The sequence below is a fragment of the Oscillatoria sp. HE19RPO genome, assembly GCF_024220515.1.
Taxonomy (GTDB): domain Bacteria; phylum Cyanobacteriota; class Cyanobacteriia; order Cyanobacteriales; family Laspinemataceae; genus Laspinema.
Map to the genome: position 1 here is coordinate 1 of NZ_JAMXOT010000099.1, position 53,752 is coordinate 53,752.

At 47.6% G+C, this 53,752-nt stretch carries 30 protein-coding genes and 1 CRISPR repeat array; of the genes, 12 read left to right on the forward strand and 18 right to left on the reverse strand.

Features of this window, described 5'->3' with window-relative positions:
* Positions 1 to 142 precede the first annotated feature (142 nt).
* Complete coding sequence (hisIE, locus tag NG833_RS09575; RefSeq protein WP_254565066.1) at positions 143 to 778, reverse strand: bifunctional phosphoribosyl-AMP cyclohydrolase/phosphoribosyl-ATP diphosphatase HisIE; 636 nt, start codon at positions 776 to 778, stop codon at positions 143 to 145.
* Positions 779 to 798: 20 nt separating this feature from the next.
* Complete coding sequence (locus tag NG833_RS09580; RefSeq protein WP_254565067.1) at positions 799 to 1,671, reverse strand: calcium-binding protein; 873 nt, start codon at positions 1,669 to 1,671, stop codon at positions 799 to 801.
* A gap of 288 nt (positions 1,672 to 1,959) precedes the next feature.
* On the opposite strand from NG833_RS09580, the gene hemL reads away from it, so the two are divergent.
* The 4 genes from hemL to NG833_RS09600 all read left to right on the forward strand — a co-directional run bounded on the left by hemL (position 1,960) and on the right by NG833_RS09600 (position 6,761).
* Entirely contained in the window at positions 1,960 to 3,258 is a 1,299-nt protein-coding gene (gene hemL, locus NG833_RS09585; RefSeq protein WP_254565068.1) for a glutamate-1-semialdehyde 2,1-aminomutase, read from the forward strand.
* A gap of 195 nt (positions 3,259 to 3,453) precedes the next feature.
* Positions 3,454 to 4,068 carry a nuclear transport factor 2 family protein gene (locus NG833_RS09590; protein WP_254565069.1) on the forward strand — a complete coding sequence of 205 codons (615 nt, stop codon included), beginning with the start codon at positions 3,454 to 3,456 and terminating at the stop codon, positions 4,066 to 4,068.
* A gap of 450 nt (positions 4,069 to 4,518) precedes the next feature.
* The gene (locus NG833_RS09595) at positions 4,519 to 6,231 is read left to right on the forward strand and encodes an amidohydrolase family protein (protein ID WP_254565070.1); all 1,713 of its coding nucleotides are present in this window, start codon (positions 4,519 to 4,521) and stop codon (positions 6,229 to 6,231) included.
* Between the two features lie 17 nt (positions 6,232 to 6,248).
* Complete coding sequence (locus NG833_RS09600) at positions 6,249 to 6,761, forward strand: DUF962 domain-containing protein (RefSeq protein ID WP_254565071.1); 513 nt, start codon at positions 6,249 to 6,251, stop codon at positions 6,759 to 6,761.
* Here the strand turns inward: NG833_RS09600 and NG833_RS09605 are convergent.
* From NG833_RS09605 to NG833_RS09630, 6 genes are all read right to left on the reverse strand, one after another.
* The gene (locus tag NG833_RS09605; RefSeq protein WP_254565072.1) at positions 6,747 to 7,898 is read right to left on the reverse strand and encodes a response regulator; all 1,152 of its coding nucleotides are present in this window, start codon (positions 7,896 to 7,898) and stop codon (positions 6,747 to 6,749) included. The two genes, NG833_RS09600 and NG833_RS09605, sit on opposite strands and share 15 nt — an antisense overlap.
* Positions 7,895 to 11,644: a PAS domain S-box protein gene (locus NG833_RS09610; protein ID WP_254565073.1), complete on the reverse strand. Its 3,750-nt coding sequence runs from the start codon at positions 11,642 to 11,644 to the stop codon at positions 7,895 to 7,897. The genes NG833_RS09605 and NG833_RS09610 overlap by 4 nt, the downstream gene beginning before the upstream one ends.
* 225 nt (positions 11,645 to 11,869) lie before the next feature.
* Entirely contained in the window at positions 11,870 to 20,644 is an 8,775-nt protein-coding gene (locus NG833_RS09615) for a PAS domain S-box protein (protein WP_254565074.1), read from the reverse strand.
* 1,076 nt (positions 20,645 to 21,720) lie between these two features.
* Complete coding sequence (locus NG833_RS09620) at positions 21,721 to 22,098, reverse strand: response regulator (RefSeq protein WP_254565075.1); 378 nt, start codon at positions 22,096 to 22,098, stop codon at positions 21,721 to 21,723.
* Positions 22,099 to 22,965: 867 nt separating this feature from the next.
* Complete coding sequence (locus NG833_RS09625) at positions 22,966 to 25,776, reverse strand: PAS domain S-box protein (RefSeq protein WP_254565076.1); 2,811 nt, start codon at positions 25,774 to 25,776, stop codon at positions 22,966 to 22,968.
* Complete coding sequence (locus NG833_RS09630; protein ID WP_254565077.1) at positions 25,773 to 27,677, reverse strand: response regulator; 1,905 nt, start codon at positions 27,675 to 27,677, stop codon at positions 25,773 to 25,775. The genes NG833_RS09625 and NG833_RS09630 overlap by 4 nt, the downstream gene beginning before the upstream one ends.
* Positions 27,678 to 27,933: 256 nt before the next feature.
* On the opposite strand from NG833_RS09630, the gene NG833_RS09635 reads away from it, so the two are divergent.
* The gene (locus NG833_RS09635; RefSeq protein ID WP_254565078.1) at positions 27,934 to 28,554 is read left to right on the forward strand and encodes a ubiquinone biosynthesis protein COQ4; all 621 of its coding nucleotides are present in this window, start codon (positions 27,934 to 27,936) and stop codon (positions 28,552 to 28,554) included.
* 355 nt (positions 28,555 to 28,909) lie between these two features.
* Positions 28,910 to 29,110 (forward strand): hypothetical protein, encoded by a 201-nt coding sequence (locus NG833_RS09640; protein WP_254565079.1) that lies wholly within the window; start codon positions 28,910 to 28,912, stop codon positions 29,108 to 29,110.
* Between the two features lie 425 nt (positions 29,111 to 29,535).
* On the opposite strand, the gene NG833_RS09645 is transcribed toward NG833_RS09640, so the two are convergent.
* Positions 29,536 to 31,020 carry a glutamate synthase subunit beta gene (locus NG833_RS09645; RefSeq protein ID WP_254565080.1) on the reverse strand — a complete coding sequence of 495 codons (1,485 nt, stop codon included), beginning with the start codon at positions 31,018 to 31,020 and terminating at the stop codon, positions 29,536 to 29,538.
* Positions 31,021 to 31,077: 57 nt separating this feature from the next.
* On the opposite strand from NG833_RS09645, the gene NG833_RS09650 reads away from it, so the two are divergent.
* Complete coding sequence (locus NG833_RS09650) at positions 31,078 to 31,365, forward strand: hypothetical protein (protein ID WP_254565081.1); 288 nt, start codon at positions 31,078 to 31,080, stop codon at positions 31,363 to 31,365.
* A gap of 90 nt (positions 31,366 to 31,455) precedes the next feature.
* Here NG833_RS09650 and NG833_RS09655 read toward each other — a convergent pair whose 3' ends face one another.
* From NG833_RS09655 to gltB, 6 genes are all read right to left on the reverse strand, one after another.
* A complete protein-coding gene (locus tag NG833_RS09655) occupies positions 31,456 to 32,103 on the reverse strand; it encodes a Uma2 family endonuclease (protein WP_254565082.1) in 648 nt (215 codons plus the stop codon).
* 265 nt (positions 32,104 to 32,368) lie between these two features.
* Positions 32,369 to 33,364 (reverse strand): hypothetical protein, encoded by a 996-nt coding sequence (locus NG833_RS09660; protein ID WP_254565083.1) that lies wholly within the window; start codon positions 33,362 to 33,364, stop codon positions 32,369 to 32,371.
* 296 nt (positions 33,365 to 33,660) lie between these two features.
* Complete coding sequence (locus NG833_RS09665) at positions 33,661 to 34,080, reverse strand: putative toxin-antitoxin system toxin component, PIN family (protein WP_254565084.1); 420 nt, start codon at positions 34,078 to 34,080, stop codon at positions 33,661 to 33,663.
* A complete protein-coding gene (locus NG833_RS09670) occupies positions 34,070 to 34,297 on the reverse strand; it encodes a hypothetical protein (protein ID WP_254565085.1) in 228 nt (75 codons plus the stop codon). The genes NG833_RS09665 and NG833_RS09670 overlap by 11 nt, the downstream gene beginning before the upstream one ends.
* Before the next feature lie 96 nt (positions 34,298 to 34,393).
* On the reverse strand, positions 34,394 to 34,621 hold the full coding sequence (locus NG833_RS09675; RefSeq protein ID WP_256555893.1) for a YgiT-type zinc finger protein: 228 nt from the start codon (positions 34,619 to 34,621) through the stop codon (positions 34,394 to 34,396).
* A gap of 85 nt (positions 34,622 to 34,706) precedes the next feature.
* The gene (gltB, locus tag NG833_RS09680; RefSeq protein ID WP_254565087.1) at positions 34,707 to 39,296 is read right to left on the reverse strand and encodes a glutamate synthase large subunit; all 4,590 of its coding nucleotides are present in this window, start codon (positions 39,294 to 39,296) and stop codon (positions 34,707 to 34,709) included.
* 1,116 nt (positions 39,297 to 40,412) lie between these two features.
* A CRISPR array of direct repeats spans positions 40,413 to 41,908; the repeat unit is 37 nt; unit sequence GTCTCAATGACCCCTAATCCCTTTCAGGGATTGAAAC.
* Positions 41,909 to 41,936: 28 nt separating this feature from the next.
* Here gltB and NG833_RS09685 point away from each other — a divergent pair.
* Entirely contained in the window at positions 41,937 to 42,311 is a 375-nt protein-coding gene (locus tag NG833_RS09685; RefSeq protein ID WP_254565088.1) for a hypothetical protein, read from the forward strand.
* Between the two features lie 213 nt (positions 42,312 to 42,524).
* Here the strand turns inward: NG833_RS09685 and NG833_RS09690 are convergent, their stop codons facing one another.
* Positions 42,525 to 43,046 carry a DinB family protein gene (locus NG833_RS09690; RefSeq protein WP_254565089.1) on the reverse strand — a complete coding sequence of 174 codons (522 nt, stop codon included), beginning with the start codon at positions 43,044 to 43,046 and terminating at the stop codon, positions 42,525 to 42,527.
* 30 nt (positions 43,047 to 43,076) lie between these two features.
* On the opposite strand from NG833_RS09690, the gene NG833_RS09695 reads away from it, so the two are divergent.
* The 3 genes from NG833_RS09695 to NG833_RS09705 all read left to right on the forward strand — a co-directional run bounded on the left by NG833_RS09695 (position 43,077) and on the right by NG833_RS09705 (position 51,185).
* A complete protein-coding gene (locus tag NG833_RS09695; protein ID WP_254565090.1) occupies positions 43,077 to 43,268 on the forward strand; it encodes a hypothetical protein in 192 nt (63 codons plus the stop codon).
* A gap of 595 nt (positions 43,269 to 43,863) precedes the next feature.
* A complete protein-coding gene (locus NG833_RS09700; protein WP_254565091.1) occupies positions 43,864 to 49,353 on the forward strand; it encodes a PAS domain S-box protein in 5,490 nt (1,829 codons plus the stop codon).
* Positions 49,350 to 51,185: an EAL domain-containing protein gene (locus tag NG833_RS09705; RefSeq protein WP_254565092.1), complete on the forward strand. Its 1,836-nt coding sequence runs from the start codon at positions 49,350 to 49,352 to the stop codon at positions 51,183 to 51,185. The genes NG833_RS09700 and NG833_RS09705 overlap by 4 nt, the downstream gene beginning before the upstream one ends.
* A 105-nt stretch (positions 51,186 to 51,290) precedes the next feature.
* On the opposite strand, the gene NG833_RS09710 is transcribed toward NG833_RS09705, so the two are convergent.
* Together NG833_RS09710 and NG833_RS09715 are read right to left on the reverse strand one after the other, a co-directional pair.
* Positions 51,291 to 51,851 carry a redoxin domain-containing protein gene (locus NG833_RS09710; RefSeq protein ID WP_254565093.1) on the reverse strand — a complete coding sequence of 187 codons (561 nt, stop codon included), beginning with the start codon at positions 51,849 to 51,851 and terminating at the stop codon, positions 51,291 to 51,293.
* A gap of 171 nt (positions 51,852 to 52,022) precedes the next feature.
* A complete protein-coding gene (locus NG833_RS09715; protein ID WP_015149709.1) occupies positions 52,023 to 52,619 on the reverse strand; it encodes a peroxiredoxin in 597 nt (198 codons plus the stop codon).
* Between the two features lie 172 nt (positions 52,620 to 52,791).
* On the opposite strand from NG833_RS09715, the gene NG833_RS09720 reads away from it, so the two are divergent.
* Positions 52,792 to 53,007, forward strand: coding sequence for a hypothetical protein (locus NG833_RS09720; RefSeq protein WP_254565094.1), 216 nt, complete (start codon positions 52,792 to 52,794; stop codon positions 53,005 to 53,007).
* The last annotated feature ends 745 nt before the right edge of the window (positions 53,008 to 53,752 follow it).

The window sequence follows — 53,752 nt, forward strand, 5'->3', positions numbered from 1 at the left end:
ATCTTTCTTAGTTCGTAGTAACGACTTCAGTCGTTATCTTTCTTAGTTCGTAGTAACGACTTCAGTCGTTATCTTTCTTAGTTCGTAGTAACGACTTCAGTCGTTATCTTTCTTAGTTCGTAGTAACGACTTCAGTCGTTTCTTATTTCCGACGCTGTTGCAACTTGCGATAAACCTCTCGCAAATCCACATTATGTTTGGCTAAGGCAACCATAGAGTGATAGAATAAATCAGCGACTTCCCCAGCGATCGCATCGGCATCATCATCTTTACAAGCCATCACCACTTCCGCCGATTCTTCCCCAATTTTCTTGAGAATTTTATTATCCCCACCGGCAATTAATCTAGCAGTATAGGACTCTTCCGAGGGATTGTCCCGCCGATCGCAAATTACCTCAAATACCTGGGAAAGTGTATCTGCTGGCGGTGCAGCAATGTGGCCCTCAATTTGGTGAAAACAACTGCGTTCCCCGGTATGGCAGGCAATATCACCAATTTGTTCGATGCCGATTAATAGACAGTCACTATCGCAGTCGTAGCGTAGCGATCGCACCTTTTGGAGATGTCCTGATGTTGCGCCTTTGTGCCACAATTCTTGGCGCGATCGACTCCAATACCAGCATTCCCCAGTATCCAGAGTTTTTTGCAAGGATTCCGCATTCATCCAGGCCATCATGAGCACTGTTCCATCCAGATAATCCTGGGCGATCGCCGGAACTAGACCCTGTTCATTATAGCGAATCCGGTCCACAGGAATCGCCGTTTTACTGCTTGCCATTTTAGTCTGCGACATAACGGTTAGGTAAACTTAACATCTTTGATTTTCTGACTCCAACTGTCACCGTAATGCTGAACTTCTAAAAAATTTGCATTTTGCGGCGCAGGCTTGTAAACTCGAAAAGTTCGGGAAATTCCCAAGGTTGCTGCACTTTCCAAGGGTCCAAAAAAGCGCGAATCTCGGTCCAAAAAGTACGGTTGATTGGCCCATTGTTCCATTTGATGCCGATTCAGAAAAAAACAGCCCGAATGGGGATTTTCTGCCCGCTTAATGGTAATCGGGTGACCCAGAACTTTACCAGTCAGCACTAGGTTATCACTAAAGTAGTGAGCAAAATTATCTTGTCTGCCGGTTTTGAATTCTAACTCCGGGTCAATGTAAAATTTTTTAACCCCCCGCTTATTCATCCGTTCAAATCGATTGGGTTGCAGGACGGCATGATTGCCAATGTAGGCGGTAAACCAGGATAATTTTTGGAAAAAATCCGGGTCACTTAAAATAATATCATCTTCCAAATAGCAATAATAATCATAGCGACCTAAATTTTGTTTTAACACCCCGTGACATTCAAACCCCAACAGCATGGGATGACAGGCAAAGGATTGATGGGTATAGGAATCCGGAGTCACCGGCAATTCTTTCAAAAGATGTAGTCCCTGAGTGGTGCAGATGATAATCGACAATTCCACGGAGGTTTCGACATTCGCCGGGAGGGTATATAACTGCTGGTTGTACTGAAAATAGAACTGCGATCGACTATTATAAGTACCCTGTAACGATTCAATGCACTGAGTCAGAGCTTGAATCCGAGGCTGGGAATCGGGGCTTAACGAGGCATAACCGCCCCCTCCCTCGGGATTGAAAACATGAGGAATTGTCACTAAAACCCGCATAATCGCTGTGTGTAAAACTCTCTTAACGCTGGGGACTGAGGTTTGTGGGTGGGGAGGAAATCCAGGGGACAATAAACAGGCTTTCACCGCCCTGGCTTGGGTGCAAAGCGGGTAAAGATTCTGTCAAAAAACCCAGTTTCTAACCGCTCTACCAGCCTACTAGCCCTCGGGACTGCGATCGGGGTAGGATTAAACATTATAACTTGGACGCTCCTCTTAAACACTTCCCACCCAAAAGCCGTATTCTAAACAAAGTCAACCGTTAAGCCTCTGGCAAAGGAGACCCCTTTGGTTACAACTACCTTCAATACCACAAAATCCGAAGAAATTTTCGCAGCCGCTCAAAAACTGATGCCCGGAGGGGTCAGTTCTCCCGTGCGTGCCTTCAAATCCGTGGGGGGACAACCCATCGTTTTTGATAGAGTCGAAGGCGCGTATGTTTGGGACGTAGACGGAAACCAATACATCGACTATGTGGGAACTTGGGGACCCGCTATCTGTGGACACGCTCACCCTGAAGTGATTGCGGCCCTCCATGATGCCTTAAATAAAGGGACCAGCTTTGGTGCACCCTGTTACCAAGAAAACCTCCTCGCTGAAATGGTGATTGATGCGGTTCCCTGCATCGAAATGGTGAGATTTGTTAACTCGGGAACCGAAGCTTGTATGGCGGTTTTGCGCCTGATGCGTGCCTTCACCGGACGGGAGAAATTAATCAAATTTGAAGGCTGTTATCACGGGCACGCGGATATGTTCCTCGTGAAAGCCGGTTCCGGTGTTGCTACCTTGGGACTGCCGGACTCTCCCGGGGTTCCCAAATCCACCACCGCCAATACCCTCACCGCACCTTACAACGACCTGGAAGCCGTTAAAACCTTATTTGAGCAAAATCCCGGGGAGATTGCGGGGGTGATTTTAGAACCCGTTGTCGGGAATGCGGGATTTATTCCCCCAGATGCCGGATTCCTGGAAGGATTGCGGGTCCTAACCCAGGAACATGGCGCGTTACTGGTGTTTGATGAAGTCATGACGGGATTCCGGATTGCTTATGGTGGTGCCCAGGAAAAATTCGGCGTCACCCCTGACTTAACCACCTTGGGTAAAGTGATTGGTGGTGGATTACCCGTAGGGGCTTATGGTGGACGCCGAGACATCATGGAAATGGTGGCCCCCGCTGGTCCGATGTATCAAGCCGGGACCCTTTCGGGGAATCCCTTAGCGATGACGGCAGGAATTAAAACCCTGGAATTGCTCAACAAATCCGGAACCTATGAGTATCTGGACAAGATTACTAAGACGTTGAGTGAGGGACTGCTGAAAATTGCCAAAGAAACCGGCAATGAAGCCTGTGGCGGTCAAATTAGCGCCATGTTTGGCTTATTTTTCAATCCTGGACCTGTGCATAATTATGAAGATGCCAAAAAATCCGATTTGAGCAAATTTGCTCGCTTCCATCGCGGAATGTTAGAACGGGGAGTTTATTTAGCGCCTTCTCAATTTGAGGCCGGATTTACTTCGTTTGCTCATACGGAGGAAGATATCGATCGCACCTTGGCGATCGCCCATGAGGTGATGTCGAGTCTATAGCTAATTCCACCCCACCGGCTTTTCTATAAGCCTTTGAGAATGAAGAGAATCAGGAGGCGTCAACTTCCTGATTCTCTTCATTCTCATTGTCTTTTTTTTGTGTTAATTTATATCAAATTTCAATCTCATAGGTGAACCTCTACCCTGGACTGGAACACCATCGATAACCATTACTCCCTTAAAACCGTAAATTCAATGAAAACCCAACCACAACCACGCCCATTCCGAGGCAGTCCGCTTTTTTGGACTGCATTACTAGCCCTCCCCATCGCCTTCACCATGCCAGAATCTGCTCTGGGACAAGTCAATGAACAGGAACTCCAAAGCATTCTCCAAACCCGAAAAATTGCTCTGGATGCCTTAAATAACCGGGATTTTACCAGCATTGAACCCTATCTACATCCTGATTTCACAATTACCACGGTGGATAACCAAGTCTTTCATACCGTGAGCGAATTTGAAACCTATTGGAATGAACAATTTAACGGACCCATTGAACGGCTGACGATGAGTTTGGAAGGGGAAACTATCCGGACTTTTTTATCCCCCGGAATAGAAGTCGCATCGGGAGAGGCCCTCTCTACCTTCTATTTCCGAGATGGAAATGAGGAAGTCATGCCTTTACGATGGAGTGCGGTACTCCAAAAAGTGCAGAATACCTGGACGATTCAATCCCTCCATTTTTCTGCCAATTTATTAGATAATCCCGTTTTAAACTATACCGAAAAGCGGGGTAATTATATGGCCGTTGGGACATCGGTGGCGGGGGTTTTAGTGGGGGCGCTTTTGATGTTTTTGTTGCGGCGGTAAATGGGAGATTTGAATCAGATTCCCTGTCTTTAAGAGGATAAATATTTGGAAAAACTTGAGACGGGTGGAGATCCCCCCCCGCCCCCCTTATTAAGGGGGGAGTAAGAGGAACTTCATTAATATAATTAAGGGGGGAGTAAGTGGAATCAATTTTTTGTTCTAAGAACTGATACCCTTCAAAGTCCCCCTTCTTAAGGGGGATTTAGGGGGATCTAGCATTGGCGATAAAGCAGTTTACTCAGAACTGAACCCCTTAATTTAATTCCCCTAAGTGCTTTGTTTCTCTAAATAATGCGTTTTTTATAGCGTTTCTCATGTCCATAAGGTAGTACCCTCACCCCAAACCCCTCTCCATCCCCCCTACCCCCCTTTGAAAGGGGGGGGGAGAGGGGCTTTGAAAAGTACCTCATCAGTCCACCGAACCGCTATATTATAATTATTCTACAAAATATGCTGGATTTATTGATTAAAAATGGGTTAATTTTTGATGGGTTGGGTTCCCCTGCGGTTGCGGGAGATATTGGAATTAAGCAGGGTCAAATTGTTGCAATTTCTTCTAATATTTCCCTAGAGGCGGCTCAGGTGGTTGATGCCTCGGGACTCTGGGTTACCCCGGGATTTATTGACATTCATACCCACTATGATTTAGAGCTAGAAATTGCCCCGGGATTGAGTGAATCGGTGAGGCATGGGGTTACCACGGTGGTAATTGGCAATTGCAGTTTATCGGTGGCGGTGGGGGAACCGCAAATGTTGGCAGATATTTTTCAGCGGGTTGAAACCCTCTCCCATCGCTTGATTGCCAAATGGTTAAATCAGTCGGTTTCTTGGCAAACTCCTGGGGAATATCTGCACCATTTACAACAGCTACCCCTCGGTCCTAATGTTGCCCCAATGTTAGGACATAGTGCGGTTCGCGCTCATGTGATGGGATTGGAACGGAGTCTGACGGTTGACCCTACGCCAGCGGAACTGAACCAGATGGAACAAATCGCTAAATCTGCGTTAGAAGCGGGATTTATTGGCATTTCTATTGATATGTTTCCCTGGCATCGGATGAGTGGAGAATGGCGCGGTTGTACTATCCCCTCGCAACACGCTAAACTCCCGGAATATGCTCGGTTGGCTGCTTTGTGTCGGGAATGCGATCGCGTATTTCAAGTCACTCCTAATTTACAGCGATTGGCTTCTTTTTGGGATATTATTGGCCTCGGTTCGGGCATTGGTCAACTTCCTTTACGGTTGACAGTGCTCTCGGCATTGGATGCTGTGCATAATCGGCAGATGTGGCGGGTATTTGCTCCTCTTTTATGGATTTGGAATCGCCTCTTGCGAGGAAATGTCCGCTTTCAAACTCTGACGGAACCGTTTACGATTTATTCTGATGGTCCGGTGACTCCTTTATTTGAAGAATTTTCTACCGGAGCACAATTGAATAGTTGTGATTCCCGAGAGGAACGGCAGGAATTATGGGCGTCGGAAACCTTTCGGAAGCAGTTTCGGAAAGACTGGTTAAATGGGTGGCGCAAATCTTTTCATCGAGATTTGAATTTGATGGAGATTTTGAGTTGTCCTGAAGCGAGTTGGCAGGGGTTGAGTTTTGCTACAGTTGCGAAGAAAATGCAGCAGAATCCGGTGGATTTGTTTATGGATTTGTTGCAGCAGTATGATACGGATTTGCGCTGGGTGGCGACGGGTGCAAACGATCGCCTCGAACCTCGGTTGGCGATGATGAAACATCCGGATATTTTGCCCGGGTTTACCGATGCTGGTGCTCATGTGCGGAATTTGGGCTATTATGATGGCGCTTTATCGTTGTTGAAACAAGCGGTAACGACCAATTTTATGACTCCCGAGGCGGCAATTCATCGGGTGACGGGAGAACCGGCGCAGTGGTTTCGCCTGGATGCGGGGGTGTTGAAGGTGGGTGGGAAAGCGGATTTGGTGGTGCTGAATCCGCTGGGGTTGCAGCAGGCGATCGCCCCTCAAGTGGAAATATTGGACCCGATTTTAGATGGGGAACCTCGGATGGTGAAGCGGGGTTCGGATGAGATTATTCACTCGGTGTATATCAAGGGGGTTCCGGTGGTGTGTCAGGGTCAGGTGAGTGCGCGTCTGGGTTCTGAACCCCTGGGGACGGTGTTGTTTCCGGTGGTGGGATGAAGGGAGTTAGGGATCGGATGAATGGGAGTCGGGGACAGCAGGTGAGAGAGGATACGGAGTATTGGGATATTTTTCTGCTTAAACACCAGCATCCGATGAATGTGGCGTTGCACGTTGTGGGGATTTTGATTTTTTACGGGTTGCTGTTTTCGGCGTTGTGGTTTCAGAATCCTTGGATTTTGTTGGGGTTACCTCTGACTCAGTTGACGGGATTAATGGGTCATTTTTTGTTTGAACGTAGTGAGATAGAACTGCGGGATGCGGTGTTTTCTTGGCGTGCTTCTTTCTGTTTGGGGCGAATGTTGTGGCGTATTCTCTTGGGTAAGTATAAGGAGGATGTTCGGCAACGGGTTGAATTGTTGGGGGTAGAGAGGGGGATTTTAGAGGGAGGGAAGATAACGACTGAAGTCGTTACTACGAACGTCGGAAACAGAACGACTGAAGTCGTTACTACGAACGTTGGAAAGATAACGACTGAAGTCGTTACTACGAACGTTGGAAAGATATTGAGAGTTTTAGGGTTGATATAGAGTGGGTAGGGTTAAGGTGAAGAAAAAAGTGGTGCCGATGTGGAGTTGAGAGGTTAGCCAAATGCGTCCCCCATGTACTTCTACAATTTTTTTACAGAGACTCATGCCGATGCCGGTGCCGGGATATTTATTATAAGCATGAATTCGTTTGAAGATTTCAAAAACGACGGGATAATCTTCTTCGGCGATGCCGATGCCATTATCCTGGATTTTAAATTCAGCGAAGTTTTCAGGATTGAGGGTGAGAGAAATGTTAATTTTCGGGGGTACTTGAGGGCGGCGAAACTTAATGGCATTACTGAGGATGTTTTGAAAAAGCTGAATCAGTTGGGTGCGATCGCCCAGGACGATGGGGAGGGTATCGTGGGTGATACAAGCGCCACTGCTGTTGATATCCTCTTGTAAATTGGCTAAGGCTTCGGCTAAAACCACTTCACAATCAATGGGTTCCAGTTCCACTTTACCCGATCGCACCCGAGAATAAGAAAGTAAATCATGAATCAGTTGATTCATGCGCTGGCTGGCTTTAGAAATTTCACTCAGATAATGTTCGCCTTTTTCATCGAGTAAAGTATCATATTGCCAGAGTAACATATCTGCATAGCCCATAATCAGTTGTAAGGGAGATTGCAAATCATGGGAAGCGATTCCTGCAAATTGCTCTAATTCAGCGTTGGATCTTTGTAACTCTTCATTCAGGGTTTGTAACTCCTGATTTTTTTGGATGAGTTGGCGTTGGAGACGCTCGATGGTCAGTTGTTTATGGATTCGCGCCAGGACTTCTTCGGTTTGAAAAGGCTTGGTAATGTAGTCGGCCCCTCCGGAACTAAAGGCTTTGACTTTTGCGGTGCTATCATCCAGGGCACTGAGGAAAATGATGGGAATTTTGCAAGTTTGGGGGTTGGACTGGAGGGATTCACAGACTTCATAGCCGGTTAAATCCGGCATCATGATATCTAATAAAATTAAATCAGGGACAACTTTTTGGCAGGTGGTTAAAGCCATTTCTCCGGTTAAGGCTTTGCGGACATTATACCCTTTGATGATGAGCATGGAGGAGAGAACCCGTAAATTATCGGGTTGATCGTCAACGATTAAAATAACGGGCTTATTAAACTCCTCTGAAAATTGAATCATAAATCCTCCGAGTAGGTTAAATGCATAATCTGATGAAATTGAAAATTTTCAGCTAATTTGCTTAAAGTCCTACCTAAAGGTTCAAGATTAGCAGGGATTTCTTCTATTAATTCTAAAATCATGTCATCGCTGCATTGAGCAGCGGCGTCATAAATTTTTTCCACCCATTGAGATGGCATTTTTTCTAAATACACTTGGAGTTTATCCGGTGGTATTTCATCGGATTCAGGCTGTTGAGGTGGCTGTTTAAAGGAAAGGCTAGCTGTGGCATAAATATAGCCCGTATTCAAATGGTATCCGATTTTTTCTAACAGTTCATTTTTTTCTAAAGGTTTGCAAAGAAAGTCATCACATCCCGCAGCAAATACCGCCGAACGGTCCTCCTCAAATACACTGGCAGTTAGGGCCAAAATTGCCGGTTTCTGACTTCCGGCACTGGCTTTAATCTGTTTGGTGGCTTCATAGCCATCCATGACGGGCATTCGGATATCCATTAAAATTAAATCAGGCTGCCACTCTAAGGATTGGGCGATCGCCTCTTCACCATTTTCAGCTTCGCGCACTTCAAATCCAATATTCCCCAGGAGTTTAACCAGCAACAACCGACTTTCTAACAGATCATCCACCACAAGAATCCGTTTCCTCGATTGATCTGGGGCTAACCCAATCACTGCCCCCTTCGATTGAGTCTGGGGGACTTCACTCGCGTCCAAGGGTTCAACCTGAATGGCAAAGATAAAGGTACTGCCGACTCCCAAAACGCTGCTGACTTGGATTTCACCGCCCATCATTCGCACAAATTGACGACTAATGGGTAAACCCAAGCCCGTTCCTTGGCCGGATTTGCGGCCCATTTCCGTTTGACCAAAACTTTCAAAAATCAGGGTCAAATCTTCCGGTGCAATTCCGGGTCCTGTATCTTCGACTTCAAACTGAAGAAAGCAGGCAGGGGAATTTCCATCTTTCCCGGATTCAAACTCTCCAGTGCCTCCATGAACCCGCAGGGTAATGGAACCCGTTTGGGTAAATTTAATCGCATTCCCCAAAATATTAATTAACACTTGGCGCAGTTTGGCTTGATCGGCGCGAAGGTACAGGGGAACATCTGAGGCAACTTCGGTGAGCAGGAGCAAGTTTTTTTCATGGGCTTTAAACCGCAACATATCTTCTAAATCTCGCAGCATCTGCCCTAAATCAAAGGGTTCTAGTTTTAAGGTAGTTCTCCCGGCTTCAATTTTAGACATTTCTAAAATGTCATTAATCAGTTCCAGTAAGTGAGAACCGGCGCGATTGATAATTTCAATTTGTTGTTGGTGTTCCGGTTGGAGGGAGGGGTCTCCTGCCATTACCTGAGCAAAGCCGAGGATGGCATTGAGTGGGGTTCTCAATTCATGGCTCATATTGGCGAGAAATTCACTTTTGGCATGGTTTGCCATTTGGGCGGCGATCGCCGCTTGTTTGAGGGCTTCTTCCGCTTGTTTGCGATCGGTCATATCGCTGCCGATGCCGAGAAATCCGGTAATCTGACCCATCGCATCTTGTAAGGCGGTAATCGACAGCCACACCGGGAAGCGAGACCCATCTTTGCGGAGGTAGGTCCATTCGCGGAGATCCGGGACCCCTTGACGGGCTTTGGCGACGATCGCATCAAATCCGGGGGCGATTGCATACCCCAGTTCAGCGGTTAAGATGTCCGCGCGTTCCTGAAGTTCTTCCGAGGTATGGATCATAATCACATTCGCCTGGGCCGTCACATCCTGAGCCTGATAGCCCAGCAATCGTTCCGCTGCTGCATTGAACGTGAGAATCGTGCCTTCAGGGTCCGTGGCAATGATGGTATGTTCCGCACTATTGAGAATAGCTTGTTGCAGCCGGTTGGTTTCAATCAGTTTGGCTTGGGTCTGTTTGAGCTGAGTAATGTTACTCGCGGTGCCAGTAATCCCGATGACAAAACCGGCTTCATCCCGCAAGGGAATCGCATTCAGAATCATATAAATCGGGGTTCCGGCTTGGGTAATATGAGTGGTTTCATATTGAGAAATTTCTTGTTCTTCCAGGAGAATTTTGCGGAAAAATTCCTGGTCCTGACTCCATCGACTGGGATGAATCAAGTCAGTAAAGGCTCGGCCCATTGCCTCGGAGGGACTATAGCCATAGATGTCTTGAACCGCCGCATTCACAAAGGTGATCCGGCCTTTGGTATCAATGGTCCAAATTAAGTCTTGGGAGGTTTCAACGAGGTGTCGATATTTACTTTCACTGGTTTTTAGGGCGGTTTCAGTGAGAATTCGAGCGTTAATTTGTTGTTGAAGTTGCTGGTTTTGTTGGTTAAGTTTGGCCCGGGCTTGTTTTTCCCGTTTCAACAAATTGGCTTGGGCGATCGCAATGCCGACTTGGGCGGCAATGGTTTCAATCAGTTCAATTTCTCCTTGACTCCATTCCCGGGGGCAGTCGTATTCATGCAAGACTAAAGCCCCATTGGGTTTTCCTTGATAAGAAGTCCGCACCAACAGCATAGATTTGACCTGAAACTGGGGGTATCGGGCCAAAACCGGCTGAAATAACGGGTCCGTTTGGAAGTCATTGATGGCGATTGGGCGATCGCTGGTCTTAAATTGTTCGGCGTAAGGCGTTTCATCCAGAGGCAGTTCCAACTCCCCACTCCATTGGCAACCCTGCGCCACGGCGAAAGCGGCAATTTGCAAGGGGGGATTTCGGGTTTCTAGGTAGGTATGAATTTCAGTGCAACTCACCCCAAAGGTATCTCTAATTTCTTGGGCGGCAGTATCCAGGAGTTTTTCTAGCTGTAATTCCGACCGGATTTTTTCCGTGATGCCTCGCAAAAGTTCGCTGCGGATTAATTGTTTTTGTAACTGAATTTTGACCTGTTTGCGAGTGGTAATATCTAAAATTGTGCCAAAGAGTTGACTCGGCTTGCCTTGGAGGTCGAGAATTACTTCTCCTTTGGCTTCGATATAGCGAATTTCCCCATCCGGGCGTTGGATTCGTCCCTCGATTTGATAGGAACTGCCCGTGGCGATCGCCTGTTTTAAGACTTTGGAAAACTGGCTGCGATCGTGGGGATGAATCGTTTTTAACACTTCACCATAGCTGGGTTTGAGTTGAGGTTCAATCCCCAGGACTCGAAACATTTCATCGGAAAGCACTAAATGGCGGGTCAACCAATTCAATTCCCAGTTGCCGACTCCCGCAACTCGTTGGGCGGTGGCTAATGACCTTTGACTTTTTTGTAAAGAAACAATTAATCTATCTTTTTCCCGTTCCGCCGCATTTCGTTGCTGAATTTCCCAGCTTAATTGAAAATTGCGTTCTCTTAATTCTCGCTCTAATTTTTGCAGCTTGATTTGATGTTCAATGCGCGCTAAAACTTCCGCTTCTTGAAACGGTTTAGTAATATAATCGGACCCGCCCACGGCGAAGCCCCTAACTTTATCAAAGGTCTCATATAAGGCACTGATAAAAATAATAGGAATATGGCGGGTTTGCTCTTCGGACTTGAGTCTTTTACAAACCTCATATCCATTTAGGTCCGGCATCATAATATCGAGTAAAATCAGGTCGGGAATGTTGACATCCACAGCCTGAAGTGCTAAGACTCCATTCGGTGCAGCTCGGACTTTATACCCATGACCCGACAGTAAATCTACTAACAGTTTTAAGTTGGCCACTGTGTCATCAACGACCAAAACTTCGCCTTTGTAAGACCGCTTGCCCTCTGTTTTCATCGTTAATACCTCGCCGATACAATGAATATGGAAAATAGGGTTAAACTTGAAATCCGGGGTCTAGGCAGTTCGGCAATTCCAGGAGGAATTTATGGCGATCGCAGATTGCCAGAATCTGCTCTATCCTGTATCCGAACGGAAAAAGGTAGAGTCGTGCCATCTCCATCAACCCCGCCCCAAACTGCTTTTTGGGGTTTGAGAATCCTTTGCCCTCGGTCTTTGGGGTCAATCTAGGACCGATTTGATAAAAGTTAAGATTTGGTCAAATTCAAAATTTTGGGTCCAGTTCGTTAAGGTATGGGCACAGGATTCATGGCGATCGCTAATCTCATCCAACAGAGTTACCATTAATTCTACATCACAAGATTTCGTGGCGAGGTTGAAAGAATTCAACCAGTCTAGGGGAATGTCACGCCAATCGCTTTCCGTTAAAGGGACTGAGGGAACAGCTACGGTTTGCACCGCATCAGCATCGGGGTCTTCATAGACAAAGCGCACCCCTAATTGTTGAGTCAAACAGTCCAACAGTTCCGTATCCCGAAAGGGTTTACGGATAAAGCCATCAAATCCAGAGGCAAGCCCAACCGTATTTTCCTGCTCCAGGTAACTGGCGGTTAAAGCCACGATCGCCGTTCCTTGGCCTTTGATAGACCCTTTAATCTGTTGAGTAGCCTCATAGCCATCCATGACTGGCATTCTTAAATCCATAAAAATTAAATGGGGTTCCCATTCTTCCCACAGCTTAACCGTCTCCTGACCATTGCTACTCTCTAAAAGGTCAAATCCAAAAGGTTGGAGGCATTTAATCACAAAGGTGCGGTTATCCGGGCGATCGTCGGCAATTAAAATCCGGTATTGGGGTTGGTTCGGTTCTAGGGCCACAGCGCGGCGTTGCGGGGGAATGGGTTTAGGCTCAATTTCCGCTGCCACCGTCACAGGAATCTCAAAGCTAAAAGTGCTGCCTTCCCCAATCTGCGATCGCACCTCAATGGATCCGCCCATCAACTCCACAAACTTGCGAGAAATCGATAACCCCAACCCGGTTCCCTCTCGGGCTTCCAGTCCCGTACTCGTTTGCACAAAGGCTTGAAACAGATGGTCTAACTCATCGAGGGCGATCCCCGGTCCGGTATCCGACACTTCACACAGGAGGTTCAGGGTTTGATCTTCCCGGTTATCGGGGTCGGCGAGACTTGATGGCCGTTCTGGGGGGATCTCCCAGATGGCCACACAGATTCGACCCCTCTGGGTAAACTTAATCGCATTCCCGATCAGATTAATCAGCACTTGCCGCAATTTAATCTCATCGGTGCGGATATATTCCGGGACCTCCGGGGCGCGTTCGATAACGAAGTCCAATCCTTTGCTCTGGGCCTTGAGCCTGAACATGGATTGTAAATCGTCCAGGAGGTGATAAAAATTAAAATTAGTTTCTACAATTGTAGTCCGTCCGGCCTCAATTTTTGCCAAATCCAAAATATCGTTAATTAACGTCAGCAAATGCTCCCCACTGCGCTGAATAATCGCGATATTTTCCTTGGCATCTTTGGATAAAGCGGGATTGGACAGGAGCAATTGGGCAAACCCGAGAATAGCATTTAGGGGCGATCGCAATTCATGACTGATACTCGCCAGGAATGCACTTTTCGCTTCATTCGCCTTGTCAGCCGCTTCTCGGGCTTTTTCCACCTGTTGGTAGAGTTCCGCTTGGTTGAGGGCGATCGCCAGTTGATTGGCAATGGCGAGGAGCAATTCCATCTCCGTACTATCCCAAGGCGATTCCCTTAAATTCCGGGCCAAACATAAGGCTCCCCAGACTCCAGTCCCCATCTGCAAGGGTAAAATCAACCAGTGACCGGCAAAGCTGCCCAGGAACTCCACCCGGGAATCATTCGGATCCGGTTCCCAACCGGATAATGCCACAGGTTTTAAGCCCTTAATCACCTCAGTAATCGGGTTTCCCACATCGGGAATATCCAGGTCCAGGGTACTGGGGAGGGTATCAAAGGGACGATATTCGGCCACATTGCGCCACAACCCCTCCTCGGGGAAATATTGAATAATTTTCACCCCATCTGCCCCTAATAGCCGTCCGCTTTCATGGGCGGCACTAAAGGAAATGGTGGTCAACTCCAAAGAATTGCGAATGCTTTGGACAAATTGGCTCAACACTTGCTCCCGTTGCATCTGCGATCGCAGGATTTGTTCCGCCTGCTTCTGGAGGGATACATCTTGGACTTGAGCAATAAAATGTAAGGGTTCCCCCTCAGCAGTGCGAACCAAAGAACCCGTCAGCAGGACCCAGACAAAATGGCCCTGTTTGTGAATGTAACGTTTTTCTAATTGATAAGACCCGATTTCCCCGCGCAGCAGTTGGGTGGCATAGTTCAGGTCGAGATCTAAATCCTCGGGATGGGTAATGGTTTGAAAGTCCAGGGTTAACAGTTCATCCTCGCGATAGCCGATAATCTCGCAAACGGCCCGGTTCACTTTCAACCATCGCCCATTGAGTCCGACGATCGCCATGCCAATCCCGGCATAGTCAAAGGCGGTGCGAAATCGTTCTTCACTTTCACTCAGGGCCAGGACCGTGCGCTTGCGTTCCGTAATATCCAGCACCGTTCCCCGCAGATGGATCGCGGACCCCCGCTCGTCTTGAACCGCTTCCCCTCGCGCTTCTAAGTATCGAAGAATGCGATCGCCTTCAATAATCCGCAGGTCCATTTTATAGGGCGTTCCTTCAAATACAGCCCGGTTGAGATTCTCTTGCAGTTGGACGCGATCCTCGGGATGAATCGCCTTAAAATGCTCCTGATAACCAGATTCTGGATAGGCCGGATCAACCCCAAACATCTGGAACCATTCCTCCGATGCGCTCAGGTTCTGGCTGTTCATGTCCAGTTCCCAACTGCCAATATGGGCGATCCGTTGCGCTTCTCGTAAAGCTGCTTCACTCTGGCGGAGTTTGGCTTCTATTCGTTGGCGATCGGTAATATCATGGACCGTGCCTACCCACTTGATTAGGTTTCCCTCATCATCAAAAACAGGTTCGCCGCGCACTTCTATCTCCCGAATTTCCCCATTCGGGCGCTGAACCTGCTGCTTGAGTTCCCAGGGTTCAGCGCACCGCAATTTGTCTTGAATTTCCCGCTGTTCCAACCCGGGAGTATCGGGATGAATCCGGGGGTGAATGGGTTCTAAAGAGGGGGGGGTCGGGCTGGGTTCTAATCCATAAATCCGATAGAGTTCGTCGGACCACAGAGTGCTTTGATTCACCGGATCAAATTCCCAACTGCCAATATGAGCAATCTCCTGAGCTTTGGCTAAATTAGCTTCGCTGTGGCGGAGTTTTTCTTGGGCTGCTCTGGATTCGGTGATATCTCTAGCCGTTGCATAGACAAGATGACCCACTGGAAATGAGCGCCATTCTATCCACCGATAAGAGCCATTTTTATGGCGATAGCGATTAACAAAATTGAGCACATCTTGTCCATTTCCAAGCTCATCCATCGCGATATCGGTGTGGTTGTAGTCATCGGGATGAATTAAGTCATAAATGTTCATTCCTTCTAATTCGGCGACGGTGTAGCCCAGGGCTTTTTCCCAGCCCAAACTGACTCGACGTAAGTAGCCATCCACATCACCGATGCAGAGTAAATCCAAGGCGATGGTAAAGAAGCGGTCAATTTCTTCGGTCTTTTGTTGGAGGTTCAGTTCTAGGGTTTTTCTGAGGGTAATATTTTGAATTTGCTTGATGGTATAAAGAGGCTGGTTGTCACTGTCGCGCACTAGGGAAACGCTCAATAATCCCCAGATCACTTTCCCATTTTTATGCTGGTAGCGTTTTTCCAGATGATAATAGGAAATTTCCCCTTGCATCAGTTCTTTTAGGTGACTCCAGTCACTTTCCATATCCTCGGGATAGGTAATATCTTGAATGGTGAGGGCTAAGAGTTCGGATTTGGAATATCCTAACATTTGGCAAACGGCAGTATTGACATCTAATAACTGTCCATTAGGAGCGACCAAGCACATCCCCACTGCCGCACTTTCAAAGGCATTTCTAAACCGTTCTTCGCTTTGGCGTAAGGCCTCGGTGCGTTCCGCGACTTGCGCCTCTAAGGTATGGTTGTAGTCGGCTATCAGTTTCTCGGCTTGTTTGCGAGCGCTGATATCGGTAAAGGCATTAATCGCATAAATAATCTGCCCGGTTTCATCAAAAATTGGCGTGGAATACACCTGAAGCGGAATCCTCTCCCCGTCCCGTTCAATTTCTAAATCTTCTGCCATCGCCGCTGCCCCTTGCAGCGCCCGGATGCCCGGGAGTTGTTCCTTCGGATAAAGGCGACTGCTACCGGAGAAATAAACCCGATCAATGGTGGAGACTTCTTCTAGGGAGATGGGCGGGGGGATTTGTCCGAGCAATTGCTGTCCCGCCTGGTTCATATAATGATATTTTCCCGTGGGATCTAGGGCGGAAATTCCAATGGGGAGGGCTTCTAAAAATTGGTTGAATTTGCTTTCACTTTGGCGCAGGGAGCTATAGAGTTTGGCATTTTCCAAAGAGATTGCCGCCTGCACGGATAAAAATTTTAAAACTTCTAGGCGATCGCTAGGAAATGCGCCGGAAATGAGATTATTCTCCAGATAGATAATTCCACTGAGTTTAGCCCGGTCTAAAATGGGCATACAGAGGATGGATTTCGGCTGGTGGGCGCGAATATAGCGATCGCCTCGAAATGGCCCTTCCGCTGTAGCATCGTTTAGGGCCACCGTCTCGCGAGTGCGGATCGCATAACGCACGATCGCCCCTGAGAGTAAGCTGCGATCGCCTCTTCCGTCTCCCACTTCATTCAGTAGGATTCTCGGTTGAGTGGTGACCAGATTTTCATCAATGGCAGCTTGAACGATCCATTCCCCATTTTCTTCTCCGATTAAATAGCCTTTTTGCGCCCCAGCATTTTCAATCAAAATTTTCATTAATGCCCCCAGCAGCTTGTCAATTTCTATTTCCCGGGTCAGGGCGGCTGAGGATTTTAAAACACTGACTAAATCCAACACCACTTCCGGGTTGCTGCTGGTTGATTGAATGGTTTCTGACTGAGTTTCACTGGAATTTTCTGGCTTCCTCTGCTTTTTGGGTTTCTTCAACCACTGGGGATATTGACCGCTTAATTGTTGAACTTTTGCTCTACCTTGCCATTGTTGATAGAGGGCATAAGCCTTTTGGATATACAGTTCAGCAATTTGCATCATGCCCCGGTGAAGATAGAACTCCCCCGCTAACTCATAAGCTAAGGCTTCTTCCTGGATAAAATGATGCTCTCTAGCCCCGACAATGGCCCGTTCATATAATTCCGCTGCTTGCCAATTCTGAGCAAGAATCCGGGCTTTTTCTGCGGCGACTAAATCATATTTATGTTGATAGGTCATGGGTCCAGCATTTGCCCAGTCTTGCAGGCGCATTTGATTGCGTTCCACTCGGTTGAGGCAGTCCTGTTGTTGAGACTCCTTCAGAGAGGGATATAATGCGAATTGCGCCAGGGAATCATAAAAGGGTAGTTGACCCAAGGGCATCAAGGAGGCGATCGCAGCTTCATATTCGGCGGCGATCGTCAGACTCTCCACCGCTTTTGACCCGTCTTTTACATAATAACTGAGCATCCCTTGGGCAAGATGGAAGCAAAACAAAGAGGTTTCACTGTTATTTTGGGTTAAAATATGCAGGTCTTGGGTATCATCAAAAGCCTCCCCATTTAACCGCCCAGTTTCTTGGGTATTTCCTTGAAGGTTTAAGGCTAATTGTAACCAAATCTTTGTATAATAAAACTGAATCTCTTGTTGGCACTGGTCAATGATTTGCAAAGACTCTTGATGTTTTTTGATGACTTTCCCGAGAGGCAGACCACTCAGCAAGGAGTAACAGCTATATTGCATGGTTGCATAACAGGTATATTCTAAATCTCCAGTTTCCAAACCGAGACGCACCGTGGTCTTTAAACCGGCGATCGCCTCGGGGAGGGGTTCTTGCCAATGTCGGATAAATCCATTAAAAATGTGATGGACTTTACAGCGACTTTCGGCACTGTCAAACTGCTCTAATAATTCTAACGCAAACTGTCCCAACTGATAGCCGCGTTCAATTTCCCCTACCCGACAAAGATTAAACCCATAATAGGCATAAGCAAAGGCAGCCAAGGGCGAATTCCCATATTCCAGGGAGAGATTAACCATCGTCAAAGCCATTCTGGGTACCAGTTCCGGCGTCACCACAATCGCTGTTCCCCAGACGCTCATTAAAATCTGCATCGCCGCTAATTTATTGGCATCTTCCATCAAAGGAAGGCGGGATAATTCCGCAATATCCCACTGAATTGGGGCTAATTCAGCCAGGGACACCCCCAACATTTCCAAAACCATTAAACTGGTATCCACAGCTTTTTGAAGCTGGTTAATCGCACTATACAATTGGATGAGAATTTGATAAACCTTAACCCCGTCTAAAACCGTTCGGCTCTGGGGAAGGACCACCGCTGCCAGGGCTTCAACTTCCGGATAATGGGTGGTTAAATATTCCGCTTCTACCGCTTCTAGATGAAGTTGGAGGGTGAGGTCATAATGAGTCTGCCAACTCCGGGAGGGTAACAGACTCAAACCGTGGTTTAAATACTGGGCTGCTAAATTGTAAGCGCTGGCTGTTTTAGCTTTTCTTCCGGCCCATAAATTGAGGTGAGACAGGTTAATTTTTTCTAATTCTTCCGTCATCAACTCACTCCCTTGATTGAGATGATTAACGATCATAAATAAGCCTTCAGGCAACGGAAATGAGGGGTCATTCGGGGAGAGGCCCAAGGGATTCGCGCTACTCCAGAGCAAGCGGCCAATTTCTAAGTGCCGCTCTGGGCGTTGAGCTTGGGGAATTAAAGAATAGGCGGCTTGTTGAACCCGGTCATGCAAAAATTTAAACTGAATTTGTCCGGTGTCAATCTCGGGAAGCAAGCTCAATAATTTATAATTTTCATTGATGGGAATGACTAGTCCACTTTGCAGGGCAGAAAATAAATGGCTTAATACCGCCTCGGGTTGCCAGCGTACAATTTGGCTTAAGGTCTCCAAATCAAAGGGACTGCCAATACAAGCGGCAAGCTGTAAGAGAGTTTGGGTTTCGCGACTAAATTTGACCAGTTGACTCACCATTAAATCAACTACATTATCCGTGATTCCTTGGGATTCAATTTGGGCCAAATTCCAGTCCCAATTTTGGCGATCGCCACTTAAATAAATCAGCCCGTTTTGATAGAGGACATTCAAAAATTCCAGGGTGAAAAAAGCATTCCCCCGGGTTTTGGCATAGACTAAATCGGCTAAGGGTTGCACCAAGGATTGAGGGGAATGCAGGGTCGCTGCCATTAAGTCCGCCACATCCGAAGCTGTCAAATTGTCCAGGGCGATCGCGAGCAGATTGGGGCATTCGGTTTCCAGATGTGCCTTCGTCATCATTAGGGGATGGGTACCATCGACCTCGTTATCGCGATAGGCCCCAATGATTAACAAAAATTGCAAATCGCGATCGCTTAAAATCGCCTCCAATAAACTTAAAGAAGCCAGATCCGACCACTGGAGGTCATCTAAAAAAATCACCAGGGGATGTTCGCGATCGCACAAGGCTTTTAAAAAGTTTTGAACCACCCAATGCAGCCGATTTTGAGCTTCTTGTCCCCCCAAATCCGCCACGGGAGGTTGAGGGCCGATAATTTTTTCTAAATTGGGAATCATCTCAATTAAAACCTGCCCAGTATTCCCTAGGGCGGCTAAAATGCGACTGCGCCACTCATGAAAGGTTGCTTCCGGTTCCCCTAAGATAAAATTACAAAACTCATTGAAGGCTTGTCCAAGCTCTAAATACGGAATATTTCTTTGGTATTGGTCAAATTTTACAGCAATAAAGTTACCCCGTTTAGCGGCGACTGGTTTATGCAGTTCTCGGACTAAAGCGGATTTACCCACCCCGGCATATCCCGCAACAAAAATTAATTCCCGATTCCCCTCGGCAGTGCGCTCAAATGCTTCCAATAAGGTCTGAATTTGAGCCTTGCGTCCATACAACTGTTGGGGTAAATGAAATCGATCCGAACGGTCCTGCTGTCCCAGGTTCAAAATGCTGATGGTATTCTCCGTCTGAAGCTGGCGCAAACATTCTTCTAAATCCGCCTTTAATCCATAAGCCGATTGATAGCGTTCTTCGGCATTTTTAGCCATTAATTTGGCAATTAAGTTAGAGAGAGTGGCCGGAATTTCGGGTTTAACCGTTTGTAAAGAAATGGGCGGTTTGGCAATATGACTATGGACCCATTCCATTGGCTCCTCACTCTGGAAGGGTAAGGTCCCGCTTAACAGGTAGTAAAAGGTGACACCGAGGGAATAAAAATCCGTGCGATAGTCAATGCAGCAATTCATCCGCCCGGTTTGTTCCGGGGACATATAGGATAAAGTGCCTTCGAGACGATTGGCATTTTGGAAAGTCGGATTTTCCTGGGATAACACCGATGAAATCCCAAAATCGATAATTTTAACGATTCCCGTCTGGGGATTTAAGACAATGTTACTGGGGTTAATGTCTTTATGAATGATATTTTTTTCATGAATTTTCGAGAGAATTTCAGTAATAGCAATAGCTAATCTTAAAAAGTCCCTAAATTCCATTTTTCCGGCAATTTTTAACCGATTTAAAGATTCTGCTCCAAAATCTTCTAGGAGAAAAAATGGACTATTGCCCTCGTTACTGAACCCATAAACTCGGGGAATTCCAGATAACTTTAGGGATTGGGTTACTTCATATTCGCGCCAAAACCACCCCAAGCGTTCTGGGGAGGAATAAGCATTTTTAAGCATTTTCAAAATTACAGGTTTTCCTGATGACTTCAGGGACCCGCGATACACTTCGGAGTTAGTGCTTTCGTAAATTTTTTCGGTTAAAGAAACGTCTGAGAGGGTAAGCATTAAACCTCAATGTCCAGCAAAAAAGTTGAGTGAATCCTGAGCAAATTCCACCGCACTAAGCTAATCGGGTTCCCCCCCGAGTATTCACTCGGAGTTAGGGCCGTTTGATGTTCAATCCACCGTGGAGCTTTTTTCTAACACAAGACTGCGCCATCGAGTGAACTCTAGACATGAAGCTGTGTTTCATGTCTGTATTTCACCGACAGAGGGGATAACATCCCGATGACAAGCCTCAGTCCTGTCCGAAGTCGGCCTCCAGAAGTTCTCTGGCACTTATCCCCCCATTCAAGTCAGAGCATGAATTGGGGACATCTTCAATGGATGGAAAATCATCAAACGGTCCCAAGGGATAAATTCCGCACCCAAATAGGAAAATAAATCTCCCGGTTTCTGGGGCCGGTTTATCACCGTCACCTTCTTTGTGGCGTCCCCGAGGGCATGGGGTGTAACCCGGAAGGTGAAGGAAGGCAACTGCCTCCCTGAATTGATTTAGCAACGGAATCGGCTTAGAAATCAGCACCGATTGGGCTGGAGATCTTGTTCTTGACAGCGCAAGATTCTAAAGGTATAATTTCATGATTGTCCTAAGTTATATTGACTCTCCTGATAGATACGAAAGGTAAGATGGCTATTTTAATTATAAACATGAGCGAGGGTTCATGAATAAAACAAGTTAGACAACCGGATTTCCCGGAATTGGCCAGAAAGTCCCCTAAAAAACTCGGGATTGGCTGTTGGCGGGGAAATAACCATCGGAAGTTGGTCGAGATGATGTCGGGACTCTGGGAATTTTAGGGGCAGGACTTAGACATTATTAGGATTTAAGAGCCAAACCTGATGATGGAGGCTTGAAAAAGCGAATCAACCCTACATTTTATGGGGTTTCTGGGGAAGTCTTCAGCAGGCCCTGGCTCTCTACCCCGATAAATCGTGCTCGCCTGGAGTAAACTCCTCAAGAGAGTATCCAAAAAATATAAAGAAGTGATAAAGACTTGATAAAGACTTGATAAAGAAGTGATAAAGATTTGATAAAGACCCACAGAGAAACTCCTGGGAAGAAGATATCCCGGATCCGGTTATTCCCACCCCAGCATGGTGGCGATCGTCTGGGAGAGGGTGAGAGAATTGAAGGGTTTAGAAATAGCACCGGCGACTTGTAACTGCTGAAGCTGATGCTGTGTAAACCACAGGGCTTTGGCGCTCAATAAAACCACCGGAATTGACTTGGATTGGGGGTTTCCTTTGAGGCGATCGAGAAAAGCAAAGCCATCCATTCCCGGCATGGAAATATCCAACACGATCGCATCCGGTTGTTCGGTGGCAGCCAGCTTTAACCCATCTTGCGCCGATGGCGCTAATAACACGCGCCATCCCCCAAGGTCTTCCAAGCAAATTTGTACCACCTCTCGAACTGTAATTTCATCATCCACGACTAAAATTAGTTTATCATTCATAGCCAAGCCACCTCTAAGTCCAATTAAACATGAGGAAAATGGCAATCAACCAGGTTAAAATTGGGTGACGAAGGGCTGGATTTTCCAACTCAATGCGCTCAGACAAAACCATTCCGGCTTTGCCGATTGTTTTTGGTTCACTGTGTTATCCCTGAAACACTTTTTTTCGCGTATTCTATCCCAAACTCTAATCCAGTCTAGAGAATGAGCTAGATTCCCTTGTGCCCTTAGAGAAAGGATTCTCCATGATCCCAGAGAATTTGTCAATCACTGACTTTTATCCACCCAGGCCGGTGCAGGGATCGCTAACCGAGAGTTTAATCTAAATTGGGCTTGTGAAAGTCATCATTTGAAGACAAAACCCCGATTCATGACAGGAAAGAGGCGATCGCTTCCCCCTAGATTCATCACGGATTGAGCCACTTAATATAACCCTTTTAAATCAAACCGTTAAGGGGAATTTATCAATAACGGGAACGAGTGTGAAGTGATAGCCTCTGGGTCCGCAGTTGCTCCAAGAGACCTGATACTGACAATCCGCTCAAAAAACGTAGAAAATTTGTCAAAAAACTCCAGTTCTCAGCAATTTCCCCCAGTCCTCACCTAAGTCCATGTTTAAGGGTTCCAAACTGGGCCATATTTTGTCCGAGGTGAGTATCTTTGAACTCAAACTAATCGTTTTCCAGGAGTTTTCCTGGAGAGAGCATGAGAGTTTAGGAGCCGTGTTTCATGCCCAAGGTTTAAGGGCTTAAAGAGTATGCAATCAACCCGATCATTCCTTGTTCATTTTAAGATTAACCGATTAACGTGAAGAAAGAATAAAGAAACCTGATTTCCTTAAAAATAAATCAGCCCCGATCGCCGATATCAACTGGGAGGATCGGGGAGGGTAAAGTAAAAGGTACTGCCTTCACCGAGGATACTTTCCACCCAGATGCGGCCTCCATGTTGATGGACGATGCGCTGACAAATAGTCAACCCTAAGCCGGTTCCCCCTTTTTGCCGGGAGTCGGAGGCATCTACCTGTTGGAAGGGGTTAAAAATCATCTCGACTTTATCCGGTGGAATGCCTCGACCGGAATCTCGGACGGCGAATAGAACCCCTTGCCATTGGGGTTGAACCGTCAGGGTAATGATACTTTGCTCGGGAGAAAATTTAATGGCATTACTGAGCAAATTGGTCAAAACCTGCTGAAGGGCATCGGGAGAGGCCCAGACGGTGGCGGTCCCGGAGGGTAAGGAGAAGCGGACGCCTTCTTTGTCAGCGATCGCCTGAACCCCTTCTACCGCTTGGGCGATCGCATGGGCCGCATCACAGCGTTCCTTGACTAATTCCAGACGACCGGACTCCAGACGCTCTAAATCCAAAATATCATTCACCAGACGCACCAAGCGATCGCTGTCGGTGAGGGCAATTTCTAACATTCGCTGCACGCGATCGGGCTTATTTTGGTACATCCCACTGGCAAGCAGGCCGATCGCCCCGCGAATCGACGTTAGAGGCGTGCGGATTTCGTGAGAAACAATCGAGATAAATTCATTTTTCATTCGCTCAATTTGACGGCGATCGCTAATGTCCCGGGCGATGGTGGAGGTCCCGATAATCGTCCCCTGACCATCTTTCACGGGAGAGATTGTCAAGGATACATCAATCGAGGTATGATCCTTTCGCATCCGCACAGTTTCATACTGTTGGACCGATTCACCCTTGGCAACTTTCTCCAGCAGCATGGTTTCCTCGCCGTGGCGATCGCTCGGTACAATCAGGGTCAAAATCCACTGCCCGATCGCCTCGGCAGCAGAGTAACCAAATAACCGTTGAGCGCTGGCATTCCAACTCACCACCGTCCCATTCAGGGTTTTGCTAAAAATCGCATCCTCCGAATCCTCGACGATCGCCGCCAGTTGAGATAAAGCCGCTTCGGTGCGCTTGCGATCGCTAATATCGCGCAAAATTGCCGTAAAAATTTGCTCTCCATCAATCTCCAACTTAGAAATCGACGCTTCTGCTGGAAACTCCGTCCCATCGGCACGAAGGGCGGTAATTTCAGTACAGGTTCCCATCGATTGTGCGCGACCCGAGGTTTCGCCAAAATTCTCGACCCGCAGACGGTGATTGCTGACAAAGCGACTCGGCATCAGCAAGTCCAAGGGTTGACCCAAAACCTCAAGAACACCATAGCCAAAAATGCGTTCTGCACCTTGATTAAACAGGGTAATCCGTTGGTTGCCATCCACGGAAATGATCCCATCTCGGGCAATTTCGACCAACCCCGCTAATCGCGCTTGAGAGGCTTGCAGGGCGCGTTCTGCGGTTTTGCGATCGGTGATATCCATTGACAATCCCGCCACTCTGACTAATTTTCCCGCCCGATCCCGAATGGGAAAAGCGCGAGAATGAATCCAGCGCAGGGAACCATCGGGGAGCAAGATCCGATATTCTTGGTTATACTCCCCGTTTAAATATTTTTGACTCATCCCCTGTTCCACTCGGGGACGGTCTTCGGGATGAATGGCATCCAGCCAGTCGTCCGGGTTGTGATACAGGGTTTCACAACGGCGACCCCAGATTTTTTCATAAGCCGCACTAATGTAGAGCACTTGTTTGCTGTTGAGATCCACACACCAGAAGACATCTCGAATATTTTCCGCCAACTGACGGAACCGAGACTCACTTTCGCGCAGGTCGGCTTCAGCTTGTTGGCGACGGGTAATATTGTTGTTTATTTCCAGCACTTGCAGGGGCTTGTGAAATTCATCGTACTGCAAGACCCAGCGCGAAGCCACGACTAATGGGGTGCCCTGGGGTGGGGTATGGGTAATTTCTCCTTCCCAGTATCCCACACCCAGGAGTTCGGCTTCGATTTCAGCAAGGGGTTGGGGAAATTGGGAGGCGAGGAGTTGGTGAGAAATTTGCCCGATCGCCTCGGATTTGGAAATGCCATACATTCGTTCCGCACCCCGGTTCCAGAAGGTGATCCGACCGTTGAGGTCTCGGGTGAGGATGGTATCGTGAGCTAACTCTAATAACTGGGCTTGTTGTTGCAGGAGTTGCTCGGTTTGCTGACGTTCGGTGAGTTCCTGTTGTAGGCGATCGGTGAGGGCGCTCAGTTGGGCGGTCCGTTCGGCGACCCGGGTTTCCAGTTCCAGATTGGTTTGTTGCAGCAGGGTTTCGGTTTGTTTGCGATCGGTGATATCCGTCGCCATACTAATCGCCACTCGTCGCCCATCGGCGAGGGTTCCCAGGGAGGCACAGGTAAACTCCCAGGTCCGGGTTTGTCCAGTTTTAGTCCTGATGGTGTATTCGGCGTTACAGATGCGTTCCTGCAAATCGTAGAGTTGGGCAATGCAGGCTTGAACGGTTTGGTAGCAGTCAGGATGAGCCTGGAGCGTCCAATCGACGAGGGTGGGAATGTCGCGATGATGGTATCCGGTGAGATCGCTCCAGGCTTGGTTGATTTGGATGACTTCCCCATCTTGGCTATGGATCATCAGAGGCAGGGGGGCCAGATGGAGGATGTTGCGAACCCGATTTTCATCCGCCAATAAAGGGGTTGAGGCCGGGGATGCCTGGGGTGCGAGGGTCTTCCCGCCCAGGCGATCGACTTCCCGGCGCAGTTCTTCGAGTTCGGCAATCAGTTGTGCTTGGCTTTTATCCCAGTCGGAAATGCCGTTCATGGCTGGTTTTCCTTTGTTTTGTGTTTGAGGGCTTCCAGTTGTTGACGAAAGCGATCGCGTTCGATCCGACTGGTAATGCGGGTGACTAATTCGGGCCCGACAATGGGTTTGCCAATAAAATCATCGGCCCCTACGGCGAATACTTGGCGCAGGGATTGAGCATCGGTATGAGCGGTGACGACTAAAATGGGCAGGTCCCCCCAGTTGGGGTCTTGGCGCACCACTTGACAGAGGTCTATGCCATTAAATTTTGGCATTTCTAGATCCAAAATCAGTAGGTCCGGGGCGACTGCGGTCAAAATCTCCCAAAATTTTTCAGGATTGTCGAGGGTGGTGACTTCGAGTCCCCAGGGTTGCAGGAGTTCTTTCATGACGGCGAGGGCGGCAGGGTCGTCATCGACGATCAGGACTTTGGCTTCTGGGGTGGCTTTGGGGGGGAGGACTTGGGCGATCGCTTTAAAAATTTGGTCGCTGTCGGCGGGTTTGAGCAAAAATCCTCGTCCCCCACACCGGGAAACGGCGACGCGATCGGCGAGGTTATCCAGGGCGGTAAAGACGAGTATCGGCAGGGTGGGAAATTGGTGGGCGACTTCCTGCAACCATCGCAGTCCGGCTTTTTCCCCGGGAGAGGTGCGGGTTTCGGGACAGGCGATATCCAGGAGGATCAGGTCCGGGGTTGTCTGGGCGATCGCGTTTCGCGCTGCGCTGACGGTGAGGGCGCTTTCGACCCCCATTCCCAGGTTGGCCGCTTGGGCGTTGAGGACACTGGCGATCGCCGGGTCGGAGTCAACGACTAGCAGGGTCCGCACTTTGGCTGGGGAGGGGATTTCGAGGCTGATCTCGGTGGGGGGTTTGGTCAGTTCTTCGCTTAACGCTTGGGTTAGTTGCTCCAACTGCTGGGTTTCGGCAGTCCCTAGGGGAGTTTGTGACATCAGCAGGTATTCAATTTTCCGAGCCAAGTTGGAGCCTTCTAAATAGCCAAAAGGACCCAATGACCCGGCCAGTTTATGGGCGTCCTGGATGGCTCGTTCCTGAAGTTCGTCGGTGAGTTTCCCCGCAGCGAGGGCGTTGTAGGTTTGCCGTAAGAGGGCAATTTGTTGGTTTAACCGGGGTCGATATTTTTCCAGAATCTGGGCAATGGAGGCGATCGCTTGTAATTTTTTGCCCGGGGTGGGAGTCTTGGACCCGGGGGCAGTTTCGGTTTCGGGGGTCTCGGGATTGGGTTCCGTGGCGGGTTTGAGTCGATACCCGAGTCCATACACGGTTTCAATGGGGTCGTTGTCAATGCCAATGGCTTTGAATTTCTGCCGCAGGTCTTTAATATGAACGGTTACGGCATTTTCGGTGGGGGAATCATCAAAGGACCAAAGGCGATCGATAATGGCGCTGCGACTAAAGACCCGTTGCGGATTTCGCAAAAACAGTTCCAAAAGCTTATATTCTGTGGCGGTCACCCCCAAGGGTTGCCCATTCCAGGTGACTTCCCCAGAGACGGGGTTTAAGCACAAGTCTAACCAAGTTAGGGTCTCGGTCACTGGGGTTGTCCCCCGTCGTAGCAAGGCCCGAATCCGCGCCATCAGTTCGGAGAGATTATAGGGTTTGACCACATAATCATCCGCCCCCGCATCCAACCCGGTGACAATATCCTGGGGAGAGTCTTTCGCCGTCAGCAGCAGGATGGGTTTTTGATACCCTTGTTCCCGCAGTTTCCGACACAAGCTGATACCATCGAGTTTAGGAATTACTAAGTCGAGTAAAATCAGGTCGCATTCCAACATGGTTGCGAGTTCTAGGGCTGTTTCCCCATCGGCGGCGGCTTCTACGCTATAGTTTTGCTTTCTTAAGGCAACGGAAAGCGCGGCACTGGCCGGTTCGTCATCTTCAACTAGAATAATTTTCATGATTCTAAAGATTTGTATTAGTGGCTATGTCATGGGGTTCCGATCTCACCGTCTCCTCATACAAATGGTCTGGGTATAGGGCAAGTTTTTTGTTTTAGCTCAATTTTACTCCAGGGATGACCGCGCTTTTGCTCCTGTTTACAAAAAGTATAATTTCCGAAGGATTTTTCTAGGCCGATCGCCGGGTAAACGGGGCTTGCAGGTCCAAGCCGATCTGAATTAGAATGGCGGTAGTCTATCTCTCTGTTTTCCCGCTATGGGCATTCAAGTTAAACAGCTTTATCGCGCCTTTCAACTTTACCAGAATTCCGGGAAATTAGGGGATTTTGCTCTGTTAAAGGCTGATGCTTTGGGTGCCCAAGCTAATCCGAATTTGGCCCCCAAACTGGCAGCGGTCACGGGATACTATCCCGAGATTAATGTCGAACACTTGTTACAATATCCCCCCGGTACTTTCGGACGCGAATATGCCGAACATCTCACAAAAAATTGCCTCAAACCCTTTAATGTCAGCCCCGAATTCGATGCGATCGCCCAACGCAATGTTTTCGCCCTCCGTTATGCGGTAACTCACGATATTTTCCACTGTTTGCTGGGCTTTGATACCAGTTATGCCGGAGAAATAGGCGTTTTAGCCTTTGCTGCGGCGCAAAATTATAGTCCCTCCCTGAAGGTGAGTCTCACGTTCGCTAAAATTTTCTATCCGCTGTTAGCACCTCGACAGCGCGGGGCGATCGGGGCTAATCTAGCTAAAGGACAAGAACTGGGAAAACAGGCTGATTTTTTACTCGGTTATCGGTTTGAAGACCATTGGCACGAACCAGTCGCCCAGGTGCGACAGCGCTTAGGATTACCGGCAACTGTTGAGCAGAGTTAACGAGAACACCTTGGCGATCGCAGCATTAAAGGTTAACGTATGGCGTTTCTAATTCTTAAATTTTTCTGGATTTTTTATCTCGCATTGCGAAAAAATGTAACAATTAATCCTTTTTTTTAGAAAATTTGATTACAATAAAGTCAAATCAGCGAGTCCCCATTCCCCCCTAAATTTATCCCGATAATAGAGGGATATTCCAGTTGGAATGGCGGACTAGGATTTAGAGGTTTTAGGCGTTCATGCCTATGCACCTTTCCTAAAAACCGGATTGCCGATGAGTCGTGAAGAATTACCCATTGATTCACAACCCATCCCTCAATCCCATGTCGTTCGTTTGATCAGTAGAGGTTGTTTTATGTCATCTGATAACCAAACCGTGCCCCATCTGCATACTCAAAAGGAAGTAGAAGAGGCCGTCAAGGAGTATAAAAGTAGCGACCTCAGCGGGACTGAGTTAATGCCTTTATGGCAAGCGATTCACGATGCCTCGTTGGACCTCGCCGGAACTAAAGCTGTTGAAACCGAGGACGAAGTGCCCGGTGAGGATAGTTACTAAGGCAAATTTAGTAGAGTAGAGGTGACTGCACTCAATTCTCCCCCCAATATCCCGGTGGGGATGCCGCCGATGCTGAACTTGCGATCGCAGTTCCCTTCGGCGGCACAAGGGTTTTCCGGACTAGCACCGTCAAGGTAATCAATTTAATCACCCCAAAGAGTTATCTAATGTAGCCGCGCTTCGAGAAGCGCCTATCCAGGCAATAAAATTAATCACCCCAAACAGTAATGAAATGTAGCCGCGCTTCGAGAAGCGCCTGTCTAGGTGATAAAATTAATCACCCCAAACAGTAATGAAATGTAGCCGCGCTTCGAGAAGCGCCTGTCCCGGTAATAAAATTAATCACCCCGAATCGTGATTTCATGTAGAGGCGCTTCCCGAAGCGCCCCTACAAATAAACCTTGACAGGGCTAGGTTTTCCGGATTTACGGTAAATCCGTATTTCCCATCAGGTAGCGATCGCACTCCCGCGCCACCCCACGACCTTCATTAATCGCCCAAACCACCAGACTCTGACCCCGACGACAATCTCCTGCCGCAAACACCCCGGGAAGACTGGTTGTATAGTTTTCATGCTCCGCTTTCACATTGCTGCGGCCATCCCGTTCCAATCCCAAGGAATCTAATAACGGCTGTTCGGGACCCAAAAATCCCATCGCCAACAGCACCAACTGAGTCGGAACCACCTTCTGCGTACCCGGAACCGGCTTCGGTGTATAGCGACCTTGTTCATCCTTGAGCCATTCTACCACCACTGTATGCACAGCTTTCACCCGGCCTTTATCATCGCCCTCAAACTTCGTGGCAGTCGTGGTATAAACCCGAGGGTCAGCCCCAAATTTCGCCGCCGCCTCTTCCTGACCATAATCTAACTTATACACCTTCGGCCATTCGGGCCAAGGATTGTTAGATGCCCGAGTTTCTGGGGGTTTCGGCAGAATTTCCAACTGCACCACACTGTTGCATCCATGACGCACAGAGGTTCCCACACAGTCGGTTCCGGTATCCCCACCCCCGATAATCACCACATCTTTGCCTTCAGCAGAAATAAAGCTGCCGTTTTTGTGTCGGTCTAAAACCGCTTTGGTATTCCCGGTGAGGAAGTCCATCGCGAAGTAAATTCCCTGTAAATCGCGCCCTTCAATGGGTAAATCCCGGGGTTTGGTTGCGCCAGTACAGAGAATCACCGCATCATGCTCCTGCATCAGTTGTTGCGCCGTGATATCTTTGCCGACTTCTGTATTACAGACAAATTTCACCCCTTCATCTTCCAGGAGTTTAATCCGGCGTAATACCACTTGTTCCTTATCCAGCTTCATGTTAGGAATGCCATACATCAGCAATCCACCGGGGCGATCGGCCCTTTCATACACAGTAACCTGATGTCCCACCCGGTTCAACTGTGCTGCTGCCGCTAATCCCGCAGGACCGGAACCGATCACCGCAACTGTTTTACCCGTGCGTTTTTCCGGGAGTTCTGGGGTAATCCATCCCTCATCCCATCCTTTATCGGCGATGGTATTTTCAATATTTTTAATCGTCACCGCAGGGTTAGTAATCCCTAGGACGCAGGACCCTTCACAAGGGGCGGGACAGACTCGACCCGTGAATTCTGGGAAATTGTTCGTTTTGTGGAGGCGATCGAGCGCTTCATGCCACAAACCCCGATACACCAGGTCATTCCATTCTGGGATCAGGTTATTCACCGGACAACCGCTTGCCATCCCACCGATCAAAGTGCCGGTATGACAAAACGGAGTACCACAATCCATACAACGCGCCGCCTGGGTGCGTAGCTTGTCCTCCTCCATGTGTAGGTGGAACTCGTCCCAGTTACCAATGCGATCGAGGGGATTTAGTTCAGACGGTAATTCGCGCAGGAATTCAATAAAGCCAGTGGGTTTTCCCATTCTTAGTGTCCTCTGTTCAAGATACGGTGGTTGCAGTTAAATGGCGGGATCATGCAGATGGTCAAAACTGTACAAGCGATCGCTGACAAGCCGTTTGATTCTACAGATTTGCCGTATTTTATCATTGCCTTCATTGAAAGTGAATATCGAATTGTTAAGCAAGGCCCTATAGATTCCCTGGGAAAAAATCCAGCCAATCCTCATCCCAAGCGGATTCTCTACCCCTCCCCCCGGCAACTCTCCCCGGATTCCAAATGTTATCATTTTCCAACATTTTCCCCCTCCCGAGGGCATCATCCAACTGGGTTGAGGGGCAGATGGATTGGGTTTATCGCCAAATTCTGAGCTTTGAGGCAGGGGGGCGATCGCAATTGAACTCTATCTAACCCAGAGCCTCCCCAATTAACACTCTTAGTATAACCGATTTCTCCTGCCCTAGCTTGCCTCAATCCTCTCCCTTACCCAAGCGCGAAACGCCTTGATTGCTTTATTTCTCCCTTCAACTTTACTTTGCTCTAAATACTGAGGAATCACCTCATTCAAAGGCAAACCAGGGAAATGAGGACTTTCATTCACCTGGACATATTGCCCCCCTTGCAACACATTAATTTCCAACCTCGTCCCGTCAAACCGCCAGAGTTCCTTTACCCCTAATGCTTGATAATTATTAAACCGCGATCGAGCCGTTATATCAATTTCAATCGCTAAATCCGGCGGCGGATCTACCGTTAAATCAATCCGCTTTTTACCCCGAATAGCTGCCTCATTTTCAATATAGAAACAGTCATCGGCTTCTACCCCTTGTTGCATCCCCGCATTTTTAAATGTCGTAGATCCTAAACTCCAAAAATCTAAATCTTGTTCCTCCATCAAAATTTTAACTAAATCGCCAATCATTACTTTATTGGCCTCATGTTCCGGCAATGGCACCATAACTTCTAAAACCCCCTGACTATAATTAATCCGCACATCCGGGCTTTCAGCATATTCCTCTAACAGTTGTTCATACATCGGCCAACTAACATCAGTCATCAGGAGTTGTCCACCCGGTGAGACTCGGATTTGTTTAAGTTGAACTTGCATAGTTCCCTCCAATAGAATGGATCATTTTAACTTAGGTTGTGGTCTTAAATCGTTATTTTAGCTTAACCTCGGCCCCTCAGTTTATCTTGAGAAGTGGCCGATCGCCCCACAACCTTAAAAAGGCGATCGCCTGTCGTCCATGCCGCCTCTAATGTACTCATTTTACTCGTTCCCAGGCTCTGCGGTGGGAATGCCAAATTGGAGGCTCTGCCTCCTAATAAACCACTCCCCATCCTAACAGCAGCACATCAATTGTATCAAATAATCAATAATTCTCCCAAGTTTTCCCCATCAATTTACGAGCTAAATCCGCCGCATCAATGACATTTAAGTGACTAATATCAAAGTATTGTTTACTACTTTGCATCCCCCCGGGACTTGCTTTCACAAAATCCGTGGGATGTAAATCTGCCAAAATAAACACTCGTGCCGGATACCAGGAGTTATCGATTTGACTGCGACGACTTCTTGCCATTTCCACTAACTCCAAGTCAGATTTATCGATGTTTTTCCATTTAATCGAAAAAGTCTCTTCAGACTCTAAATCCACAACCGCCTCAATCTTGGCAATTTGCTCAACTCCCTTGTTGCGGTACATCCCAAAGTAAAGACTGCGGCGATGATTGTAACTCCCGTCAGTGGCGGGACAAACGTAAATTTGATGTTGGACGACATCATCGAAGGAGACTCGACAATTTACGACATCCAGATGGTATTTCCAAGAGGGGAGTAAATTTTCTTCATTCATGTATTCTTCCAAATCTGCGATCGCATCCACCAGATTTTTCGGTAAATAGCTGAGTTTCAACGCTTGCAGGAACTGCTCAAAACTAACGGGTGCAAATGCCACCCCCATTTCCTCTGCAAGGCGATCGATATCCTGAAACGCTTCCGGGTTGGGTTCTTCCCATTCAAAGTTACCCAAAGCCATCAACACCTTAATTCCCGCCTGTTCTTTCATCGGCTCAAGATGGCGGCTCAATTGCTCTAAATTAAACCGATTATCCCGTTTAGTTTCGATAACAATTGAGAAAGCCTCTTGACTGATTGTGCCATCGGGGACACTTTTTTTACCTCGGTTTTGTTGGCTAAACTTGACCCCAACTGCTCCCGATAAGCGTTCACCCAATAAGGTGCTCAAGACTTCGGATAAAAATTTAGGATTTTCTTCGTAAAGCAACTTAAGAATCAGCAAGCAGTAGTTCGTCGTCTGGTTTTCCCGTTGGATATAGTTAGAAAACAGCCGGATATTTTTGCTCATTTAAAGAATTTCCATGATTAATATTCTCACCGGAGGAAAATAGCATTGTCCTCTCCTCTCCTCTCCAGCTTGAATGTAAAGCCTTATTTATTTTACTGTATATTGTTACCGTTTTTGACCGATAATCTGTTTTTTATTGAATAAAATTCTGGATGAAAAGAGGAGACGGAGCCTCTAATGCAGAGGGTATGCTAGGGATGTTGAATCAGGAACGCTGCTACAATGACCCATGATTTTTGTACCATAAAACCGCCACAGTTCTTCCCCCAATAAAATCGATCAGGTTAACGAGAGGGTTAGTTTTCAATCGTTTGTAAAAACTCTTCCGGTGTCAGTATTTTTATATCCTCAAAAGGGTTTAAAACTAATAAATCGCGATCGCCACTAATGATATATTCAGCTTCTCCACTCAAAGCAAGTTCTAAAATATGGTTATCTTTTGGATCGCGACACACTTCAACAGTTTGAACATTTTCCACTAACCTCGAACATTCAATCAGTTTATCTAAAAACGCTTCTCGTTCTTCCGGGGTAAGATATCGATTAAATTTTTTCCGCCCCAAAACTTGAGTCAATTCTTCTAATAGCTCCACAGACAATAGAATTTCTCCATGCTGTAGAGCATATCTCAAAGATTGAGAGGGTTTTCCTCTTTCAAACAACAAAGCGCTGACAATGACATTAGTATCAAAGACATAGCGAATATTACTCATCATTTAAAATAGAGTCCAATATTTCCGGAGTCAACCCTCTTTCTTGGGCTTTGCTGCTAATCTCGCTCATCAGTTCTTCTAAACTTTGTTTTGAGCGAGTTGCTTCAGTTAACTTTAAACTCAGCAATACCTCTAACTTCCGTTGCTGTTCTTCGGAGGCATTTTCAAAGATTCGGGCAGCTTCGGCATTAACGCGAATGGTAATTGTTTTAGTTTCCATTGCAAGTTTTTGTTTGATTTCTACTGATGTACTAGCGTTTAAATCAAGATGCAATTTATTGAGAACTTCGGTAAGTTGAGCGGCAGAGACTGGAGTCTATAAACTCGTACTAAACTCAGAAACCGGAGTTTCTATCACTCGCTTAGGTTTTTCTGGTCCCCCAATCATTTGCTGAATTCGCTCTACTGTCTCAGGAGAAAACAACGATTCCCCCGTTTCTTCACAAACTCGGGCGGGGACATTTTTAATCATAAAAAATTTGCCATTCACCTCTAAAGTGTAAGTCACCCTTTTTTCTATCATCGATAAAATCCCGCAATTCATCTCTCCGTGAAAATCTGTGTAATCAGTGGTTCATCCCTCCACAAATCAAAAGAGGGTGGGCAACTGCCCACCCTCCTATTATCTCCTAACTACCCCCAATCCGGGCCACATCTCGGGCATTCTGTTCAAACGCTGCATCCAAGGCATCATCGCCGCTTAAACCGGACGCTAATGCACTTTCCAACGCTTGCAACACCCGCTTGTAATCCCGTGGCATTACTTTGACAAACTTAGGTAGCATTTCCTCCCAGTTTGCCAACACTGCTGCCGCTTTCGGACTGTTGGTATAATCCGCGTGTTTCTGGATCATCTCCCGGACGATCGCAATTTCACTCGGTTCTTCCAACTTCTCCATATCCGCCATCTGCGTATTACACCGGGTGGCGAAATCTCCCGATTCATCCAGGATGTAGGCAACTCCGCCACTCATCCCTGCTGCAAAGTTCCGTCCGGCAGGTCCAATCACGACGACTTTACCGCCGGTCATATACTCACATCCGTGGTCCCCGACGCCTTCGACAACAGCATGAACCCCGGAGTTGCGGACGGCGAACCGTTCCCCGGCAATCCCCGACAGATAAAGTTCCCCACTGGTTGCACCATAGAGGGCGACGTTACCCGCGATGATGTTCTCATGGGGGACGAGGGTCGATTTCTTGGACGGATAAACGATAATTTTACCGCCGCTGAGTCCTTTGCCGATGTAGTCGTTGCCGTCGCCTTCCAGTTCTAGGGTGACTCCTTTGGGTACAAAGGCCCCAAAACTTTGTCCAGCACTTCCTTGGAAATGCAGGTGAATCGTGCCGTCTGGCAATCCATCCCAATGTTTCTTGGTGATTTCGTTGCCGAGAATGGTGCCGACGACTCGGTTGATATTGGTAATCGGCAGGGTTGCTTTGACTTTTTCGCCGTTTTCGATCGCACCTTTGCACAGATCCAGCAACACGGTCATATCCAAGGATTTCTCTAATCCGTGGTCCTGTGCCATCTGGCAATACCGACCGACTTCCGGACCCACTTCCGGTTGATACAGAATGTTAGAAAGGTCAATTCCTTTCGCTTTCCAGTGGTCCACTGCCTTCTTCGGTTCCAGTAAGTCAGTCCGTCCCACCATTTCATTCAGGGTCCGGAACCCAAGCTGGGCCATGATTTCCCGAAGTTCTTGGGCGATGAATTTCATGAAGTTGGCCGCATATTCTGGGTCTCCCATGAATTTGGCCCGCAGTTCGGGATTTTGGGTAGCAATCCCCACGGGACAGGTGTTTTTATGGCAGACACGCATCATAATACAGCCCAAGGTGACCAAAGGTGCGGTGGAAAATCCGTATTCTTCGGCACCGAGTAAGGCAGCGATCGCCACGTCTCGTCCTGTCTTCATCTGTCCATCAGTTTCCACCACAATCCGACTCCGCAGATTGTTTAAAACCAGGGTTTGATGGGTTTCCGCTAACCCTAACTCCCAGGGTAAACCGGCGTGTTTAATCGAGGTTTGGGGGGATGCACCTGTACCGCCATCAAATCCAGAGACGAGCACCACATCCGCGTGTGCTTTGGCAACTCCAGCAGCGATGGTTCCCACACCGACTTCCGAGACTAACTTGACGTTAACTCGGGCGTTGCGGTTAGCATTTTTGAGGTCATGAATCAACTCCGCCAAGTCTTCGATGGAGTAGATATCATGGTGAGGCGGGGGCGAAATCAACCCGACTCCTGGGGTGGAGTGGCGCACTTTGGCAATCCAGGGATAGACTTTCAGTCCGGGTAATTGTCCCCCTTCCCCGGGTTTAGCACCTTGGGCCATTTTGATTTGAAGTTCCTTCGCCTGAGACAGGTATAAGCTGGTAACGCCAAACCGTCCGGAAGCAACCTGCTTGATGGCACTATTTTTGGAGTCGCCCTGTTCGTTAGTCCAAGTATAACGGTCCGGGTCCTCGCCACCTTCGCCGGTGTTGGATTTGCCACCGACTCGGTTCATGGCGATCGCCAAGGATTCGTGCGCCTCTTTGGAAATCGAACCATAGCTCATCGCGCCGGTTTTAAACCGTTTCATGATGCTCTCAATCGGTTCTACTTCTTCTAAGGGAATCGATTCCTGTGCCTTAAACTTCAGCAATCCGCGCAAGGTGAAGAACTTCTGATTTTGTTCATTCACTTTCGCCGCATACTTCTTATAGAGTTCGTAATTGCCCTCACGAGTTGCTTGTTGCAAGGCGTGAATGATTTCCGGACTCAATAAGTGAGCTTCTCCATCTTTGCGCCATTGGTATTCGCCACCAACATCTAAAGTATGACCATTGGCATCGCGATCGGGGAAGGCGTGAGAATGACGCATGATGGTTTCATTGGCGATCTCCTCTAAATCCACCCCTTCAATCCGGGAAGCAGTCCAGGTAAAGTACCGACTAATCACCGACTGATTCAACCCGATCGCCTCGAAAATCTGGGCACCGCGATAGCTTTGAATCGTCGAAATTCCAATCTTAGAGGCAATTTTCACCACCCCTTTGGTCACCGCTTTGATGTAATTCTTGACAGCGGTTTTATACTCCACATTCACGAGTAATTTCTCGCGAATCATGTCATCAATGGTTTCAAAGGCGAGATAGGGATTAATCGCCCCACAACCATACCCAATCAAGGCGGCGAAGTGATGGACTTCCCGAGGTTCGCCAGATTCCAAAACTAACCCCACCTGAGTGCGAGTGCCTTCGCGAATCAGATGGTGATGCAGTCCGGCAACTGCTAATAATGCCGGAATTGCTGCCTTGTCCTTGTTCGTGCCGCGATCGCTGAGGATGAGGATAGTGGTACCCGAGGCGATCGCCTCCGTTGCCTGGGCAAAAATTGCTTCCAGGGCCGCTTCCAATCCCTTCACCCCGGTAGTCGGGTCAAATAACATCGGAATGGTTGTGGATTTAAACTCCCCTTCATTGACTGCCTTGAGTTTTGCCAAGTCTTTATCAGTGAGAACTGGAGTTTTTAACTCAATTAAATTGCAGCTTTTCGGCGTGGGTTTGAGGAGATTTCGTTCCGCCCCAATGGTGGTTTCTGCCGAGGTGACAATTTCCTCCCGAATTGAGTCAATCGGGGGATTTGTCACTTGGGCAAACAGTTGTTGGAAATAGTCATACAGCAATTTCGGGCGATCGCTTAACACCGCCAACGGCGTATCCGTTCCCATCGACCCGATCGCCTCCACCCCATTGGTCGCCATTGGCGTCATCAACAGGCGCAATTCCTCAAAGGTGTACCCGAACGCCATTTGTCGTTGAATCAACAGCACCGGGTCAATTTTTCCCCATTCAGGAGCCTCTTTCAGTTGAGAAAGGGCGACCAAATTCTCATCAATCCACTGTTGATAGGGATGTTCATTGACAATTTGGGTTTTGATTTCTTCATCGGAAATAATCCGACCCTGTTTCATATCAACCAGGAACATCCGACCCGGTTGCAGGCGACCTTTATAGGCCACTCGTTCCGGTTCAATCGGTAACACCCCAGCTTCCGAGGCCATAATCACTAAATCATCCTTAGTGACGTAATAGCGAGAGGGACGTAACCCATTGCGATCGAGGACTGCCCCCATCATCGTGCCATCGGTAAAGGCGATCGAGGCCGGACCATCCCAGGGTTCCATTAAGCAAGAATGGTACTTGTAGAACGCCTTTTTCTCCGGACTCATGGACTCATGGGCGGTCCAGGGTTCGGGAATCATCATCATCACCGCATGAGGCAAGGACCGCCCAGACAGGAACAGCATTTCCAAGGCATTATCAAAAATGGCCGAATCGCTGCCTTCTAAGTCAATCACCGGATGCAGCTTTTTCAGGTCCTCGCCAAACAGTTCCGACTCAAACAGGGACTCCCGGGCGTGCATCCAGTTGATATTGCCCCGCAAAGTATTGATTTCCCCATTATGGGCAATGTAGCGATAGGGGTGGGACCGTTCCCAACTGGGGAAAGTGTTGGTACTGAAGCGGGAATGCACCAGGGCCAAAGCACTCTCCATTGTCTCATCATGGAGCTCAGGGAAATAGTCGCCCACCTGTACCGGCATTAACATCCCCTTATAAACCAGGGTGCGGCAGGAGAGACTACAAACATACCAGAACGAGTCCAGTTGACTGATATGGATTTCCCGTTCCGCCCGTTTGCGGATAACATACAGCTTGCGATCGAAGGCCAAATCATCGGTAATATTGGCACTGCGTTGGATGAACACTTGGGAAATAAAGGGTTCGCTGGATTTCGCCGTATTCCCCAAAGAGGAGTGATCCGTGGGCACATCCCGCCATCCCAGAACCTTTTGCCCTTCCTCGGCGACAATTTTTTCAAACTGCTGCCTACTTTGCTGGCGAATGGCAGGGTCCTGAGAGCAAAAAATGTTGCCCACGCCATATTCACCGGCATTTGGCAATTTGATGTTTTCTGCTGCTGCAACTTTTTTCAGAAACGCATCCGGGACTTGGATTAAGATTCCAGCACCATCCCCCGTATTATTTTCGCAACCACAAGCACCCCGGTGGTCCAGATTGAGGAGAATGGTCAGGGCCTGTTCAACGATGGAGTGGGATTTTTGACCTTTTTGATGAACAATAAAGCCAACACCGCAGGCATCGTGTTCAAACTGAGGGTCATAGAGTCCCTGTTTTTGTGGCAGTTTTTGATGGTTCATAAATCTCGTTAAGGATGGAAAATCAGGTCAGAAAGCGCGGTCAAGATTAAAGACTCGCCGCTTTAGGATGGGCCTTGGGGGCCAGTTGTGATTCACCGTTTAGGGGTCGGAAGTACGTTGGCGATACGGGACCGAACGGGAAGCAACGGGAGGGTGGGATGGTTAACTGTTCCGTGAGTTTGGGTTTAGGGATTCTAACTTAGGTCTGATGATTTTTAGTCAAAAAGACGCTACGGTATCGGTTCTTAAGGAAAATTCTAACGGATCTACTCTGAAGCGCCGGATCGGTTTTCTATGGTTTTTTGACATTTCCCACGAGGGAATCAGGGTTTGAGGGGGAATTCGCGTTTCTTTGACAAAATTTAACAGTTGGCAACGGGCGATTTGGGTGGGGGATGAGGGGCTTTTGGGGGTTTAAGGGCGATCGCGCAAACCGGCGGGGGTTCAAACCCTAGCCCTGTCAAGGTAGTAAATTGAATCCCGCCTCATCCGGAGTTTCTTGTAGGGGCGCAATGCTTGCGCCCTCTTGATCCGTCAATGGAATCCCGCCTCATCCTTGTTTCTTGTAGGGGCGTATTGCATCCATGAGAGGGCGTATGCAATACGCCCCTACAAATACACCTTGACAGGGCTAGGTTTCAAATCCCAGGAGTTCGACTTGTTGTTTCACCATTCAATTACTACAAATACACCTTGACAGGGCTAGGTTTCAAATCCCCCTCATAGCTAAAGTCGGTTTTAACCGACTGACCACCTGGTTCTGTTAAACTTAACAATAGGGAGTCCTTTTGCTCCAGTGAGTCCATTTATATAGAATGCATCAGGGGCTTTAGAACCGAGGGACCCCACCTTAATTTTTATCTCGTTTGCGCGAGTCCTAAGCTGTAGAAAACCAGGGGACCAAATTTGAGACTGAAATCCTGACTAGATAAGGCATTGAGTCTTTTTCCCGTTCTACCCAGTTCGCGCAACTGCTGAAAGCAATATGGGGAGAGGATTTGAGAGAAAAATGAAGTTAACCTATTTACAAATCACAGGCTGTAATGGTATTTTTAATCTAGGTTCGCGCAAATGCACCTTGAAAACTTTATATAGCAACGGTTTCAAATACCGGCGGTCTCAATGACCCCTAATCCCTTTCAGGGATTGAAACCAGGCGCAGGCGGAGGAGTGTAGTTCATTTTTTTGGGTCTCAATGACCCCTAATCCCTTTCAGGGATTGAAACCTAGAAACTCGATGGTTTGAACGAGTGATGCGGCCGTCTCAATGACCCCTAATCCCTTTCAGGGATTGAAACATAATTTCGGAGATGAATTCGACAAACTGCGAGACTGTCTCAATGACCCCTAATCCCTTTCAGGGATTGAAACCCGGACAATTGTCCGGCTAGGTCTCCACTGGTTAGTCTCAATGACCCCTAATCCCTTTCAGGGATTGAAACGTGAGCAAGATTCCCCAACCCCCGATAAAATACCAAGTCTCAATGACCCCTAATCCCTTTCAGGGATTGAAACTGAGTGAAATGGAAGAAAAAGATTTAAAGGATATTCAAGTCTCAATGACCCCTAATCCCTTTCAGGGATTGAAACAAGCAACACCGAGGAATAACTTGAAATTCATTAGGTCTCAATGACCCCTAATCCCTTTCAGGGATTGAAACAGGTAGTAATATACTTTCAATCGCTACATTGCCGTCTCAGTCTCAATGACCCCTAATCCCTTTCAGGGATTGAAACATAAGAATAGATTCATAAGGATGTTGAAAATCCCTAAGTGTCTCAATGACCCCTAATCCCTTTCAGGGATTGAAACAAAGCGAGTGATTTAGGGGTGGTCTGGTCAGATGATTGTCTCAATGACCCCTAATCCCTTTCAGGGATTGAAACCTACTGATGAGCCTTTAGAGAATGCCTAATGCAGTCTCAATGACCCCTAATCCCTTTCAGGGATTGAAACAAGTTGAGAAACGTATTCGTGTTGCATTTTTTGGCGTCTCAATGACCCCTAATCCCTTTCAGGGATTGAAACCGTTCCGGAGGGTATTCCTCACCCCGGTTTGGGTCTCAATGACCCCTAATCCCTTTCAGGGATTGAAACATTAACGCAATTGTACTGCCAAGCACAGCAGCATAAGTGGTCTCAATGACCCCTAATCCCTTTCAGGGATTAAAACCCGATGGTTGATGGGAAGGTGGCGGTTGAAATTGGTCTCAATGACCCCTAATCCCTTTCAGGGATTGAAACAAGGGCAGACTCAAGTTTTGGAACCCCGAGAAAACGAGTCTCAATGACCCCTAATCCCTTTCAGGGATTGAAACAAAAACTTATCAGCGGCAGAGGTGGAACTCTTTGAAGTCTCAATGACCCCTAATCCCTTTCAGGGATTGAAACAACGCCAAGACGATCGCCGAAGCCTGGGTGAAAGTCTCAATGACCCCTAATCCCTTTCAGGGATTGAAACTGCCTTCATAATAATCGGGCGATTACTTCCTGGGGAAACAAGTCTCAATGACCCCTAATCCCTTTCAGGGATTGAAACTGACGATATTGGCGCTTAATCACTTGACAATCTATGTCTCAATAACCCATAATCCCTTTCAGGGATTGAAACAACAAAATTTCTAAAAAAACAAAATTTTATGAGTTCATCGTTTACCCGTTCAGAGCTTAGAAAAGTCGCTAAATATTACCGACTGGTTTCCTGGGCTATTTTAGCTGGTATTGGCATAAACGCGCTTTTGCTCCTATCAGCTTCTTATCCTTGGGTACAACTAATTGCTTCGATTTCATTTATTGGAGTTTGTATTTTTCAAATCTATGTTTTGTACAATTTAGCCAAAAGCCTTAAGCTTTCAGGGGCTTTGATTGTTTTAATTGTTTTAAGTACATTTGTTCCCATCCTCGCTTTAGCTATTCTAGCTTATATGCACGAGCAAGCTATGAAACTCTTCAAATCGGCTGGAGTAAAAGTCGGATTCATGGGAGCAAATCCCGATTCGATTAAAGATGAATAACTCTCAAGCTAAAACCGTTTTATGTTGATGATTGGCAATCTGAAAACTTTGGAATAAAATAAAAAAATATAGGCTCCCCAAACAGTTAAGGATGTCAAGCCGATATTCCATAGACTAGCGTACCATTGCTCTAAGTCTCAATGACCTCTCATCCCTTTCAGGGATTGAAACGCGATCGATGAATAGATTGCCCTAGCATTGCACCTTCGCGAATCATTCCGAACCCAACCCACTCACCCCGGGCATCCAAGGAATATCAGTCACCCCGGGTTCATACCCAAGTTGTTTAATCAGGGTAGTCACCTGCCCTCGATGATGAGTTTGATGGTTGAACAGATGCGTCACCAAAATCCACGCAGGCATCACGCGCTGTTTCTGGTCCGACTGACTGACATATTCAAACGGTTGATTTAACCAGTCCGGGTCCAGACTCTTGGACCAGTCTAAAATTTGCTGGTCTGTCTGTTCCCGTTCGGCTCTCAATTCGGCAAAATCTGCATACAATTCTTGTGAGAGGGATGTCCCAGAAAAGGGCTGATTGGTAAATCGCCCCATCCAAACTTTATCCCCATAGAGCAGATGGTTCAAGGTTCCGTGAATTGACTTGAAAAATGCTCCCCTATCTTGCTTGCGTTGTTCGTCGGGAATTGACTCGCAAACTTGATAAATATTCTGGTTCATCCAGCAATTATATTCAGCCATCAGTTGATAGGTGTTCCTGTTGTGCATCATCATGGGTGCTTAATACGGTATTTTGATTATCCGATGAAGTTGGACCAAACTGCTGCTAGAAGGAGGCGATCGCATCTCAACCCCGACCCTGCTATAGCAATCCTAAATGAACTTGATTTCAAGAAAACGAGCAAGATGTTAGTGCTGACGCACTGGCTACGCCAACGCACTCCAAAAATGTACGATAATAACTGTGGAAAACGCTATATGTTAAATCAGTTGTAACAAACTAAATGCTTAGAAAAAGCTCGGTTGGTTTCGTTAGCCCTACCACCAAGCGGCTTGTCTGAATTTGGGCATTGTTTGGGGTTGACGGAGGATCGGGTCAGTCTAGGGTCCAGCCAGAAATACCTAATCGGGTCACTCGGCCCTTACTCAGGGTTGGACTACAATGATAGAGGGTTTGAGTGCCTCCAAGACAGGCATATTCCCACCCTGCTTTACGGGTTACTCGCAGGCGAATTCAAATGCAACACTCAGGGGCTTCTGGGAAGAAGTGGTGTTTTCAACAAGAGCGGTGACGCTTAGACCCCTTTTGAGATGTTTTATAATTGACCATTAGAGATTGTTGTATTGTTAACTTGGAAATTAAAGTAGGGCATCTCAATTTGGCAAAGAGACCTAACCCCCCAGCCCCCTTCCCTAAGAGGGAAGGGGGAGCAAGACGTATAAATTCCCCTTTGAGACCAAATTGAGATGCTCCCAATTAAAGTAGGGCATTAAGAATTAATTTTAACCAAAGTTATCAAAAATGGTTTGATAATTGCGCTAGATTTCACAATATTTTGTTAAGCCAAAAAAGTCAATCTCAGGGACAATTATGGAGATGATTCGGGGTCAATATGAGCCGGTTTTAGTCACGCTTTCATTAATTATTGCGGCTGTTGCTTCTTACACGGCGTTGGATTTAGCGGGACGGGTTAATCCCAACTCTTCGATGCGATCGCGCTTAATCTGGAGTGTGGGGGGTGCGGTGGCGATGGGAACCGGCATCTGGTCGATGCATTTTATCGCGATGTTGGCGTTACAGTTGCCGGTCCCCACGGCATACAATATCCCGCTTACCCTGTTGTCTTGGGTGGATGCGATTGTCGCCTCGGCTTTGGCGATGTTGCTGTACAATCGTCAGCAGTTGAGGGTCGGCCTCCTGGTGGGAGGGGGGGTGGTCATGGGATTGGCGATCGCATCCATGCATTATCTAGGAATGGCAGCAGTCCAGGTTCCGGCAAGGGTTGAGTACAATCCCTGGGGCGTCACCCTGTCTGTGGCAGTCGCCATTTTTGCCTCCACTGCGGCGTTAGGGTTGGCATTTCAGGTTCGCAATTCCCTCAATCCTCATCGGGAATGGGTTAAACTGGGCAGCGCTGGAATTATGGGAATGGCGATCGCCGGGATGCACTATACCGGAATGTGGGCCACCTGTTTTGAGGCAATTTCCCACCCAGAAGCGATGCAGATTCAAGGGGCAGACCCATCCTGGTTAGCGATGCAAATCGGCGTGGGAACGCTGATTTTGCTGATTGGCACCCTAATTACCTCCCTCGTCGATCGCCGCTATCAATCCCACCTTTTACGAGAACAGGCCCTCCAGGAAAGTGAAACCCGATTCCGAACTCTGGTGGAAAATATGTCCGTTGGGGTTTTACTTTTAGATAAAAATGGCACCATTGTATTAAGTAATCCCCTAGCAAGTGACCTGTTAGATGTTCCAGAATCCGAGTTACAAGGGAAAAATGCCTTCGAGTTCAATTGGCAAATTCTTTCCCTCGATGGCACCCTTTCGATTCAAGAACAGCATCCCCTTCAGATAGCAGTCGCCCAGGGTCAGCCGGTGCAAAACCAAGTCACAGGAATCTGTCGGTGGGGGAAAAAAGATACGGTATGGTTGCTGCTGAATATGGACCCGCAACTCGACTCATCGGGCCAGGTGGAACGAGTGGTTTGTACCTTTAGTAATATTAGCGATCGCAAGCAAAGTGAAGATGAAATTCGCCTGCTGTTAGATACCAATCAAGCCATCCGTCATGCACCGGATTTAGAAAATGCCTTAGCCTCTGTCTTACGCTGCATTTGTATGACCATTAACTGGGATGTAGCAGAGGCTTGGCTTCCCGATGAAAATCAGCAACTCCTCACCTATCGTCCCGGTTGGTATTACCCAGAACCCGATGTGGAATCGTTCCGACTGCAACGGGAACCTGTTATCTATCGGTTGGGAGAAGGACTTCCCGGACGGGTTTGGGAGTCTCGGCAACCGGAATGGATTGAAAATTTGACCGAAGAAACTGACTCTCTCGCCGATGCAGTAATGGCGGTCAAACAGGGATTAAAAGCCAGTTTTGCGGTCCCGATTATCCGAGGCAATGGGATTTTAGCAGTTTTAACCTTCTTTAAACGCAGAGAAAGTCCCCGAGATGACCGGGCGATCGCCTTAGTGGGGGCGGTTGCCACTCAGTTAGGTTCCTCCATTGGTCAAAAGGTGGCAGAAGCTGCTTTGAGTGAGAGTGAACGGCGGTTACAATTGGCCTTGGAAGGCAGTGATTTGGGCATCTGGGATTGGCAAATTCCCACAGGAAAAACCTATTTTGACCCGCAATGGAAACGGATGCTGGGGTATGAGGTGGAGGAAATTGACAATTACTATCAAATCTGGGAAGACTTATTACATCCCGAGGACCGCAAGCCCACGCTGCGGGCGTTACAGGACCATTTAGAGGGGATTCTCCCAGTGTATGAACGGGAATTACGAATGAAATCAAAGTCTGGGGAGTGGAAATGGATTCTCTCGCGCGGTAAAGTAGTAGAACGAGACCCATCTGGCATCCCCCTACGCATGAGCGGTACCCACAAAGATATTACGCCCCGAAAAGTTGCGGAAGCTGCCTTAGATGAGAGTCAAAGGCGGTATCAGACTTTGGCTGAAGCCTCTCCGGTTTGTATTTTTCATACGGATGCCCAGGGAAATTGTCTTTATGTTAACCAGCGATGGAGTGAGTTGACGGGACTTTCTTTAGAACTGGCGATCGGCAAAAGTTGGATTGCCAATCTCCATCCCGATGATTTCAAGCGGGTGCAATCGGAGTGGTTTTTAGCGGCTGAAACTCGGGTTCCGTTTAAGTCAGAATATCGGTTTGTCCGTCCTGATGGGATTGTGGTATGGGCGATCGGTCAGGCGATCGCTGAAATCGGCGAGGATGGCTTAGTCAAGGGCTATCTGGGCACCATTACCGATATCAGCGAACGCAAACGGGCAGAAATTGCCTTACAGCAGCAGCTAAAACGGGAACGCCTGGTCAGTTCGATTCAGGAACGGATTCGCTCCTCTCTTGACTTAGAGGAAGTCCTGGAAACCGCAGTGAATGAAGTTCGGAAATTTTTAGCCACGGACCGCATTTTAATTTACCGTTTTAACCCGGACTGGAGTGGGGTAATTGCGGTTGAATCCGTGGGTTCTGACTGGATGTCTGTTAAAGGGATTGAAATCGAAGACCGCTGTTTCATTGAAACCCATATTCCCCTGTACGCCCAAGGTCGAATTCGGACGATTGATAATATTCACAAGGCTGGACTGTCGGAATGCCATGTGCAACTTCTCAGTCAATTTGCAGTTCAAGCGAATCTGGTGGTTCCTCTGCGACAAGGGGAACAATTATGGGGATTGCTGATTGCTCATCACTGTAGTGGAGAACGACAATGGCATGAATCGGAAATTGAATCTCTGCGGCAGCTTTCTGTGCAATTGTCCATCGCCATTCAACAATGTACCCTGTTTGAGCAAGCTAAAATTGAACTGCTGGAACGCAAACGGGCGGAAGATGCCCTGCGCGAAAGTGAGGAACGGTTCAAATTAGCCGTATCTGGGACGAATGATGGGATTTGGGATTGGGATTTACAAAATGACCAGATTTATTACTCCCCGGTCTGGATGCAAATTTTAGGGTATGAGGAAGGGGAATTACCCTATCGGGTTAGCACTTGGTTTAATAAGGTGCACCCGGATGATTTGTCGGTGGCGATGCAAACCCTGCAAGATCATGTGCAAGGGCAAAATCCACTTTACTATTATCATACCCACCGCATGGAACGGAAAGATAAAAGTTGGATTTGGGTGGAAGTCAAGGGCAAATGTATCCGAAATGAGCAGGGGGAAGCGTACCGACTCACGGGAACTTTGACGGATATTACGGAACGGAAAAAAGCGGAAGAAGCTTTACAGGAAAGTGTCCAACGCGAACGAGCCCTGTCCCAAGTGATTCAACGAATGCGCGAGACGCTGGATTTGGAAACGATTTTTTCGGCAACCACCCGGGAATTGCGCCAGGTGCTCAAGTGCGATCGCGTGTTGGTTCACCATTTTCATGACGACTGGCGAGGTGAGGTGGTGGCCGAATCCACGGGTCCCGAATGGATTTCTTTAATGGATAACATCCAGGATTTACCCGAAACGGCGGTGAACCTAACCGGGGGCGACTCTGATTTGCTAGGGGACAAAGAGGTTGGACTGGAAGATTGCTATATGCAATCCGCCCGGACTGAAGACTGGAATTTAGGCTTGACTTATTTGGCGGTAGAAGATGTTTACAAGGCGGGATTTGATGAGTCTTACCTCACTATCCTAGAGCAGTTTCAAGCCAAAGCCTATATTATTGTTCCGATTTTTTCTGGGAATAAACTCTGGGGATTATTAGCCAGCTATCAAAATAGCGGCCCTCGCCATTGGAAGGAAGCAGAAATTAAAGTGGTGGTTCAAATTGGCAATCAGTTGGGAGTCGCCCTCCAGCAAGCGGAGTTACTGGAAAAAACTCAGCGACAATCCCACGCCCTCCAAAAAGCCGCCCTTGCTGCGGATGCGGCCAACCGTGCCAAAAGTGAGTTTCTCGCCAATATGAGCCATGAACTGCGTACTCCCCTGAATGCGATTTTGGGGTTTACTCAAATCCTGGCCCGGGATTCCTCCCTGAAGCCTGAAAATCATGAGCATTTAAAAATTATTAATCGGGCAGGGGGTCATTTGTTGGCTTTGATTAATGATGTGTTGGAAATGTCTAAAATTGAAGCCGGGAGAATGAGTTTTAATCCGGTCAATTTTGATTTGATTAATTTGCTGAAATCTTTAAATGATATGTTTCAGCTTAAGGCGGATTCTAAGCAACTCGATATTATTTTTGAAGGGTGCGATACCCTGCCTCAGTTTGTGAAAACTGATGAGAGTAAATTGCGCCAGGTCCTAATTAATATTGTGGGGAATGCCATTAAATTTACGGAAACAGGGCGCGTTATCCTCCGGATTGAAGTGAAAGATGCCCCGCTAGGGGGGAATCCTGGGGAGGGGGATTTTGCGGACTCCGGTAATCGGGGTCAGTTCTTATATTTTGAAATTGAGGATACGGGTCCCGGTATTGCCCCGGAGGAGATGGGGAAATTGTTTGAACCCTTTGGACAAACAGAAACAGGCCGGAAATCTCAGCAAGGGACGGGTCTGGGTTTACCAATTAGCCGAAAGTTCGTACAATTAATGGGAGGAGATATTCAGGTCACCAGCACCGTGGGGCAAGGAACGGTGTTTGCCTTTGCCGTGGCGATCGCACCAAGTAGCGAGGGAGAGGTTCAAACTCGCCAAACCAAGCGTCGTGCCGTGGCGATCGCCCCCCAAGCTAAGGCCAACGAATCTCGCATCTTAGTCGTAGATGATGCCTTTGAAAGTCGTCTATTGTTGAAGACAATTTTGAAATCCATCGGATTTCAGGTGCAAGAGGCGGAGAATGGCCAAGAGGCGATCGCGGTTTATCACAGTTGGAAACCTCACTTAATTTTAATGGATATGCAAATGCCCGTCATGGATGGTTATGAAGCCACCCGACATATTAAAAGTACCGCTCAGGGTCAAAAAACGACCATTGTCGCTTTAACGGCCAGTGCTTTTGAGGAAGAAAGAAAAATGATTTTAGATGCCGGTTGCGATGACTTCATTCGCAAGCCGTTTCAAGAAGAACTTTTGCTGGAAACCATCGGCAAATATCTGAAGATTGACTATATTTTTGAAGACCTCTACTCAGACGACCTGAACCTCCCCCAGCCAGATAGTCCTAAACCCCAGTATTCCCTCTCCCCGGAGGCTTTAAAAATTATGCCTGAAAGTTGGATTCATCAGCTTTCTGATGCCGCCATGCAATGCAGCGATGATTTGATTTTAAACTTACTCGAAGAGATTCCCCCGGATCTGGCCCCCTTATCCAAAGCCTTAGCGGAGTTAGCCCATAACTATCAGTTTGATCTCATTGAAGAATTGACTCAACAGGAGGGCCAATGAACTCCGAATCTGTTCAAATACTCCAAAAAGATATTCTAATCGTGGATGATACTCAAGATAATCTCCGCTATCTGGCCACGATTTTAACCGAGGAAGGCTATAAAGTTCGCAAAGCCTTAAATGGTCAAATGGCCCTCAAAGCCTGTCGCATTGTTGTCCCGGACTTGATTTTACTGGATATCATGATGCCGGATATGAGCGGGTATCAAGTTTGCGAAATTTTAAAGACAAATGAGGCCACTCGTGAAGTTCCGGTCATTTTTTTGAGTGCCTTAGATGATGCTTTTGATAAAGTCAAAGCCTTTAACGTCGGCGGGATTGATTATATTAGTAAGCCCTTTCAATTGGAAGAGGTTTTAGCTCGCATTCAAACTCAACTTTTGCGACGGGATGCTGAATTAAAAATTCAGCAACTCAATGCCGAACTGGAAACTCGGGTTCAAGAACGAACCCTTCAGTTAGAACAGTCTAATCAAGAGCTAGTCCAGGAAATCAAGGAACGGAAGCAACTCCAAGAACGGTTACTCCATTTAGCCCTTCATGACCCCTTGACAAATTTACCCAATCGTGCTTTATTTATGGAACGATTGGACCAGGCGATCGCCTTCCGGAAAGCCAACCCCCAGTATCAGTTTGCCGTCCTGTTTTTAGACTGCGATCGCTTTAAAGTCGTCAACGATTCTCTCGGTCATCTCGTCGGAGATGAACTCCTGATTGCCATTGCCAAACGCCTCCAATCCGCCCTCCGAGAAGAAGATACCTTAGCCCGGTTAGGGGGCGATGAATTTGCAGTCCTCGTCGAAGAACTCCCCACCCTCGACCGCGCACAAACCATCGCCGATCGCATCTTAAACTCTTTAACCGAACCCTTTCAACTCTCCCGCTATGAAGTCTTTATTAATGCCAGTATCGGCATTACCCTCGGCAGTTTCTACCACGAAAAACCCGAATATCTCCTCCGGGATGCGGACACCGCCATGTACCATGCCAAAGCCCTAGGCAAAGGCCAATATTACCTCTTCGATCCGGCCATGCATGATGAGGCATTAAACCGTCTCCAGCTTGAAAATGACTTGCGACGGGCCGTAGAACGACAAGAGTTTAAAGTTTATTATCAGCCGATTATTTCCCTGACTAGCGGCAAAATTTACGGCTTTGAAGCCCTGGTGCGCTGGCAACATCCCACCCGAGGATTTATCTCTCCCATCGATTTTATCCCCATCGCTGAAGAAACAGGTTTAATCGCCAGTATTGACCTGTGGGTATTACAGGAATCCGTTCGACAACTCCAAGCGTGGCAACATCAAAACCTGATTAATGACACGGTAACTTGTAGTGTCAATTTATCAGCGCGGCATTTTCTGCAATTTTCATTTATCCAGCATCTGCGGGAACTCCTGGAGTCCACCCAAATCAATCCTCAAATGATTAAACTGGAAATTACCGAAAGTGCGATCGCCAATCAAAACCAAGCCACCCTGGACATTCTCCACCAAATTCGCGACTGCCAGATAGAATTAAGCATTGATGACTTTGGCACCGGCTATTCTTCCTTAAGTTACCTCGAAGAATTTCCCGTCAATGTCCTCAAAATTGACCGTTCCTTTATCAATCGCATCGATGGCAAGGAACATCAGTGCGGATTAGTTCCCGGTATTATCGGAATTGCTCACACAATGGGGATGATTGCGATCGCCGAAGGGGTGGAAACTCCCCTCCAATTAGAAAAACTCCGAGGATTAGGCTGTGATTTCGCCCAGGGATACCTCTTTTCTAAACCCTTAGATCCAGAGGCGATCGGCGAATTGTTAGCCCGTTCTCCCCAGTGGTAACCCTCAATTAGGACTTGCTACAGCACCTGTTGCAACAACAAGCGGGGGATTTATCCCCCGCTTGTAGGGGCGCTTCGCGAAGCGCCCCTACAGTCCGCCAATCGTTTAAACCCCTATAGGTTGTTGCAACTGCTGTAACTGCTCTAATAAGCGGCTCACTTGAGCATTGGGTTCTAAAAATGAAAACAGATGCTTAAACCGTAACTTGCCCTCTATATCCAGTAAATACTGGGCCGGTAACGGTGCACCCAAAGCTTGTCCTGTCCCATACGCCCGAAACACTAAACAACTTGGGTCGCACAACACCGGCATTTTTAATCCCAAATCCCGGATGACAATTTGAGATTGACGTTCATCGGTACTGGTAATTAATAACACTTCCGCACCGGCTTCTACAAACTGCTCATACGCCGTATTCATGGCCTTAATGTGAGGAAAACAGAGGGGACAATATTGTTTTTCCGTAAAAATCCGAGTAAAATAGAGAATGACAGGTTGTTTTTCGCGGTATTCAGAAAGGCGAATCGAACCCTCCCCATTGACATGAGGAAGTTGAAAGTCAGGGGGGCAAACTTCCGGGTAGAGTTTATTGAGGGCAGGAACCGGCAGAAAATTATTGAAAAAGCGTTGATTGAGTAATCCTCTAAAATCCGTAGATGTCAACATGGTTTAAACCTCTTGAGCCAATTCATTAAAAAAATTATGCCTAAATTTTAAACCCAACTCAATCCCTGCTGAAGTCGCTTGGGGAAAGAGTTGGGTTTCAAAGGGTTGAAAGGCGATCGCCGATCAAGTTTCCATCGCGATCGCCTCCGATGCCAATCCCACCAATGGGAATTAGATAGCGGCAAAGAATTCTTTAGACTTCTTGGGATCCGGGTTCATCGTCTTCGCACCGGGTTGCCAACCTGCCGGACAAACTTCATCGGGGTGAGTTTGAACGTGCTGAATCGCTTGCAGAATCCGCAGGGTTTCTTCGACATTACGGCCAAATGCCAGGTTATTGATAGTGGCGTGCTGGATCACACCGTCTTTGTCGATGATAAATAGTCCACGCAGAGCAATTCCCGCTTCAGGATCGAGGACATTGTAAGCGGAACTAATTTCCTTCTTGATATCGGAAACCAGAGGATAGTTCAAGTCGCCGAGACCCCCAGACTTGCGATCGGTTTGGATCCAAGCCAGGTGAGAGAATTCACTGTCAACCGACACACCCAGCACTTCGGTGTTCAGTTGGCTGAATTTTCCATGACTGTCGCTAAACGCAGTAATTTCCGTCGGACAGACAAAGGTAAAGTCTAAGGGATAGAAGAACAACACCACATATTTACCCCGGTAGTCGGAGAGTTTGATGGTTTTGAACTCTTGATCCACAACGGCAGTGGCAGTGAAGTCGGGGGCCTGTTGGCCGACGCGGATACATCCTTCGGTCATTGTTTGATTCTCCATGTTATGAGGGTTAACTGGCGCGAACCTGCTGTGGCGTAGGCTTGGAAAGCACGCTCACGGCGATTAACGCACCGGATTCTTTACGAACCGTTACAAGAATATCATAATCATAACGATTTTGAGTAGGGGGAGATGGGGGAGATGGGGAGGATTGCTCATGTTCGTAGTAACGACTTCAGTCGTTATCCGCGTGCAGAAGGCGATCGCCTTCTTCACGCCCCATATCAGCCTCCACCTCAAGTTACCAATCCGGCAAGGGGTTGACTCTGGGTTCTTCTGTCCTGTTCGTAGTAACGACTTCAGTCGTTATCCGCGTGCAGAAGGCGATCGCCTTCTTCACGCCTTACCCTGGGATTGCTCCTGTTATGGCTGATGCCATAACAGGAGAGCAACGACTGAAGTCGTTACTACGAACCTGAAGAAATAGCTTGGGTTTACCCTGGGATTGCTTGTGTTATGGCTGATGTCATAACAGGAGGGCAACGATTGAAGTCGTTACTACGAACGGGAAGAAACGACTGAAGTTGTTACTAAGAACGGGAAGAAACGACTGAAGTCGTTACTAAGAACGGGAAGAAACGACTGAAGTCGTTACTACGAACGGGAGTAATCTGCCCAATCTGGCGCGCTGTGAATCTAAAATCTATAATGAATCCCCTGAGAAGAGATAACGCGATCGCCTCAAAACAGGTCCCTCTATTCGATAGGCGGGACCACATACAACTCAACCAACAGGGTGCATTGCACAATCCAGAATGGGGGCTTGAATTTAAAATAAGTTTCTTGTGACCTTGGGGGTATCTGAACCAGGGTAATCTGATTCAGGGGGATAACCTGGGAACCGGACACGAAATCTAGTTCTTGCTCAATAGCACCAATACAGCGAACCAGACTCCCCCCCTAGCCACCAAGACGGTTTTGACCTTACCGAGAAAACCGTCACCCTAAAAGTTTGTTGAAGCTCGTCAGAGGGGAAAACCATCAGAAAAGTCCGAGAGTTTGGGAACTGCGCATCTTTAGAGCGCAGAGGAAAAACGAACGAGCGGTTTTAACCGCCTATCCCTTGCCTATCCCTTAGTGCTACAATGTAGTCATTAACGTTTTTAGCGTTTCATCCA

Excerpts from the sequence above, each read along its gene's own strand:
- NG833_RS09650 (WP_254565081.1), top strand. The coding sequence starts at position 31,078 with ATGGTCAAAACTGTACAAGCGATCGCTGACAAGCCGTTTGATTCTACA.
- NG833_RS09695 (WP_254565090.1), top strand. The coding sequence starts at position 43,077 with ATGAAGTTGGACCAAACTGCTGCTAGAAGGAGGCGATCGCATCTCAAC.
- NG833_RS09700 (WP_254565091.1), top strand. The coding sequence starts at position 43,864 with ATGGAGATGATTCGGGGTCAATATGAGCCGGTTTTAGTCACGCTTTCA.
- NG833_RS09670 (WP_254565085.1), bottom strand. The coding sequence starts at position 34,297 with ATGGAAACTAAAACAATTACCATTCGCGTTAATGCCGAAGCTGCCCGA.
- NG833_RS09615 (WP_254565074.1), bottom strand. The coding sequence starts at position 20,644 with ATGCTTACCCTCTCAGACGTTTCTTTAACCGAAAAAATTTACGAAAGC.
- NG833_RS09660 (WP_254565083.1), bottom strand. The coding sequence starts at position 33,364 with ATGAGCAAAAATATCCGGCTGTTTTCTAACTATATCCAACGGGAAAAC.
- NG833_RS09655 (WP_254565082.1), bottom strand. The coding sequence starts at position 32,103 with ATGCAAGTTCAACTTAAACAAATCCGAGTCTCACCGGGTGGACAACTC.
- NG833_RS09580 (WP_254565067.1), bottom strand. The coding sequence starts at position 1,671 with ATGCGGGTTTTAGTGACAATTCCTCATGTTTTCAATCCCGAGGGAGGG.
- hisIE (WP_254565066.1), bottom strand. The coding sequence starts at position 778 with ATGGCAAGCAGTAAAACGGCGATTCCTGTGGACCGGATTCGCTATAAT.
- NG833_RS09645 (WP_254565080.1), bottom strand. The coding sequence starts at position 31,020 with ATGGGAAAACCCACTGGCTTTATTGAATTCCTGCGCGAATTACCGTCT.
- NG833_RS09610 (WP_254565073.1), bottom strand. The coding sequence starts at position 11,644 with ATGAAAACAGAGGGCAAGCGGTCTTACAAAGGCGAAGTTTTGGTCGTT.
- NG833_RS09710 (WP_254565093.1), bottom strand. The coding sequence starts at position 51,851 with ATGTTGACATCTACGGATTTTAGAGGATTACTCAATCAACGCTTTTTC.
- gltB (WP_254565087.1), bottom strand. The coding sequence starts at position 39,296 with ATGAACCATCAAAAACTGCCACAAAAACAGGGACTCTATGACCCTCAG.
- NG833_RS09665 (WP_254565084.1), bottom strand. The coding sequence starts at position 34,080 with ATGATGAGTAATATTCGCTATGTCTTTGATACTAATGTCATTGTCAGC.
- NG833_RS09595 (WP_254565070.1), top strand. The coding sequence starts at position 4,519 with ATGCTGGATTTATTGATTAAAAATGGGTTAATTTTTGATGGGTTGGGT.
- NG833_RS09620 (WP_254565075.1), bottom strand. The coding sequence starts at position 22,098 with ATGAATGATAAACTAATTTTAGTCGTGGATGATGAAATTACAGTTCGA.
- NG833_RS09590 (WP_254565069.1), top strand. The coding sequence starts at position 3,454 with ATGAAAACCCAACCACAACCACGCCCATTCCGAGGCAGTCCGCTTTTT.
- NG833_RS09600 (WP_254565071.1), top strand. The coding sequence starts at position 6,249 with ATGAATGGGAGTCGGGGACAGCAGGTGAGAGAGGATACGGAGTATTGG.
- NG833_RS09685 (WP_254565088.1), top strand. The coding sequence starts at position 41,937 with ATGAGTTCATCGTTTACCCGTTCAGAGCTTAGAAAAGTCGCTAAATAT.
- NG833_RS09625 (WP_254565076.1), bottom strand. The coding sequence starts at position 25,776 with ATGAACGGCATTTCCGACTGGGATAAAAGCCAAGCACAACTGATTGCC.
- NG833_RS09690 (WP_254565089.1), bottom strand. The coding sequence starts at position 43,046 with ATGATGATGCACAACAGGAACACCTATCAACTGATGGCTGAATATAAT.
- NG833_RS09605 (WP_254565072.1), bottom strand. The coding sequence starts at position 7,898 with ATGATTCAATTTTCAGAGGAGTTTAATAAGCCCGTTATTTTAATCGTT.
- NG833_RS09705 (WP_254565092.1), top strand. The coding sequence starts at position 49,350 with ATGAACTCCGAATCTGTTCAAATACTCCAAAAAGATATTCTAATCGTG.
- NG833_RS09630 (WP_254565077.1), bottom strand. The coding sequence starts at position 27,677 with ATGAAAATTATTCTAGTTGAAGATGACGAACCGGCCAGTGCCGCGCTT.
- NG833_RS09640 (WP_254565079.1), top strand. The coding sequence starts at position 28,910 with ATGTCATCTGATAACCAAACCGTGCCCCATCTGCATACTCAAAAGGAA.
- NG833_RS09720 (WP_254565094.1), top strand. The coding sequence starts at position 52,792 with ATGTTCGTAGTAACGACTTCAGTCGTTATCCGCGTGCAGAAGGCGATC.
- NG833_RS09675 (WP_256555893.1), bottom strand. The coding sequence starts at position 34,621 with ATGAATTGCGGGATTTTATCGATGATAGAAAAAAGGGTGACTTACACT.
- NG833_RS09715 (WP_015149709.1), bottom strand. The coding sequence starts at position 52,619 with ATGACCGAAGGATGTATCCGCGTCGGCCAACAGGCCCCCGACTTCACT.
- NG833_RS09635 (WP_254565078.1), top strand. The coding sequence starts at position 27,934 with ATGGGCATTCAAGTTAAACAGCTTTATCGCGCCTTTCAACTTTACCAG.